Consider the following 57671-nt stretch of genomic DNA (forward strand, 5'->3'; position numbering starts at 1 on the left):
GTGACCTCCACCCTGCCCGCCCCTCGCCGACCTCGTTACGCCCCCCATCTGCCGCCTGTCCTGGCCGGCCTGAACCGGGCGGGTTCGGTCGGTAAGACAACGTTCGGCCACACGTTGTGCACCAACCTCGCTCTTCGCGGCTACAAGGTGCTGGCTGTCGACGGCGACCTGCAGTCGGACATGTCGTACTGGTACGGCTACGACGGCGACCTGGTTCCTGCGGGGGTGGCCACGATCCACGATGTCATGCTCGGGCAGGCCAAGCTCGCCGAGGCTGTCGTGCCTGGCCGCACCCGCATTGGCCCTGGCGACGACGATGACGCCTTCCGTGTCATCGACGGGCTGAGCCTGGTGCGTGGAAGCAACAAGATGAGCCAGGCCGACAGCGAGCTCACCATGGATGCCCGCGGCGTGTTCTGGCTTCAGCTTGCTCTGAAGAATCAGGTTCAGGAGGGGGAGTACGACCTCGTCTACATCGACTGCCCGGCCTCGTTGGGGCGGCTGTCGGTCTCGCTTCTGCTGGCTGCGACGGACGTGGTGGTCTGTCTCAAGCCCACACGTAAGGAGTTGCGTGGCGCTGCCGCGCTGGCGGTGAACATTGACGAGATCCGGACGGAGTACGACGACTTCGGTGCCTCGGCGCAGCCGTCGTACTACCTGATGAATGAGGCCAAGTCGCACGCCGGTCAGGGGGCTGTCTATCTGGAGTACCAGGAAGAGGCCACGCAGATGTTCCAGGAGAAGCTGTTGCCGTTCGTGGGCTCGAGCGTCCGGATTCCGGAGGCGTACGGAGCGCAGGAGCCGCTGGCGATCTGGGACCCGAAGGCCCCGCTGGTCGGCATCATCGACGGGGTGCTGGACAGCCTTGGTTATCCCGACAAGGGTGCCGTCTAAGGGCTGCAGCACGTTCAGGCTCAGCGCAGGCGCGGGGGAGCGGTGCCGACGGGGCCGCAACACGACCTGCATGCGAAGGGGTGCCGTTTCTGTCAGAAACGGCGCCCCTTCGCATGTCTCTGGAGGGTTCTCCGCTGGGGTCGCACACCTCACCGAAACCTGCCGCCGACTGGCCTTGAGGTGGCCCCCTCCGGCCGCACGCCACCGTGTCTCGTCGCCTGACTTCCTCGAAGAGGCACGGTGGCGATGTCCGCGGGCGAGGGTCAGCAGGAAGGGCGAGGCGCGCCTGCGGAGCCGTCACACGCTCCCGCCCTCACGTCAGCACACGTGTGGGTGGATCTCTGGCGCTGCTCAGGCTTCTGTCCGGTGCCGCTGTCGGCGACCCTAGCGGCCGGGATCTCTCTGGCCTGATCTCAGGCTGAGGCTCACACCTGATCATGCAGCCACGATGGTCTCCCTGCGACGTCGCAGGGGTTGCCCATCTGGCCCCGACCGCAGCCGGCACGGCGAGTACCGAGGGGTCGCCGGGCTGTTCTCCTCTGAGGCGATGTCTGCGACAGCGGCTGAGGAGAACGCTGGTCACCGCGCCTGGCTGGGCGCCGCTGTGGGGGAGGGGGCGCTGGAGGTGCGCGGAAGGAAGAGGTGCACCGTGGAGGCGATCTCAGCGATCATGCTGATGTCGTCGGCGACACTGCGCTCTGTTTGCCCCGGGTTGTAGGTGACCGACAGCGCCTCACGTTCGCCGCGGCTGCGCAGGGCGGACCAGATGGTGTTGCTGCGGGCGCCCACATCAGCCAGCCGCCAGGTGCGACCGCCGAACGTCTGTTTCCACGTCCACATGACGACATGATCTGCACCCGACTGCAGCGGAGCGTTGATGCGTTCGCGGACGAACCGTGTGGCGTCGGTGGGGGAGACCTGCTGAGAGGTTGCGGAGTGGGCCAGGTTGATCTCCCGGCTTCCCACCGACAGGTTCGGCTGCCGCCTCTTCCATTCCCGTGACCGAAGGCGTTGCCAATGATGGGCGATGGCCTCGGCCGGTTTGATCTTGTGCGTGGCGTATTGGCGCGTGAACAAGCCGGTGGTGATGTTGACGGCGTCGACAGCACCTGTCAGCACGTAGCGTTCGACGTTGGCGAGGCTGAGCAGGGGGTAGGCCTGTCGCATACTGCGGGTGCACGCTGTGCTGGTCCCGCAGCCAAGCTCGGGGATGATGACGTCGACGGCGAGCTTGCGGCTGGCGGGGAGAGCGGCTCGCAGCGCGTGCGACGTTTCGGTGACGAACCGGCGCACCTGGGCGCTGCTGCTGAATCCAGTGAGTGCCAGGTCGTAGGCGAACTTCACTCCGACGACGCCAGGACGTCCTGCTGGCTTCGCGAGTTCCGCTACCGCGTCACGCAGGTGTGCCGGGCCGCCCTTCCAGGCGGCGACCAGGTCGGTCTCCAGCCAGATGTCGAGGCCCAGGGCGTTGGCCTGCTTCAGCGCTTGTTCCGCAGCGCTCAGGGCGGGAGCGGAAGGAGTGAGGGGCAGGGTCGGCGACGGAGTGGCCGGGGGCGGAGCCGAAGGTGTGCTGGAGGGCGGCGTCAGCTTGGGCGCTTCAGGAGGGAGTTGCATCGTGAGCTCTGCTGGGGTTGCAAGCGTCGGCGACGTCGGCTGTGAGGTGTCCGCTGATGGCGGGAGGTCGTGCTGCCCGAGAGGGGCGGCAGTCGGCGAGGGGGGTGTGTCGGCGCAGGCGTGGCCTGCGGTGGGGGTCGGCTGGCAGATGCCGAGGGGAGAATCCACCGATCGACCGGTGGGCTCAACGCAGTGATACCGGCGATCGGTGAGCGTCCACACGCACACGAGCTGCTGGCCGCACCCGTGGACGGGCGTGGCGCTGACGGTGGGGGTAACGCTCGTGAGGAGGCCGACTGCCGCGTCCAGGCAGACGTACTGCGGTGGGTGGAGCACGTCCTGCCATGAGGGGGCGGTCATGGTTGCGGGCTGACGCTGAACCGGGGCTGGGGTGCCCGTGGGTGAAGGTGGCGCGGGGCCGGTGTTCAGCGTGTTGAGGCATTGTTCGTACGGCAGGGTGTTCGGGGTATCCCAGAGTGCGCACACCTCTTCGTTGCCGAGTGTGTGATGGGGATCGGCTGCGGCCAGTTCGGCCACGCTGATGGCTGCCAGTCCGGTGCAGACGGCAACGACAAGTGCTCGAGCCGTACGTCGCAGGTGCATGCGTGCTCCTGGTGAAACGGGGCCGGGGGGCCTGACCTGGGGGCGCCAGCTCGGCTGCTACAGGCTGATGTGTCTGCAGGCCGGGCTGCTTCTACGTCAGTGCCATGACAGGGCGAGGGGCAGCTCTGCGCTGCCGACTGCAGCGGGCGAGACCGGCAGGGGCTGCAGCCGCAGGCACTGTTCAGGCAATGGCAGGTGTGTGCGCAGCCGGTGGGGCGTGAAGAACCGGGCAAGCGCGCCTGGAAGGTGGGGGAGAGGTGGGGGTGAGCGGGCCCAGTGCGAGGAGTGGGGGAGTGGGCCATGTCCTGGGTGCTAGAGCCGCCCGCGCAGCAGGGGTGGCCGTAGAGGAGCGCCTGTGCTGGATGGCGGAAGGGCGTTGGTGGGGGAGGTCGGGGTGGGGGAGGAAGCACGGTGGTTCGGGACAGAGCGCAGGAAGGAGGGCTCACCGTGGAGAGGTGGCGATACGCGGCAGGTGACTGCTGCCAGGCGGAGGCTGGGTCTGGGGTGGCTGAGACCAGAGCCGTCGCCCCGGGGGGTCTGCTCGCACCGTGGGGAGCACCGAGGGGTTGAGGGCCGCGCTCGAACTGGCGACCAGCCAGCCGCGACAGGAGAAGCTGGCGTGGGGGGGGGAGGGCTTACGAGCACGCTTGTCCTGTCACTGACAGGACGGCTCCGAGCTGGGAGCGGGGAAGGGGAGAATTCGCCAAAGGCACCTCTCACTCTGCTTGTTGATAATGGTTGACCTTCTAGTCAATATTCTCCAAATCTAGCGAGCGGGTTGCGCACGCAGCCATCCGTAGCCTCATCCTGCCGAGCACTGTGTCTGATTTGTGACCGGAATCGGACAGCGGGGGAGAGGGAGGCCTCCACAGCCTGTCAAGGGCGCTTCAGGGCCCACATGGGCCGTGGAGGCTGCGGCGACAGCGGCCGACGTGCAGGCTACGGCGAGCTGTCCACGATGAGGTGGCCCGGTGCGCGTCTCGGGATTATCGGGCCAGGAAGCCTGTAAGGCGGCCGGGATGAGAGGAGAACCCAGGCCCGCAGCATTCACGCCTCCTGGCGGCCTCTGCCACGCCTTTCGCAGCTGCTGAGCACCCCTGCTTCTCCGTCCGGGCCCTCGAAGCAGGAGAGGCCACCGAAAGGTGAAGCCTCTCCTGCGGCAGGGGCACGGCGAGTGAGCCGTCACCTCATCCCGCCTCGCACCTGTCCTTGGGCTCAGCCCTTGGGCAGGGTGATCCCAAGCTCGATCATGGCCTTCGACGCCGGGCCGCCCTCGGACCGCTCGGTCTTGTAGCCTGCGGCCCGGGCAGCGAGCGTGCGCGGATCCACTGCCTCCAACGGCGCACCCGAGGCGTAGGTGCCATGCGGGGCCTCGTCCCGGTCGTTGGGCGCAAGCCAGAAAACCCTGCGAAGGAAGGTGCCGGAAACGGGGGAGTGGGACTTGGCCTGAGGGTCCAGGCGGGCATAGCCGACCATCCGGCCGGGGCGGTGGAAGGCAGGCCTTCCCCTGCGGGTGGGGAGCCGGTCCATGTTCTGGCGCACGTAGTCCAGTGGGGTGATGTCTTCGAGCCAGACGATGTCGCTTTCGTGCGCAAGGTCGGCTGGGTCGATCAGCGCGCTCACTGGGGACGCTCCTCGGCGTTGGGATCGTTGACCAGGCCGATTCCGGGATAGTACTTGCGACTGTTGGAGGTGGCCATCTGTTTGGGGGAGGTCAGGCCTAGAGTGTCACGGATTCGGGCGGCGAAAGCACGCGCCGATACCAGTGAGCTGCCCTCGGCGCTGCACCACTTGGAGTAGGTGGCATACAGCAGTCCCTGCTCGACTCTGCTACCGGAGTGAATCGTGCAGCATTCGTCGATGAAACGGCCGATACCGTCCTCGGTTTCGGCGTAGGCGTCGGTGGCCACGCGGACGCGCTGGGGGCCGTCCAGGTTCTTGTCGCCGGCCAGGTAACGCTGGGCGCCCTCGATCAGCCAGGCGAGAATGCCCTGCCCCTCTTCTTGCACGAGCACGCGGGCCAGGTTGTCGATCGTCCGCTCGGGGGGCACGACACGGGTGAAGGGGATCAGGCGGATTCTCCTCCAGAACGCGAAACCCCCGGTGCTCACCTCGGGGCGGTGGTTGCCCAGCAGGAACAGGTGGTGGGTGGCGTCGAAGCTGAAGAAGTCCTGCCGCATCCGCCTGGCTTTGATCTTGTCGCCGCCGGTGAGTAGCTTGACTCGGGCCTCGTCGAACTTGTCTCCGGGTTTGAGCTCGGAACACACCAGGATGCGTCGGCCGTGCAGCTCGGCCAGGTCGGTGGGGTGGCCTTCGAATGTTCTGGCCATCAGAAATCCTGGCGGGGCGGCGTCAGCGTAGTCTCCCAAGAGTTGCAGCATGACTTCCAGCAGCACTGACTTGCCGTTTTTTCCCTGGCCGTAAAGAAACGGCAGTACCTGTCCGCCGACGTCGCCGGTGATGCTGTAGCCGAGCAGCAGATGCACAAAACGGATCATCTCCTGGCCTTCGGCGTCGGCGCCGAACAGGTCCTCCAGGAACCGTCCCCAGCGGGGCAACGGCATAACCCTCGGCGACAACGTCGTGGAGCGCGAGTGCAGGTGCTTACTGGGGTCGGGAGCGGTGATCAGCCCGGTACGGAGATTGACCACCCCGGCGGGGGTGCACAGGGCATACGGGTCGCCATCCAGGTCTGCGGCGTCCAGCACCATGCCGGGGGCCGTCTTGGCCTGCAGCAGCAAGGCGTGCATACCGGAGGTGGACAGCGCCCGGCGCCGGTGGTGGCGCAGGTCTGCTGAGGTGTAGGTGCCGCTGGGGTCGGACTGGGCCAGTTGTTCGGCCATTTCCCCAGCCGCCCACATGTGGGTGTCGGCGTGGTCGTAGGCCCAGCGGTGATCCGCCCACCGGTACCAGCCCAGCCCTGGCACGTACTTGAAGTCGCCGCCGTACATCTGCACGAACAGTTTGGCGTTGCCGCGATCTGAGAGTGAGTCGGGCAGCAGGCCGAAGCGGGTGACGCTCTCCTTCGACGCCCGCGGGGCGGGGGTCATGATGTCATCGGGGACGTTGGTCAGCTGAAGCATCTGCTGGGCGACTGCGACCGGGTCGAATCTGCCTTCGGCGTGATTCATCGCCGCCGCCTCTCGGGGTGAAGCGGGCTGCGCGCGCCTGCGCCCAGGCCGCTCGCGATGATCTGTGTGCAGCGGCGTTCCTGTCCGGGGCGGGCAGCCAGGGCTGCTTCGGTGAGCAGGGCCTCGGCTCGGGCTTGGCTCAGGTAGCCTGCGGCGACCAGTCCTCCGGCGGTGTAGGCGGCCCGGTTGAGTTTGGCACTGAAACCGGCTCCTTCGGAGACGCTCCCGCAGGCGATGACCTCGCTCAGCACGGTGTCCAGGACGCGGGTGGCCGTATCCCGCCCGCCACCGGCGGCGATGACGGCCTGACGGGCTCGGGCCGGTGGGCCCGGCCGTGATGCCTGGGGCGGGGAAGGGTCTGGCAGGTGGCCGGTGCGGGCCAGTTCGACCGCCAGCCACACCGGCAGTCGCGCCACCTTGCGGCACGTTCCCACCGGGGTGTAGGTGCCGTCGCTGGTGGTGGTCCCCGGGGCGATGATGTAGCCGCCGTGCGCGCGGACGTCGACTTGCCAGGCGAGTGCGCGGCGGACGCCCGAGCCGGTCGAGCAGGAGAAGTGGTGGGCCGGATCAGCCTGGTACCAGATGTGCAGGCCACCCGAAGGGGTTTGCACACGCAATGTGGTGGCGTCGTGTGCGGGGTCAGGGGCTGATCGCAGTGCCGCCAGCAGGGCGAGGGTGTGGTAGCCGTTGGTCAGGCCGGTGAGGTTGACGTCGGGGTGGATGGTGATCCCGGGCAGGATCTGCTCGCGTGGGGGGACCTGCTTGCTGTGGGCGTCGATGTCGATGACGACCAGGCCTGCCGGGCCGCATGCCACACCGACGCCCATGGCGGGGGCACCTGCCCACCAGGCATCGATCCGGGCCGGATCGGTGGTGGCAGCGTAGAAGCCATGGCACCAGCGCCCCTGCGGCAGGCAGGGGCATTGCTGCGGGCGGTGGTCGTCGTCCTGGCAGGCTGAGCAGTTGCGTGCGGGATTTTTGCGTCTTGGGGCCAGGGGGTGGACCGGCCATCCTTGCGCTGCGCACCAGTGCGCGCGTTCAAGCGGTGTGATGGCGCTCGGGTCCGCCGAGGGTGGGGCAGGGGCCACGGCATTCCTCCCGCGTGCGGCTCGACAAGCCGCCAGGCGTCGCCGTTCTGAGGCTCGTTTCTTCAGTCGCTGCGCGAAAGCCCTGCTCAGGCCGCGTGTTGGCGGTGGCGGAGCGACTGAAGCGACTGAACTTTGGAACATAGTCAACATAGGCTAGCGGACGTGTGACGCAAGTGGCGGGATTGCGACAGCATGGCGAGTGACTCGCTGTCAGGGGAAGAGCGATACGTCGGCAAAAGCCATGCTGCGCGCCGGGTTCCCTGTCCGGCAGGTGCGCCAAAGCGTGAGCGGGGCGGGGATCTCCGCGTGAGAAGAAAAGCTGGCGAACCCAGGGGTGTTGTGCGCGGCTGAGCTCGCCTGGTCGGCGCGCTGATCACCCCGAAGGGGCGTCAGCAGCGCTGCTCATTGGCCAGGCTGCGGCTGCGAGTGCCTGGGGGAGCGACTGTAGCCGCGTTTGGCGATGGGGCCAGGAGCGGGCGAAGGCGGCGTTCGTCAGCCCCAGCGACCGAACAGGGGAGGAGGCACGCGGGCGATCGTTTCAGTCGCTGGTTTCAGTCGCTGGCAAAAGCCCAGCTCAGCGTCATGTTCCTCACCGTCTAGCGACTGAAGCGACTCAAGATTCCTCTTATGACGCGCACGCACGCACGCGGGAATGTCGTCATGACTTCGAACGTGAGTCGCTTCAGTCGCTGACTGGACGGCATCATGCCGCTGACCTGCAGTTTCTCTCCTCAGGGGAGGGAGCGACTGAGAGGGAGATCGGTCGCTGCCGAGCCAGGGGCCAGTCTCTGCGCAGCCTGCGCTTATCGCCACCTTCAGTCGCTGGTGCCGGTGGTGGCCCTGTCGCCTGTTGCCGATCCCTCGTTGCCTTGATCACTGCCCGCACGGTGAGGTCGCGGGAGTATGACTGGTGGCCCGGTATGAGGGATCGTAGGGCCGCTGTTCTCCCGGGGCTGTCGACAGGTGAGCGAGCAGGGCGACCAGTTCTCCGGTAGTGGCCTCACAAGCGCCCCTGGGTACGGCTTTGGTACTCGATGCGTCAGCGGACAGATCCCCGAAGGCAGGACGGAGCCGCCTGCTACGTCCCCTCGGCCTCACGAGATGCTGTCGGCAGGGAAGCGAGAACGTCGACAGCATCGCAGTGGTGGCGATGCCGCCCGTCGCTGGCTAGGGGTAGGAAGGTGCGGTGTTGTTCGGCAGATAGTTCCGGGCGCTCCGATGCCAGGCGGCACCATGAGGGGTCCTTGGTGGGCGCACCGGCCGCGTAGCCGCCGGCCACGGGTGGCCGAGACGCAGGCGGACGGGAGGTAGCAACGGGGAGGACCAGCGCTCAGGCCGGTGGTTGCTTCCGCAACCTGATCAGCTGTTTCCTGCCGGGCGTGCGTTCGGTCTCGACCGTACTGCGGAGTCGGAAATCGCTCAGGGGCGTTTCCCGCGTGTTGGTGCATAAGGAGGCCGATCCGGTTTCTTACCGTCGGCGAGGCGGCACAGCTGGGAGATGAGCCATCTCCGCTCGTCGAGACTGATGCCTTTGCCGTGGGCCCATGTCTGCCACAGGCCGCCCGGCTCGAGAAACCGCTGAGCTTTGCCGCTGCCCAGTTGGGCGTCCAGGTGCACGAGCGTGGCTAGCGCAGTGCCTTGTTCGTAGGTGCTTTCGAGGCGAGGCAGCCACCTGTCGAGATAGGCGACCAGCCAGTCAGCGTCGGAGGCCGCCCCGAAGCGGGCCAGAGCAAGGCAGTAGCCAGTCTCGGCGTCAGAGCCCTCACTGTCGAGGAGCAGGTGGCCGATCCGATCGCGCAGTTCGCTTCGGTGCCCGACTCCCGCCAGCCATGCTGCGGTGAGCTGCTCTCGCCAGCCGCTGGCCAACAGTGTCTCCAGCTCCTGAAGCGTGATGCGGGCGGCGGCGCGGCGCAGCCTCCACTGAAACCAGCGTTGCCGCCATCTGGGCACAGTCAGCGACTCTCCCATGAGCAGGAGATACAGCGGGCGCACATACTTCCTGGTGAGAGGGTACTTGTACGGCTCGTCGGTCATGGTGACCCTGTGTTCCCTGCGGGCCAATGTAGCGAGACTTTCGGCACTCTACCCAGCATGCGGGTTGGCCGCCGAAGAATGCAGTCCGGCAAGGCCTGGCGTGCACCCTGTTTGCGATCGAGTGCGGTTTGTCCGCCTGGGCGCCGGAGCACGGTAGACACGGCTGCATACCACACTCGGTGCGTGCGCCGCGACCTTCGGGCGCCTACCGCGTCACGTGGCTGCCGCGTACGAGAACGCACGGACAGCATCACCTGGCCCTGTCTTGCTCGTGCGGGCTTTCGGCTGATCGGCACGGCCTGCGCCTCGCTGCCCGTAACAGCATGTGAGGCGGCATGGGGCCGGGGGCTCAGGTGAGCGGCGCTGGTGGCGGTTCCTGCGGGCCGGGGGGCAGCGGCTCGTCGTGTTCGGTGTGCGGCGGTGGGGGAGCGGTGCTCGGCCCTGGTGGCTCGGCAGAGTGCTCGCGTGGACTGCTGCGGGGGGTGCGGGTGGCCGGTGCCGAGGTGGTGTCGGGACGGGCGGTGATGCGCGGTGTTCTGCCTGGCTTGGGCTGGGGTGTCTTCGCCGTTTCGGAGGCGACGGTGGTGGGCGTGAAGAGGGAGGCGGGGGTGCTCACCGGCTGCGATGGTGGGGCGGGCAGGGGTGGGGCGGGCTGTGGTGTCGCTGGTGCAGCGGGGTGTCGGGCGGGGGCAGCGCTGGGGCGGAGGTCATCACCGTGATCGCTGGTCATCGACCACACTCCCGCCAGCAGGACGGCGGCTGCCGCCGCAATGCCCGCCATGACGGCGAGTGGAGCCCTGCCGCGTCGGCGGCCGAGGTCGAAGTCGTCCCAGGGATCTTCGTCGTCGTCGGTCCAGAACTGCTGGGGTCGTATGGGTGTGTCGAAGTAGCCGGGGTCGCTGGCGTCCTCGTCCCCGATGCCGTGGTGTCCGGTGCTCTTGCTGGCGGCAGGGGGTGGCGCGTCGGATGCCGGGCTGGGCGCGCTCGCCTGCCCGGAGGGGGAGGGGGTGTGCTGTCGTGACAGGCGGTCGAGCGCGGCAGGTCCTGTCAGAGGTGGTCCGTCGGTGCGTTCCTGATCGTCGCGCATGCCGGGTGAGCATAGGAACGTACCGACATCGACGCAACACAAACTTCCCGCATCCGTTGTCAATGAGCGAGTCAGGATGACGGGGTGCTGTGGAAGGGCTGACCGCAGCCGCGTCCTTTTCACTGCATCGAGATGTGCACGTGGTTCCAGTGGTTGTCGTTGAGCGATCCGCGGTCGGGCATCGGCCGCCACCCCTCAGCGGCCCTGCCGGAATTCCAGATGCGCTGCCGCCAGATGATGTACAGCACGCCCAGCTGCTCGGCGTGGCCCTGAGCCCAGGCGGCGATCGCATCCCCGCGCGCCAGTTCTCCCGGCGAGGGCATGCGCCCGTGCGCCGACAGCATGAAGTCACAGGCACGCCCCTGGGGGTGCTGGCCGCCGTCGTTGGTGGCGCGGTAGCAGCCGATGCCGTGGGGCACGTCGAACTGTTGCCTGATCAGGTCCCGGATGCGGCGGGTGCGGGGGGTGAGCCGGTCGCGGCCTTCCTGCCGTTGCGGGCTCAGGTGCTGAGGCTGCGCGCTGGCCGGTGCGGCGGCTTGCCGATAGCTTTCGGCGATGCTCAGTACGTTCTCGACGTAGCGCCGGGAGGGGTTGTAGGCGTGCAGGGCTGCGCGCGGGGCGGTGACCGCGCCGGATGCGCACAGGTAGGCGACCGCGCCGTGGATGGCGTCGGCGGGGTTGTGGACGTCGGCCCAGCCGTCGTGGTCGCCGTCGGCGCCGTAGCCGTTGAACGCTGGTGTCGTCTTGAGCCGGGCGGCGCCACCCCAGGTAGAGATCAGAAACTGCATCGGGCCTGCGGCTCCGGCCGCATTGGTGCCGCTGGAGACCCCGGGCAGGGGGGACCTGCCGTGATCGGATTCGATCTTGCCGACGGCTGCCGGTAGTGACCAGTGCAGACCGGGGCAGGTACGGCTGGCGCTGAGGTAGAGGCGCAACATAGGGGGCGGGATGTCGCCGACCTCGGCGGGGATCTGCTCGACCGAGTGGGCGTCGCTTTCGGCGGCGACGCCGTCGAAGGCGAACAGCACGGCTAAGGGGAGCAGGGGCGCGCTGGCTGTCAGCGCCAGGCCCAGCAGCACCGCATTTCGCATCTGACGCTTTCCTCGCCGACATGCCATCAAAGTTTGTCAAGTTCTGGTAAACATGAGAGTCAAGTTCCTAATGTGACGGATGCGTGCAATCGAAGGCAAGGTGTCGAAAGGTGCGGCGGGGAGAGAACGCAGCGGCGTGGACGCTGATCGGCGCCCACGGCGGCGCGGGCACCAGCACGGTCGTCGACCTGCTCAACCATCAGCTCCCCAGCCCGGCCGCCTTCGAGTTCGACGGCAGCGCCCCTGCCGAAGCCGAGGCGGCGGTGGTGAGCCGAGCGACCGCCGAGGGCGCCGCACACGCCGCCCGGATGATCACGGACTGGCCGCAGGCACACTCCCGGCCCGCGCTGATCATCGTGGCCGACGCCCCGTTTCCTGCGCCCCGCCTGGCCCGCTACCGGCTGCGCGCGGTCAGCGGCCAGGCCCGCCTGGTCGTGCATGTGCCCTACCTGTTCGCTTTCCGCCAGCTCGACCGGTGCAGCGCCCTGGAGTGCGGGGGCCGCGTCGTCCGCATCGCCCGCCTCTTGCAGCGAACCCTTCTGGCGAAGGAAGGAGAGCCATGAGCGTCGTCGTGTCGCATCTGCTCAGCGCAGGTGCCGAGCAACTCCTCATCGCGACTCCGGCCCCGGCCCCCAGCGGAGGCTTCCAGCTTCCCGACACCGCGCCTGCCGCCCCGCCGGCCTTGGTGGGCTACTTCACCACTTTCCTTGGTGCGATCAAGTGGCTCGCCGGTGCGGTGGCGGTGCTGTCCTTGGGCGTGATCGCCATCAAGATGACCCTCGGCAAGTCCAATCGCCATCACCTGGCCGCCGACGGTGCCGCTTCGGTGCCGTGGGTGTTCGTGGGTCTGGTGTTGGCCATGTCGGCGGTGTCGGTGGTGGGTTTCGTCATCCCGGGCGGGGGTTGAGCGATGGCCTCTGCGCAGGAGTTGGACGCGCTGGCGCGCCGTCGCAGGCGCGGCGCCCTGCTCGGCGCGCTGACGGTGGCGTTGATCGTGACGGCCGCTGCCGTCGGGTGGGGCGCGCGCGAGCGTGCGCCGCGGCCGCCTGCCGCTTCGGTGCTCAGTAGCCCCGCCACCGCTGCGCCCACCACCGCTACCACCGCTGCGGCCATCCCCTCGGCTGCCGACGCCGGACCATCGCCGTATGTGGCTCCTGCCCGGTGGGCGCAGTTGCCCGAGGCGGCCGCGACGCTGAGGGGGCGCTACCCGGTGCGTTTCCCGCACACCGCAGCCGGTGCCGCGGCAGCCGCCGCGGCCTTGTATCAGTCGGCGTGGACGATGCGCGAGAGGGTGGCGAGCACCGCGGTGCAGGTCTACATCAGCCCGGCCGACCGCAAGGCCACCCGCGCCGAAGCGCTGCAGGCGCTGGCCTGGTTTCGCGCCCGCATCGAAGGCCCGGGCGCTGCGGCCCCGGCGCCGGAGGCGAGCATTGTGCTCCAGCCCACGGGGGTGCGCTGGAGTGTCGTCGACGCCGACAACGTGCTGGTGAACCTCAACATGCGGGTCGACCTGCTGGCGGGCCGGCAGCAGCCGGTGATCAACTCCTCGGCGGCGGTGGTGGTGCACATGCGCTGGCATCGTGACGTGCGTGCCGGGGACTGGCTGGCGGTGCGCACCCCCGCCCGGCAGATGCCCGCGCTGCGCTACGCCGAACTCGGCACTGTCGCCTTCAACGCGCTGGGCTGGTCGGCCATCGGCCCGGCGCGTGCCCCGTGAGGGGGCGCGCGCCGGGCGGCGCGGGCTGGGCCTGCCGCGTCCGGTGGACGATCGCCGTGGTGGTGCTGGCCGGGCTCGTCGGGCAGCCGTCCGCCTTCGCGGTCGCGGCCACCCCCTCGCCGCTGCCTTCTGGCGTGGTGAGCGCCGCGCCGTCGCCCGCGCCGCCTCGCCCCTCGGATGACGGGCGCGGGGCGGGCGCGGAGTGTGAGCCCGACAGCGCCCAGATTCTGCTGCCTCAGTGCGTGCTGCAGTACGCCGGCAGGCGGGCGGCCGAGGTGGGCGGCGCAGCGTTGGACAAGGCGCTGCTCACCCCGCTGACGGCCATGGTGATCGCGGCGGTGGAGTCGCTGCTGGGGGTGTTCTTGCGCATGTGGCTGAGCGCGGGCAGCTTCGACCTGGAGCAGCAGGGCGCCATCGGCCTGTATGGGATGACGCTGTCGATCGGGTTGATGATCGCGGTGGTGCTGCTGGTCTGGCAGGCGATCCGCGCCATGGTCCAGGGCAAAGGCCTGCCGATCATGGAGGCCATGCGGGGGATGATCATCACCGGGCTGGTCTCCTTGTGCGGCATCGCGGTGACCGGTGGGGTGATGCGGGCCTCCGACGCGGTGTCGGAGTGGATTTTGGGTGACCTGGCCCGCAACGGGCTGATCAATGAGGAGATCACCGCGATGCTCGCCTCCAGCGGACTTCCGGCCTGGCTCACCTTGCAGATCGCGGTGCTGCTGGTCCTGGTGCTGATCATCCAGGTCCTCGTGTTGTGGCTGCGCGATGCCACGGTGCCGATTCTGGCGCTGCTGCTGCCGATCGCCGCCGCGGGCAGCATCGGCACCAACGCCACCCGCGCCTGGTTGCCCAACCTCATCACCGCCATCTTGACGGTCGGCGCCTACCAACCGGCGGTGTCGTTGATCATGGTGGCGGCGCTGGCGCAGTATCGCGACTCCAGCGAGGTCTCCGGCTTGCTGTATGCACTGATCATGTTTGTGCTGGCGGTCATCGCGATGCCCGCCCTGATGAAGATCTTCGCTCCGCTCGGGGTGGCGGCTGCGGGCGCGGGCGCAGGCTCGCTGCTCAGCCAGGCCGCCTGGATGGCCGCCTCACGCTGGGGCTCAGGCGGTGGCGGGCAGGGGCCGCAAGCAGACGACGACGGCGGCGCGGGCGCACAGCCCACCTCGGCGCTGCAGCAGGAGCAGCGGATGGAATCCGGCGCGCCATCGGAACAGGGCGGCGGCGCGGCCGCGGGCACCTCACCTGCCGCTGTTGTCGACGCGTCCGCTCCTGCGGGCGCTGTCGAGGGGGCCGGGGCCGCGCCGACCAGCGGCGGCGCCCCGCAGGCGATGTCGGCGGGGCCCGCTGGCGGCGCCGCAGCGCCCGCAAGCGCCAGCGGGGCCGGCGCCGGCGCCGCAGGAGGCGCGGCTGCGGCCGCCGGGCCCGTCGGCGCCGCAGCAGGCGCCGCCCTGCAAGGCGTTGAGCATCTGGGTCAGGCCGCTGCCGGGCAGGTCGCCGCCGCGCCTCAGGCCGGTGAGTCCCTCACGCAGCCACCGGCGGGCCGCACGGACGGCGACGGCGACGGCGGCGAGGCAGGCGAGGGCTCCATCGTTGACAGGAACTACGGGTGAGGACGGGCGATGACTGAGGCGAAGGCGGATCTGCGCACCTACGGCGGGTGGCGGCGTTCGCGCAGCCTGGGCTTGGCCTCGATGGACACCCGGCAGACGATCATGTTGCTGTCGGGGGTGCTGGTCCCGCTGGCGGCCGGGCTCGTGTTCGGCGTTCGCCTGGCGCTGCTGACGGCCCCTGCCGGGTTGGTGGCGGTGCTGGCGGCGCTGACCCGCCGCGAGGGCGTCCTGGTGGTGGACAGTGTGCTGGCGTGGGCGCGCTGGCGCTGGGCCGAGTGGTGCACCCACACCGTCGTCGTCAACCAGATGATCACCCCCATGCCGCAGCGCTGGGATCTGCCCGGCGTGCTGGCCGCCACCCGGCTGCTGGAGGTCGAAGATCCGGGCCGACAGGGGCGGGTCGGCGTGATCTGGAATCAGCGCAGCGGGCACATGACGGCCACCGTGCTGCTGTCACCGGCCGGTGCGCTGCTGGCCGATCCCGCCACCGTCGACCGGCAGGTCGCCGCGTGGGGGCAGTTGCTGGCCACGCTGGCCGACGACGTCATCATCCGGCACGCGGCCGTCACCATCGAGCTGGTGCCAGAGCCCGGCAACCGGCTCGCCGATCACGTCCAGGGGCGGCTGTCGGCGCAGGCGCCGGAGCTGGCCCGCACGGTGATGGGCGAGCTGGTGGCGATGGCTCCGCGGGTGTCGGCGCAGGTGCGCGCCCGCCTGTCGCTGACGTGCGATGCGTCGCTGGGCGCACGCTCGGCCCGTGCGCTGCCTGCTGCGGTTGCCGAGGTGCTGCGCAGCCTGGGCGGGTTGTCGGTGGCGGCCGCCGGAGCGGAGGTGGTGCACCGCGCCAGCGCCACCGATCTGATCCGCATCGTGCGCAGCGCCTACGACCCGGACTCCGACCGTGTCTCCGACGGCTGGCAGGCGCTGCGGTGGGCTGATGCCCGCCCCGAGCACGCCCGCGAGCGCTACGACCATTACCTGCACGAGGGTTTTTGCTCACAATCGTGGGTGCTGCTGGAGGCGCCTCGCCAGCGGGTCGCCCACGACGTGCTGCTCAGCCTGCTCAGCCCGGGCTCCTACCGGCGCCGGGTCACGCTCACCTACCGGACGTTGCCCCGCGATGTGGCCGGGGCTCTGCTCGAGCAGGAGGTCAACGCCGCGGCTGTCCGGCAGGAGTACACCAGGCGCACCCGCCGCGATCCCAGCGCCCGGGATCGGGCCGATGCCAGCCGTGCCGCCCGGGCTGCGATCGAAGAGGCGCATGGCGCGGGGCTGGTGCAGTGGAGCGTGTATGTGAGCGTGACCGCCAGCCGGGCCGAACTCGCGCGAGCACGACGCGAGGTCGAGCAGGCCGCCGGGCACGCTCGCCTGAAGTTGCGGCTGGCCTACGGCGGTCAGGCGGCGGCTTTCGCCGCGGGCCTGCCGTGCGGCCTCTACCCCGGCGACGCGTGAACGACCCCACTTCCTTCTCAATCACAGCGCATGGAGGTATGAGGTGACGGCAACACCGCAGGAGGCAGGCGGGACTCGGCATCGGCTGGGGCGTGCCCGGGGCGCAGAGCCGGTCCGGCGTGCCGGGCCGGCGCGCCGGGCGATCGGCCGGCGCGCTGCGGGCGGCGCCGGGCGCAGCCTGTCGTCCGATCTGCTGCTGATGGTCTCGGGCCGCCCGCCTGCTGCTGCGGCCGACGCGGGCGGGGCGCGCCGACAGTCGCTGTGGCCGTCACGTGATCAGCGGCTCAGGCAGGTGGCCGCAGGCGCCAGCCTCGTGCCCGCACCGGCGAAGGGTCGCCCCGGCTTCGCCCGCCACCTGCTCTGCGGCCGCGCCGCGCCCGTGGAGGGCGCATCGCCGCGATGGGCGGCCGCGCCGGGGTACGCATCGCATCCTGGGCGCGGGCGGCGGCTGTCAAGGGCACCGGCCGGGGCCTCCCGGCGAAGGCACCTCATGCTTGCGGGCGCCCGGCTCCTGCGCACGCCGACGGGAGCGTGCGGTGCCCACCGCCAACCGCCGTATCTCCGGCCTCCTGCCGGGCCCCACCCCTCATGCCGCTGCGATGCGGAGTGCACATGAGGGCTGAGCAGCGAGAGGTGCACCGCCCCCGCACGGCCGACGACCCCGTCCTCGACCCGCGCCGGGTGGCCCCTCGCCGCGGCTGGCCGCGCGGCCGCGCCGCCCACGTCGAAGCCGGCTCCCTCTACCTCGGCACCACCGTCCAGGTCGGCGGGCTGTTCCCCTTCGTGCAAGCCGGATCCCTCCCGGCCGAAGGGGTGCCGATCGGGCCCGACCTGCTGGCCCACGAACTTGTCTGCCTCGACCCGCCCGGATGGGTGGGCCGCCTGAGCACCAACCCGTCGGTGTGGGTGCAGGGCCAGCCCGGCGCCGGTAAGAGCGCGATCGCCAAACGCCTGTGCCTCGGCTTGGTCGCCTACGGCTACACCCTGCTGGTGCCCGGCGACGTCAAAGGGGAGTACGCCGCCCTGGTGCGCGCGCTCGGCGGCCAGGTGGTGCGCATCGGGCGGGGCTTGGACACCATCAACCCGCTGGATGCGGGGCCGCTCGGCCGCCACCTGCCCGCTCTGGCACCAGATGAGCGGGAGCGGGTGCTCGCCGAGATCAACGGCCGCCGGGCGGAGCTGCTGTATGCGCTGCTGGCCACCCCGCACGCGCTGACGCGCCGCCCCGACGCGCAGGAGGCCACCGCGATCAACACCGCCGTGCGGATCGCCGCCGCCGCCCAGCGCGCCGGGCAGGACCCCGTCATCGCCGATGTGATCGCCGTGTTGCGCGCCGGTCCGCAGCCGTTGCGCGAGCGGTTGATCGCCGACGACGAGCGCACCTACCTGTCGGCGGTGCGGCCCGTGATCGCCGCCTTGGAGAACCTGTGCGACGGCCCTTTGTCCGGGCTGTTCGACCGGGCGACGAGCTCGCCGCTGGATGTGTCGCAGCCAGCGCTGGCCGTCGACCTGTCCCCGATCCTTTCGGCCGGTGACCAGGTGGTGGCCGCAGGGCTGCTGGCCACCTGGGCCTACTCCTACACCTCCATAGACACCGCGCGCGCGTTCGGGTTGTGTGATCGGCAGGTGGTGCTGCCGTTGGATGAGCTGTGGCGGGTGCTGCGCGCCGGGCCGGGCATGGTCGCCGCGATGGACGCCATCACCCGGCTGAACCGCTCCAAGGGCGAGATCAGCATGATGATCACTCATTCGCTGCAGGACCTGGAAGCGCTGCCCACCGAGGAGGACCGGGCCAAGGCCCGCGGGCTGATGGAGCGCTGCGACACCCTGATCCTGGCGGCGATGCCGGCCGGTGAACTGGCCCGGATCTCGGCGCGCAAACCGCTGACCGGTCCGGAGATGGCACTGGTGGCTTCCTGGGCCTCACCCCGCGCCGGCGGCCTGGACAGCGCCGCAGCCTCACATCCGGGCCGCGGCAAGTACCTCATCAAGATCGGGCAGCGCCTGGGCATCCCGGTCCGGATGCACCTGACCGCAGCCGAACGGCAGCTGTATGACACCGACGCGGCCATGCGGGGGCGGCGCCCGTGAGCGCGGCAGCGGCCCCGCCCCGCGCAGGCGCGCCCCGGCGGCGACGGCAGGCGGCGCGGGCCTGGCGGCGGCGATGAACGACGACCGGCACGGCAGTGACCCGGCCGAGGCCGTGCCGTGGCTGATCCTCGCCTGCATCGCCGCAGCCCTGGTGCTGGTCGCGCTGATCTGGCTGGGCGGCAGCCTGGGAGCGCTGGTCTCCGGCGCGACCTGGCAGCCGCCGCCGTTCGACCTGACGCTGCCGGTCCGACTGGCCGGCGGCGCCGAACGCCTCTGGCCGGGTGCCTCACCTGCGGCCGTGTGGGCGGGTATCGCCGTCACCGTCGGCGCCGCGGCCGCGCTGGCGCTGCCCGCCTTCACCCTCGCCTCCCGGTGGTTGTCGCCCACCCCGGGCATGGCCGGGCTGCGTGACCTGCGCGCTTTCACACCTGCTGGCGTGGGCAAGGCCGCACGCCGGTTGCGCCCCTCGCTCGGTGACGCCAAGAAGATCCATCCCGATCAGGCTGGCATGCTGCTCGGCGAGCATGACGGGGTGGAGTTGCGCGGCTCCTGGGAGGATGTCTACCTGGCGCTGATGGCCCCCCGTTCGGGCAAGACCAGCGCGCTGGTGGCCCCCATGGCCATCCGCGCCCCGGGGGCGGTTTTGATCACCAGCCGGAAGGTCGACGCCTACACCACCACGTTCGCGCCGCGCCGCTGCCGCGGCCGGCTGTGGGTGTTCGACCCCCAGCAGATCGGCCACTTTGCGCAGGACTGGTGGTGGGACCTGCTGGCCGAGGCCGCCACCGTCGAGGGCGCGCGGCGCCTGGCCGGTCACTTCATCTCCTGTGGTTTCTCAGCCAGCGACCGCGGCAACTACTGGTCGCTGGCGGCGGCGAACCTGCTGTGCTCGCTGTTTCACGCCGCCGCCGCCAGCGGCGCCACCATCCACGACGTGCTGGAGTGGCTGGCCAACGCCGCCGACCCCGCCCCGATCGAAGCGCTGCGCAAGGTCGGCGCCGTCGGCCTGGCCAGCCAGTTGCAGTCCACCAGCAGGCTGCCGGCCGAAACCCGCGGCGGCGTCTACGACACCGCCGCCCAGACGGTGGCCTGCCTGCTGGACCCGGTCATCAACACCTGGATCACCCCCGCCCGCGACAAACCCCAGTTCCACCTCGAGGCGTTCATCGCCAGCAGCGACACCTTGTATCTGTTCAGCAAGAAGGGCCGCGGCGGTGCGGCGCCGTTGGTGGCCGCCTTCGCCGACGCCGCCATGCAGGCGGGCGTCGCGGTGGCTGAGCAGTCCGGCGGCCGTAACGACCCACCCCTGGTGACGATCTTGGACGAGGCCGCCAACATCGCCCCCATCGAAGATCTCCCCGACCTGTATTCCTTCCTGGGCTCGCTCGGCATCCCCGTGGTGACCATCTTGCAGAGCTACCAGCAGGGGGCACGGGTGTGGGGGCAGGCCGGCATGGACGCGCTCTGGAGCGCCGCCACCGTCAAAATCCTCGGCGCCGGGCTGGACGACGCCGACTTCGCCGACAAGGTGTCCCGTCTCATCGGCGAGCATCACGTCAGGCAAACCAGCGTCTCGCACAGCCGCCAGGGCCGCAGCGTCAGCCATGCGCGCCGCAAAGAACGCATCTACAGCGCCGCCGACGTGCGCGCGCTGCCCAAGGGCAGCGCGCTGTTGCTGCTGACCGGCCTTCGCGCGACCGTGCTGCGGCTGCGGCCGTGGATGAGCGAGCCGTATGCTGAGCGGCTGCGCCAGGCCGCCCAGCGCGCCGAACACGGCGTCACCGATCGTGCCCGGCGCAAACACGCCGGGCACGGCTCCTCTTCGCCCCCGCCCACCCCGTGAGGTAGCCTCATGCCCCCTGCAGAGGGTGGCTCGCCGCCACCTGACAGCTCTGTCGCCGCTGCGCCTGCCCCGCCTCCTGCCGGGCAGAACCCGTCGGCGGGCCAGGACGACGGCGCCGCCCCGAGTTTCATCCTGCGCCTGGCCGACTACGAGTTCGAGCAGGAGCTCGGCCTGCTGCGCCAGTGGGTGCACGACCTGCTTGTGCCCACCTACATTCGCGAACCCAGCCCCACCGCCCCCTGGTGCCTGCACTGGTGGGAGCACGAGGAGGCGCTGGCGCGCCTGCACGCCCTGTGGCTGGCCTGGCAGGAGCTGACCGACCCCCGCGCGGGCGGCTGGAGCGGGCCCAGCACCTGGCATCGCGACCACCTGGATCCGGCGCTGCGCGAGCTGCGCTCCCACGACGGCCCGCTGTGGCGGTGCATGAGCAGGGCCGACAAGGACAACCACCGCCCTGACCCGCTGCTGGACGCGGCCGGCTCCGCCCTCGCCCCGTCTTCGCAGCTTGCCGCCACCTGACCGGTCCGAAGGAGGACCGCACATGCACGTGCTCACCTCACCCGATGAGGCGCTGGCCGGCGCCCAAAGCGACCTTCACGCCACCTTCGCGGATCTGCTTGCCGAGGATGCGCAGGTCGACTTCACCGAGATCGGCCTCGGTTTCGCCCTGCTGAAGCAGGACATCGGCATGGAGCTGACGTTCGACAACAAGATCGACCTCATGCTGGGCGAGTTTCGATACGGCCTGCCCAGCACCGAACTCGGCGCCGTGTGGACGCTGGTGCCCGACGTCGCCGTGGCGGTGGCCGAACTCGGCGAGCACGCCGAGATCCTCCGCGAGCAGCCGCAGTGGAAGATCATCGAAAACACTTTTCAGGCCGCACGCTCACTCGGCGTCGCCATCGAGCAGGCACTCGGCCCGCACCGGGAGCAGGTGCTGGCGCACCCCCGCACCCAAGGGGCGCTCGCGACCGTCGCCGCAGTGGCCGCCCACCGGATCGCCGCAGCGGCCACCGCGCTGGGCAAGGTGCTCAGAGGCTCTGCCGCCACCATGCCAGCCAGAGCGCGTCAGGCGGCGAACTGGCTGGAGCGTGTGGCGGCCACATCAGCCTCCCGGTTGAGCGGCGTTGCTCAGCCGTCGTCGCGGCGCCGCGCTGCGGCAGCCACGCTCACCTCCAGCACCGGCAGCAGACTTCGCAAAGCCGCGCCTCGAAAGCCTGCTGCTGAGCGGCGCCCGCCGGTGCAACGGGCCCGCAAGCCGATGCCGGATGAGCGGCCGTGGCTGTAGCCCCGATCGGCTGGCCGTCGCACGCGCCCTGCACCCGGCGACGCGGGAGGTGAGGCGGGCGTATGTCCTATGTCGAAAGCGTGGGCGAGCGTGTCAAGAGGCTGCGCCGACGGTGCGCGCTGTCGCAGGCGCGGCTGGCGGCCGCAGTGGGCCTGTCCGGCTCCTACATCAGCTTCATCGAGGCCGGCGCCCGCACTCCTTCCCCGGCGGTGCTGCACCGCATGGCCGCCTTCTTCGACGTCGATCCGGTGTTTCTGCGCTACGGCGATCAGGTGCAGCAGGCGTTGCACGCCGTGCTGGAGCGCCGGGGCGAGCAGCACCGTTACGCCGCCCAGGTGGTTGATCTGGTCTTCGCCCAATGCGAGCCCGGGGACGTGGTGGCGTGTGAGGCGCATCGGTTGCTGGTTCAGGGCAAGGAGATCACCACGCTGACGATCATCAAGCAGGCGGGTGCGGAGCTGGGCGCGTCGGCGCGAGCACAGGCGGCTGCGCGCTCACCCGCGTGAGGGGAAGGCCAGGCGCATGGGCTCACGCTGAAGGGGGCTGTGCCCGGGGCGTGCGCGACAACTACCGATGGGAGGGCAGTCAGGCAGCAGGCAGGCACAGCTCGTTCTGTGGCGCGGCGGCTGGGCGCTGTCGATGTACTGCTGCGAGTGCTCCACCGAGTACGGAACTACGTGCACCAGTTGGTTGGTGAGGGCGCGGCGGTTATGGGCGTTGTCTTTTCAGTTGTATGAGGTCGCTCAGGTCGATGCCGGTGACCCGGGCAAAGCCCTTCGCCCAGTTCGCGACGTGTTGGCGCACGAGTGCGTAGCCGTCTGGTTCTTCGCTGATTTCGCGGAGTTTGGTCCAGGCGGCTTGTTCGAGTTTGGAGTCGTTGGTGTGCCGGGCCAGGAGGAAGGTCTGCGCCAGGCGGCCGTTGCGGGAGTTGGCTGGGGTGAACGACCATGTGCCGTGCCGTTCGATGAAGTCGTCGGCGAGCAGGGTCATGCCGAGGTCGTGCTGGTCCTTCACGTAGGTGAGGCAGGCTGTGCCGTAGTCGGTGAAGGAGGTTGTGGTCTCCGGTGAGGGTGGGTTGTTGCCGGCGGGCCAGGGGTAGCAGGCTCCGGGAGGGATGGGGCTGGGACGTTCATGGCCGGGCTGCGGGTGAACAATACGGATGCCGAGGCCGCCGAACGGCTTCATCTGGTCACAAAGGGCTGCGTCGTAGGTGTGAAAGCCCCACCCGAAGCGGCTGCGGTCACGGGGGTCTTTCCAGATCCAGAGGACGGATCGGAGCTCTCCCCGGTTGAAGATCAGCCCTGATCGGGTGATGTCGTCGGGTTGGGATCCGAGCAGGTCGGCGACGTGGTTGAGGAGTCTGCTCATGGTCTGGGGGCGGGGCACGCAGCGATGTTAGCCGCGGTTGTCTCCTGGTCAGGCGCAAGCGCCATGCGGCAAGCCGCGATGCGGGTCCAAGACCACCGTCAGCCGCCCTCCCGCAACAGGAACGACGGCATCAGTACTCTCGGTAACCATTCGATCACGAATCAAGAATGGTGCATTCTCATCCGTACCCGATGGCGCACGTTCCCTGTACGCAGACAGGCGTCGGCGGGTGGCGTTGACCTGAGGTGTTCAGGCTGACCGAAACGGCGATGAGTGTCCGGCCCCTTCCGGCTCACGCGCGGCTGCTGTCCGCACGCGCGCAGGGTCGGGCAACGCCCGCAGCCGCACGGCCGAAGTCCGCATCCGGGCCAGATGCTCTCCTGCTCACCGCGCCGTCTCCGGTTTTCCAGAGGGCTGTCTCAGGTGACCTGCGTGCCCCGCCGTCGAACATCGTGAGGGCGCGCCTACGGATCGGCGGCGGCCACGCGTTGTGTTCGCACTCCTGCGAGGTGTGCGCTGGGGGCGCGAGAGCGCCGGGGAATGCTGTCGGGCCACGCGCGGCGGCGTCGTGGCAGGCTCCGGTGCTCGCGTGCGGGATCGTCGCTGGGAGCCGTCGGCCACGGCGCCCGTGTCTGCCCCGGATCAGCTGGTGGGGTGGGGGAGGGGAGGTCGAAGGCATCATGCGTGCTTTCGGGCGATGGCGCGGGCGGCCACGGCGTCGTCGGGTAGAAGTCGGTGTGGTCACGTTCGGCTGGCGAGCGTTCCCAGCTGCCGATGAGGGCGTGCCAGATCGTGCGCTGGCGCCGGTAGAGGGCGCGGCGTTCAGCTTGGGCGACATCACCGCCAAGTTCTGCCGCTGCCGCATCCAGCGTTCGGGAGCCGCGCGCCCACCCGGTGGGGGTGCGGGTGGCCAGGCGGTAGGCGGCCAGGACACGCAGTCCTTCGCATGCGGCTGAGCGGGAGATCAGTGCGTTCGCGGCGACCTCAGTGGAGCCGATCGCGTCGGCTGCCGCCCCGGGCAGGGCTTCGTAGATCAGGGCGATGGTCGGCCCCAGGGTGTGGAGCGCGGGGTGCAGGCAGTCGATGGGGCCAGCGGCCCAGCGCCGCCAGCGGGAGCGGGCGCGGTAGGCCTCAGGGATGCGCAGCCGGTAGCGGTCGGCTCGTTTGCCTCTGCCGATCTCCTCTCGTTCGATCAACGCATCTGGCTCTTCACGCAGTCGTCGCAGGTGACGGGCGACAACGGTGTAGTCCAGCCCGCACATTTCGCTCAGGGATCGCACGCCGAAGGCGGGGCGGGTGGAGCCGTCCATGCGGGCGGCAACGGCGATGGCGCGCAGGATCAACCGGATGGCCGCTTGGGCGCGGCCCCAGGCTGCTGTGCGCTGGGGGTCTCGCTCGGCCAGCCACAGGCAGGTGCGCCACTGCAGGATCTGCTGCCAGCACGTCGCCACGCGGGCGTCGGCGATCTCAGGAGCACGGGTGGAGATCTTCCACAGGTTCGCGGTATGTGTGCCCGGGTGGGGTAGGACCGAGGTCGGCGCGCGTGAGGTGCCCAGCTCTGCCTGGGGGTTGCAGGGGGCTGTGGATGGGTGGTTCAGGCTTGTGTTGCAGATGCGGACATGGCGATAACCGGCGACATCGGTGACGGCTTTTCGCCAGTCGCCTGCCAGCCGGTAGGCGCGCTCGGCAGACAGGCGACGGCGTCCCGCACGGGAGGTGAGCAGGGTGAGCAGCCCAGCCCACCTTCCTGAGTGCATGTGGGTGACGACGTCGCGGTAGCGCAGTCCGCAGGCGGCGATGGAGTTGAGCACGGCCAGGCGCGCCTCGGAAGGGGAGGGGTAGCCGAGGCCGCCCCAGTCGCCGAGACGGGCGAGGCAATCCATGCGCTCAGGCAGCGGGCGGACAGCGCCCTGGCGGGGCAGCCAGGGTCGGCCGTCGTCGTCGAGGGGGATGTCGGTGATGCGGCCACAGGTGGGGCAGGTGCGACCGGCGCTGCCGGATCCGGCGCCGAGGTGGCCGCCGCCGGCATCGGCGGCGTGGAGTTCGGCGGCGAGGTCGTGGTGCAGCGAGGTCCACACAGCCGAGCCGCAGGGGCGAAGCAGGAGGCGTTCGCCTTCCTCGGGCGAGAGGCTCAGCTGGGTGTGCCCGGTGGGCCGCCCGTCGACCACCTTGTGCAGCGCGCCGGGGGGACGGATCTGACCGTGCGGGCCGTTCATGGGGTTGACGTCGATGCTCGGCCACCGGGCGGCCATAGCCCGGGCGAGGCGACGCAGCTGCTGCCACGGCTGCGGGCTGGCCCAGCGAATGTAGACGTGGCGGCCACCGGAGGGGGACATGTCGAGCAGAGCGCGGCCGCCGCAGCGCTCCACCAGCGCCACCACGGCGCACGCTTCGGCGGCCACCAGAGCGGTTGCCTGCCGGCGGGTCAAGCCGGCGCGCATCGCCTTGGTGACGTCGTGGTCGGTGACCAGCAGCTGTCCCCGGCCGCCTTCGTGGTAGACGCTCACGGTGGCGGGCATCTTGGGCAAAACGGGGCGCACGGCGCCGAGCGGGCGCGCGTGGACGCCGCCGGGGAAGGTGAGACCGCCGTCGGGTGACAGGCGCACCCGCAGCTGCCCGGCGAGCAGCGGGGTGATACGCGCCCATGTCTCGGCCGCCGCCTCGCGTGCGGTGTCGGCGTCCCATGTTTGATTGTGCGGGCTGGCTATACCGGTTTCACCCGTTTCCGACACGCCGGATTCGGGCACGACTGGCAGAGCCAGGGGGCCATCAGTTATCGTGGCTCCTAGCTTCTGGAACCGGCTCCAGGCAACGCGAAAGCCCGCCGGGAACCGGTTGCTTCTCAGAAGGTCCTTGCGCAGCTGCTTGGCCGTAGACAGCGCAAGGGCCTTCGTCGTTTTCAGGTGTCGTCGCCGGTCGATCGCGGCGGGCTACGTCTTCCTTTCGGCGCGGTGGCGCTCGGACGTGCGGCTAGGCCGCGACAGTGTCCTTACTGCGGGGCGCAACATCGGCGGGCAACGTCAGTTCCTGCTGGGCCGGATGCTCAGAGGGAAGCAAAGACCCGAGCAGGCGGCGCAGTTCTTGAAGTTCGCGCTGTTGATCTTCGGTGCGTCCGTCGTCCTGCTCAGGGTCAGGGTGCAGGAGGTCAAGCACTTCAACGAGGTAGTCGTTGAGGTGCCGGCGGCCTGATCTCTTGGCGGCCTGCTCCAGTCGCAACCGGAGAGTCTTCTGGGGACGGATGAGCGTCGGCACCCGCTCTCCCTTGTGCGGCTGGGCCATGTGAGTCTCCTCCTCTGTCACCGTGATCGCCAGTTCTACCGGAATCAGATACAGATAGCGAGTACATGGCGAGAGTTTTGGGCGTGTCGTCATACCCATTTCCACGGCGACGTCCGCTTGGTGCACGAAGCAGGCCAAACGCGGAAGTGGTGTCGGTGAACGACGACTGACCCCCAGTCCCGGTAAGGGGAGTTGGCGCGGCGGTTTCGGGGTGCACCTTCTGCTGCCGCGGCCCGAGCGCGGCCGTCCCCGGCGTGTCCACGGCGGGAGCGGGGCTTGGTGTTCCAGTGCTGCCATACGCTCTGACTGATGTCGGCCCCCCGGGGGGCCGACGCTGGACTGGCCGGATGCCGAACGGTGCAGGGGCCCGGTGGCGGGCGGTGCTCTCGCAGCGCTGCTGCGTGCCCGCTGGCTCGGCAGGACGGCAGGTGTGCTGGTGTCCTTCGGAGGGCGGAGCCCCCGGTGGTGATGATGGGTTCCCCGCGGTGGTGTTGGGGCCAAGCATGTGAACGAGCGGGTGCGGGGCGTCGACAGGGGGAGGTGGGTGTCGACCGGCGCCTGAGGTGAGGGGCCGGCCTGCGGCGGGCGGGTTGTCGTTGGCGGCGTGAGGGGGAGTAAGGGGTGTGCGCCGTGGGGGCTGGGTGGCGTGTCCGTGTCCTTGCTGACGCGAGCGACATCGGCTGTGGTGGTCAGCATGGACGAAGGCGGGCTCTGTGGTGGGTGAGGGGCTGGGGCGAGAGGCTGACCGGGCTGCGGTTGTTCAGCAGCCAAACGAGCCGCTAGCAAATCTACTTTGTAAAGGCGCTGCCTAGGATAAACGCAACAACGCCCTTGGTCGCGCTGACAAAAGACGCAGTCGTCGCGACGTATGGTTCTCACCGAAACCACGAGGTGCCTCACTGTCTGTGTCAAAGCTGGCATGTGGTCGTCGGCCCGGGAAGCTGGTGGATCGGGGCGACGGCGCCAAGGGGTTATAGGGGCGCGGAGGTGCGCACAGACGTTTCGCGTTACAGATGCGTCACGAACGCGACTTGACAAGCTTCTTTACAAGTTGCCGGACAGCCTATGTCTACACTCTTCGGCATGACATTGACAATGCAGTCAACAAAGAGTCAGAAGATGGAATCTGAATACGCCATTGCTGCCTCGGTGTCCGCTTCTACGTCGGTGAGGCAGCCGTGAGCTCCGTGAGTCTGCGGTGAATCCGCTCAACCACCTCACCTCGCCCGACCGCATTGCTTGGCGTCGGCCCAGGCGACGGCAGGCGGAGAGGAGCGCGGCGTGAGCGCATACGACGCCTTGCTGGTCCTCGGCTTCGGAGGGCCTGAGAGCCCTGCGGAGGTGATGCTTTTCCTCGAAAGGGTTGTGCGCGGTCGCAGCGTCCCGCGTCAGCGGTTGTTACAGGTGAAAGAGCACTACATGCGTTTCGGTGGTGTCAGCCCGATCAACCAGCAGTGCCGTGACCTGGTTTCCGCATTGCGCAGGCGGCTGCCGATGCCGGTCTACTGGGGCAACCGCAACTCGCCCCCCTTCCTCGCCGACACTGTGCGGCAGATGCGCGATGACGGCATCCGATCCGCCGCAGTGCTGGCCACCTCCGCCTTCGCTGGCTACGCCGGATGCCGGCAGTACTACCAGGACCTGCAGGGGGCAGCGCTGCCGGGTGTCGAACTCGTCAAACTTCCGGCCTTCGGCGATCAGAGTGGCTTCATCGCTGCGATGACAGCTCGCGTGCTCGAGGCGTTGGGGAGGCTTCCTGCCGCTGTTGGGGGCAGCGCTCATCTGCTGTTCACCGCGCACAGCATTCCCATGGCGATGGCGCAGGCGGCAGGCCCCGGCGGCTGGCTGTATCCGCAGCAGGTGCGAGCGTCGGCCGCGCAGGTGGTTCAGCGCTTCGGCCCTGGGCGCTCGTGGGAGGTGGTGTGGCAAAGCCGCAGTGGCGGCCCGGAGGAGGAGTGGCTGGAGCCGGATGTGTGCGACCGCCTGGCCGTCCTGACGGCGCCGGCGGTGGTGCTGGTCCCGATCGGATTTGTCTCCGACCACATGGAAGTCCTGTACGACCTTGATGTGGAGGCCGCCCAGGTGGCCGCAGCACGTGCTCTGCCGCTGGTGCGCGCTCACACGGTGGGGACGCATCCGCAGTTCATCGAGATGATCGCTGCCATGGTTGCCGCCGCTCGTCCGCAGGCTTGTCGGGCGACGTGCTGTCTGTCGACGACAAGTGCCTCTCGTGCGCGGCGAGGGGCGACTTCAGTATGAGGATCCGGGTGCTTGGGTTTCCCCTACGCAATGGCTGCACCCGGGGATCTCTGACGGGCGGAGCATCATCTGCGTCGTTGGCATGACATGGCTTAGTGGTATCACCTTGTGCGTCGGCGGACTCACAGGCTGGTTGCTCACGGCGGTCGCGTGCGTTGGCCTGGCGCTCGGCTGCAAGCATCGCCTGGGGCGGCCGACCCGTTCGGGTGTCACCGTCATGCGGCAGGGCTCGTTGCGTTTCCGCTGACCTCGCGGATACGAGCTTGCCCTTTCTGCCTTCGGGAGCCAACCTCGGCGAGCTAGTGTGATGCGCCTGAAATTCCGAGGGTAGGAAAGTATCCTGTTGGCATGTCGCATCCGGGGACCTTCCGCTGTGGAGGTCACACTGTCCGAGGACGAGCGTGCGGAGCTTTCGAGCTGGGCGGCGTCATCTGATCGGCGTCGTGCCGAGCGGGCCCGGATCATCTTGGCGTGTGCTGAGGGAATGTCCAATGCCGGTGCCGCGCGGAGCGTTGGGGTGACGGCCAAGACGGTGAGAAAGTGGCGCGGAGCTTTCGCTGAGGAGCGGATGGCCGGACTTGAGGATCTCGGCCCGATCGGCCGGCCGAAAGCCGATCTGGTCTTGACCGGTGCTGAACGAGATCAGCTGACACGGTGGGCGAGGCGGGCGAGGACATCACAGATCTTGGCGCTTCGAGCGAGGATCGTGCTGCGGTGCGCGGATGGCGGGACGAACAAGCAGGCCGCGATGGATCTCGCAGTCGATGAGTCAACGGTGGAGCGCTGGCGGGCACGGTTCATCGCCAAGCGTCTGGACGGCCTGCAGGACGAGCCGCGCCCCGGTCGGCCACCATCGATCCTCCTCGATCAGGTCGAGGAGGTGATCGTGGCGACCTTGGAGTCCACGCCGGGTGCGGATACGCACTGGTCGCGGACCTCGATGGCGGCCCGCACGGGATTGTCGAAGTCGACCATCGGGCGGATCTGGAAGCGGTTCGGCCTCAAACCGCATCTGAGCGACTCCTTCAAGCTCTCCACCGACCCGCAGTTCGTGGAGAAGGTCGTCGACGTGGTCGGGCTGTATCACAACCCGCCGGAGAAGGCGGTGGTGTTATGCGTGGACGAGAAATCCCAGATCCAGGCGCTGGATCGGTCTCAGCCGGTGCTGCCGATGATGGCGGGCATGCCCGAGCGGCGCACTCACGATTACCTGCGGCACGGTATCACCAGCCTGTTCGCCGCCTTCAACATCGCCGACGGCACCGTCATCGGCCAGTTGCACCGCCGTCACCGGGCGGTTGAGTTCAAGAAGTTTCTCATCACCATCGACAAGGCCGTGCCCGCGGGACTCGACGTCCACCTGGTGTGCGACAACTACGCCACCTGCAACACCGCCGAGATCAGGAACTGGCTGGGCAAACACCCCCGCTTCCATGTGCACTTCACCCCCACCGGATCCTCGTGGATCAACCAGGTCGAGCGGTGGTTCGGCCTCCTGACCGACAAACTCATCCGCCGCGGCGTCCACCGCTCGGTTAAGGCACTGGAAGACGACATCCGGGCATGGATCGATACCTGGAACCACAATCCCAGGCCGTTTGCCTGGACCAAGACTGCTGACGAGATCCTCAGCTCCCTTGCCGACTACCTCGCCAAGGTCCGCCCGGACCACAGAGAACAGGGAGAAATAACCCTTAGAATCTCTGGCGCATCACACTAGTGCTGTGACCGGAAATGATTGCCGGGTTGGCACGTCGGTGAGTCCCGCCGGTTGGATGGGCTGATCACATCCGATCAGTCGGGAGGCCCGGTGACGTAACCGGTCAAGGTCCGCAGGCTCACGGACCAAGAAGGACAGAAGCTGCAGCGGATCGTGCGGCGCGGCACGATGAGCACGGTTCGCTATCGGCGGGCGATGATCCTGCTGGCATCGGCCGGAGGCAACACCGTGCCGGTCATCGCCCGTCTGGTGCAGGCCGACGAAGACACCGTGCGCGATGTGATCCACCGGTTCAACGAGATCGGGCTGGCCTGCCTGGACCCTCAGTGGGCGGGAGGCCGTCCCCGCCTGCTGAGTCCTGACGACGAAGACTTCGTCGCGCAGACGGCCACCACCCGCCCCGCCAAACTGGGCCAGCCCTTCACCCGCTGGTCCATCCCGCAAACTGCTCGACTACCTGCACCGCCTACCCGACCGGACGATCAGCATCGGCCGGGAGACCTTACGCACCCTGCTGCACCGACGCGGCATCACCTTCCAGCGAACCAAGACCTGGAAGGACTCACCGGACCCGGACTTCGAGACGAAACTCGACCAGATCGAGTACGCCCTGACCCACCGGCCGATGCGGACCTTCGCCTTCGACGAGTTCGGGCCGCTCGGCATCCGGCCCACCACAGGGTCAGGCTGGGCACCGGCGGGTGAGCCGGACCGGCTGCCGGCCACCTACCACCGCACCCACGGCGTCACCTACTTCCACGGCTGCTACTCCGTCGGCGACGATCTGCTGTGGGGCGTCAACCACCGGCACAAGGGCATCGACCACACCTGGGCGGCGCTGAAGTCGATCCGTTCCGCCCGACCGGACGGCGCCCCGATCCACGTGATCCTGGACAACCTTTCAGCCCACAAGAACTGGCGCATCCGCACCTGGGCCAAGAAACACAAGGTCAGGCTGCTGTTCACGCCGACCTATGCGTCCTGGGCGAATCCGATCGAGGCCCACTTCGGACCGCTACGCCAGTTCACCCTGGCCAACTCCAGCCATCGCAATCACACCGTCCAGACCCGGGCTCTGCACGCCTACCTGCGCTGGCGCAACGCCCACGCCCGCCATCCCGACGTGCTGGCCGCCCAACGCCGCGAACGCGCCCGCATCCGAAGCGAGAAGGGCATCCGCTGGGGTGGCCGACCACCGGCCTACGCAGCCTGAGGCCGCCGCTCAGCCCTGTGATCGTTTCCGGTCACAGCACTAGGGCTGTCTGCAGTTGGCCTGCTCCTTCGCCTCGGCGGCTGAGATGTGACTTTATGTGCGCTTTATAACTCTCTGCAATCAGAAGATAGCAAAAGTAGATCTTGTGATGGTTGATGCACAGGATCTAGGTTTTGGGTGTTTTGGAGCGTTCTATCGCGAGTGTGACTCTGGTTACGGCTGGTGAGAGCGGCTGCCAACTCTCTGGACGTGTCGCTTCTTGTGTGCGGAGTGTGAAGTTGTATGCGCTGGCCCCTGCTGGATCGATGGAGTCGTTCGACACTGGCGATGGGGTTCGCCATCACTACCGTTCTGGCACCGAGCATGGTGGTGATCCCGGCTGGGACCGTTGTGGCGTGGGCATCTCCTCCCGAGTCGCCTGCCCCGGTTGAAGAGGGCGGCGAGGAGGTTCCGCAGCAGCAGTTGGGTTCGGCTGAGGGCGTGCCGACGCTGGTGGACAGTGTTGCTACTTCGGTGGTGGGTGAGGTTTCCGAGGAGGGGGTGGCGCGCCCGGCTGGGGTGAATCGCACCGATGACCGCTCGGTTGTCGCCGCTCCTGCGCCTGCTGCATCTGCTCCGGCGTCCGGTGTTGAGCGGGCCGAGGCCTTCGACGCGGCGATGGCCTCGAATCCGCCGACGGTGGCTGATAGGTGGCCGTTGCCTGGTGCGCAGGTGGGGTCGGTGACGCCGACTCTGGCCATGGTGGTGGTGGACAGCGGCAGCGGGCCGTACAGCCTGCGCTTTCACGTGTGTGAGGTGCCGGAGGACGAGTATCCGGATGGTATGCAGCCTCCGATCGAGTGTGATGAGTCGGAGATCGTGGGGATGCCGTGGGTGCATTCGCCGGTGCTGGCCGCGGGGGTGAACACGTGGAAGGTGCCGGCGAACAAGCTGGCGTGGGGCAAGACCTACGACTGGGCGGTGACCATCTCCACTCAGGGCGGTGGGAGCTGGACGACGGAGGAGTGGCGGTTCGTGACCGGCTCGCGGCAGCCGACGGTCGGGTCGCAGCTGGCGGCGCGGGGTGAGCTGGGCCAGGAGGTGCATCAGCTGTCGGGTAACTACACGACCTCGGTGCAGGACGCCTCGGTGGCGACGGTGGGCCCGGCGTTGTCGGTGGTGCGTTCCTACAACAGCCTGGACGCGCGCCGTGACGGGCTGTTCGGGGCGGGGTGGTCGACCAGGTTCGACATGAAGGTCGAGGCCGAGCCCAGCAGTGCACTGCTGGTGACCTACCCGGACGGGCGCAGGCTGCGGTTCGCGCCCAAGGGGGGCGGCCTGTTCGAGCCTCCGCCCGGCATGTACGCCACGCTGGCCGAGGTGGCGGGCGGTGGGTGGAAGCTGATGGACAAGGCGTCGACCACCTACCATTTCAACGCCGCCGGGCGGTTGACGAAGGTGGCCGACCAGCGCGGGCGTGAGCAGACGCTCACCTACGACGGCGCCGGCAAACTGGCGACGGTGACCGGGGTGGGCGGCAGGTCGCTGACGTTCACCTGGACGGGCGCGCACGTGGCATCGGTGTCCACCGATCCGGTCAACGGTGCCCCGCTGACCTGGACGTACGCCTACACCGGCGACAACCTCACCCAGGTGTGCGCCCCCGGCGCGGGCACCGCGTGCACCACCTACACCTACACCAACGGCTCCCTCTACCGCGGCCTGGTCGAGGACGACGAGCCGGTCGGGTACTGGCGGCTCGGCGAACCGGCGACCCCCGCCACCACCGTGGCAGCCAATCTCGGCTGGGGTTCCGGCGAGGGCGGCCTGGACGGCGTGACCGTTCAGCAGTCTGGCGCGCTGGGCGGCTCCACCGACACCTCCGTGAGCTTCAACGGCGACGCCCAGGTGATCCTGCCCGACCACCTGTTCCCCAGGACGGCCGGGTCGCTGTCGGCGGAGCTGTGGTTCAAGACCGCCACCTCCGGCATCCTCGCCTACGTCGGCCCCACCTTCCTGGAGCGCCGCTCGAACGGTTTCGGCGACCGGGCGGGCACGCCGATGCTCTACGTCGGGCTTGATGGCAAGCTGCGCGGCCAGTTCCGCACCCTGCAGGCGAACGGCACCCCGCTGATCTCGCCCATCACCACGGCCGCAGCCGTCAACGACGACCAGTGGCACCACGCGGTCCTGACCGGCTCCGGCAGCACCCAGACCCTCTACCTGGACGGGGCCGCGGTCGGGACGCTGGCCGGGACGATCGACCACAACTGGCTGCGCTACGCCTCCATCGGGTACGGCATCAGCACCGCCGCCTGGCCCTCGGCCAAACTCCCGGCCGCCGGGAAGACGACCACCCGGTGGGGGCTGACCGGCCGCATCGACGAGGTCGCCGTCTACGATCGGCCGCTCGGCGCGTCCGAGGTGGCCGGGCACTACGACGCCCGCTTGGCGGCGCCGCACCTGCTGGCCAAGGTTGAGCTGCCCTCCGGGCGGGTGTGGGCCGACAACGTCTACGACACGGCCAAGGACAAGATCAAAACCCACACCGACAACAACGGCGGCCTGTGGAAGATCGGCACACCGACCCCGGTCGACCAGGAAACCGGCCTGACCACGGTCACCATGACCGACCCGAACAACAACACGCTCACCTACCAGCACGACGCCTGGCGAGGCAACCGCCTGATCTCGCAAACCGACCAGCTCGGCAAGAAGAGCGAGATCAAGTACGACACCAAGGGATTCGGCGCCAGCAGCATCGACCCCAACGGCATCGTCAACCGCAAACTGAACGACACACGCGGCAATGTCGTCGTGCAGTACGTCTGCAAGCCGCTGCCGGTCGGTGGAGGGGGCGGAGGCCCTGACGACTGCTACTACGGACCTTCGTCGGGTGCGACCATCACCGGCACACAGTGGTACTCGTACTACTTGAACGTCACCAACGAGTTCGACCCGCGAAACGACCGAGTAGTGTCGGTTCGCGACGGGCGCTCCAGTTCGGAGACGGACAACACCTACCGGACCACGCTGGAGTACAACTCCTACGGCGAGCAGACCAAGCAGATAGCCCCCGCCACACCAGACTTTCCCGCCGGGCTTTCGTCACAAGTCACCTTCACCGACGGCACCGAATCCGCTATCGGCGGCGGCATCACTCCCGCTGGGCTCCCCAAGTCCGGCGCCAACGCGGCTGGACATGTTTGGACGCTTCGTTACACCGCCGTCGGAGACCTGGCCGAACAGGTCGAGCCTGAAAACCGCATAACCCGTTTCGAGTACGACGAGCTGGGGCGTGTGCGTGCTGCGGTTGCCGTCTCGGCTGCCTACCCTACGCAGGCTCGAACCACATTTACTTACAACGATCTGGGCCAGATACTGACCACGACCGGGCCTGGTGTGCGCAACGAGATCTCCGATGTCACCCACACCACCAAGGCCACCAACACATATGACACGGACGGCAATGTACTGACATCGACGGTCGAGGACTTGACCGGCGGCGATGCCACACGCACCACCACCTTCACCTATGACACCTTCGGCCGCCTCGCCACGGCAACCGACCCCGAAGGCGGTGTGAGCTCTCAGAGCTGGAACACACGTGGAGCTCGAGTCAACACCACCGACGCACGCGGCCAACTGCTCACCTTTGGCTACAGCACACGCGGTGAGCCGACCACCACGACGCTGAAGGCCTGGACCGGCAGTCCTGTGGCCCCGCAGGCGGCCCAGGACATCATCGTGCAGGCGCTCACCTACGACCCGGCCGGACGTCTGGCCTCCAGCGTGGACGCCATGGGCCGCAAGAAAGCGTTCACGTACTTCGATGACGGCCTGCTCGCCAAGACGATCGGAGACGACGTCAAGCTCAACGGCCTGACCACGACCAGAGACGTGGTGTTGGAGGACAACAGCTACGACCAGGCCCGTCAGCGTACCCGCCAGGTCGCTGGCGGCGGCACTGCCAGAACCGACTACGTCTACGACGCCGCCGGACGCCTCACCTCCCAGACATTCGACCCCACAGGGCTTGCCCGTAAGAGCGCCTACGTCTACGACGCGGCGGGCAACGTCACCAAGATCACCCGAACTGGCGCTGGCACCAGCCGTGCAGAGATCATCGAAACGCAGTACAACCAATCGGGTAGGCCCACACGCGAGACGATCGAAAACGGCGTCGACGACATCGTCTCCACCATCACCTACGATGACCGCGGCCTGGCCATCGCTATCACCGATCCGCGTGGGAACGCCGCTGACGCAACAGCTGCTGACTTCACCACGAGCCTGCGCTACGACCTACTCGGTCGGCTGGTCGAAACAAAAGCGCCACAGGTCCAAGTGGACAAAGACGGCACTTCCGCCGCCACACAACCCACTGCGATGATCGGATACAACAACTTCGGCGAGCAAACACATGCGACCGACGCCGAGGCTCGCACGGTTGTGACTGCCTTCGACAAGGCTGGTCGTCCGACAGTCACCACCGCCCCCACGTACACTCCACCGGGAGGCAGCACACCGCTCACCCCGACTACCACTCGTGCCTACGATTCTGCAGGTCAACTCATAAGCTTCACCGATCCGCTTGGGCGCGTACAGAGCTACGAATACGACAAACTCGGTCGCCAGGTTCGCATTACCAATCCTGCCCCCACTGGCCAAACGCCTGGCCGCATGGTGAATGTTTTCAACCTCCTGGGTGAGCAGTTGGCGGCAGTTTCTCCGATGGGTGTGCGTACTGAGGCCACCTACGACGACCTTGGCCGTCAGATCACCGCCACCCAGTTCGAACGGGTGCCCACGTCCATCTCGTTCGTCACCAAGCTGGAGTACAACGATGCGGGAGTGCTGACCAAGGAGACTGCCCCCGGACCAGGTAGCAAGATCACAACGTTCGTGGTGAACGCGGCCGGTGAGACCACTTCTCAGACCGCCCCACTCAGCCGTACCACCACCATGGCCTACGACATTCTCGGGCGTCTGACCAAGACCACTGACGCCAACGGAAATGCCACCACCGCTGAGTACGACCTGGCCGGACGCCAGATCACGGCCAAGGATCTCAACGCCTCCGGCATCGTCGTCCGCACCTACGGGTTCGGCTATGACCTGGTCGGCAACAAGATCAGCACGACCTCGCCCGAGGGCCCTGTCACCCAGCAGACATTCGACGCCCTCAATCGGCAGACCTCGCTGATCGAACCGGTAACCGCATCATCATCGATCACCACCAGTTTCGGCTATGAAGCCGCTGGCGCTCGTACTCGCTTGACCGATGGGCGTGGCAACGTCACCTGGACTACCTACAACAGTCTGGGGCTGATCGAGACCCTGAGCGAACCGTCCACCCTCGCTCACCCGAGTCAGGCCGACCGCACCTGGACCAGCGTTTACGACGCCGCAGGACAGGAAGTGGCCACCTTGCAGCCGGGTGGGGTGCGCATCGACCGCACCTTCGATGTGCTGGGCAACCTCGTCGGCGAGACCGGTAGCGGCACCGCGGCGGCCACTACCGCACGCACTTTCGGCTTCGACCTAGCCGGGAATCCGACCACCATCGGCGACAAGAGCATCGATTACAACGACCGCGGCCTCATCACCAAGATCTCTACCGGGGCCGTCCAGGAGAGCGCCTACACCTACGATGCGCTCGGCAACCCCACCCAGCGCATCGACGCCGCCGGGACGTTCAACTTCACCTACGACAACGCCTCCCGCCTCGCGACGGCCACCGACCCGCTCACCAGTCGCACGCTCACTTACGGCTATGACAACGGTGATCGGCTCACCACCGCCACCGCCACCGGGGCCATGCCTGGCTCACAGGCCTACACCTACGATGCCCTCGACCGGCTGGTCTCCCATACGCTCAAGAATGGCCCAGGCGCCCAGCTGGCAAAGATCACCTACGGGTGGGACGGCAACGACAATCTCATCAGCAAGCTCACCGCTGGAACCGCGGGAGCGGGCAGCAACACCTACACCTACGACCACTCCGGTCGCATCACCTCCTGGACTGCCCCCGGTGGTGCCGTCACCGGCTACGAATGGGATGCCTCCGGCAACCGCACCAAAGCCGGCACAACAACCTTCACCTACGACGAACGCAACCGCCTGCTGAGCGGGGATGGAAGTGACTACACCTATACACCCCGCGGCACTACAGCAACTGAAACCAAGGCCGGCACCACCCGCACTCTCACCTTCGACGCCTTCGACCAGCTCCTCGACGACGGTGGCACCACCTACACCTACGACACCCTCGGCCGCATGAAAACCCGCACCGGAGGCGGCGTCGAACAACGCTTCCGCTACGCGGGCCTCGCCAACGACATCGCCGCCATCACCAACGCCGCCGGCGTCGTCCAGTCCACCTACGGGCGCGACCTGGCTGGCGGCCTGCTCAGCCTCAAGGAAGGTGTGAGTGCTGCCCAAGGCGCCATGACTGACCTGCACGACGACCTCGTCGCTACCCACTCCACCACCGCTGTGGCCGCCTCGGTGGCCTATGACCCCTTCGGTGCTGCGCTCGCCATCACCGGCACTCGCCCCACGCTGGGGTACCAAGGCGAATACACCGACCCCGATACCGGAAAAACCAATATGCATGCTCGTTGGTATCAGCCCGGTACAGCGAGCTTCGTCTCGCGCGACACGTGGACTCTGAACCCCAACCCATCTATCCAGGGCAATCGTTACACCTACGTCAATGGTGCTCCCCTATCAGGTGTGGATCCCACTGGACACTTTCTGCAGGACGTGGACGGTGGGTGGGGGGCTCATGCCGAGGCATGCCAGACCTGGGCTCAAGGATGTGGCGTGGGAGAAGTGGGGACAGGGCGCTGGCTCGGGAGCCAAACAGCACTTCTCGCAATGCTATATCCGCTCAACTCACCGCATGGTGCACTCCTGGCAGACGTTGATGGCGGTATGGGCGGTCGCGCTGGGAGCAACTACTGCTACATGCTGAGTAGCGGCCATTGCGACTTGGAAAACGCATGGTCTTATACCGGGCCTACAATTGAACTAAACGATGAAGAAGCTCAGCGTCTAGGTGTACTACCCAATGGAACCAAACCTCCGAAGGGTGTGAACTTCTGGGGAGGAACGCCCGCGCAGCGGGCGGCTTTCATGGAGGACTACTATGACGGCGCGAGCGACGAGTATCTGCGGAGCCTATGGCGAACTCTGACCAGGGGAAGCAAATCTCCTGGCTCGGTTGGCGGCTCGGTGCGCATATCTCCCGACGACGAGGCGGGCCTAGAAGGAGATTGCGCGGTCGCGAGCAGTCAGAAGTGTAAGGAGCGTCGTTGGGCGTTGATGTATGAAGCCTACCTGAAGGAGGTGATGAAAGAGCGCAAGGTGTCGCTCAAGCTGCTTGACTCTCCGTCCTTCTACGAAGGCGTTGTGTGGCCCTGGCTTGAGGATGAGGTGTTCAATCGCCTCTGTCTCAAGATTGGCAATGAATGTGCAGATGCAGTTGCATACGTCTTTTTTGCTGGGGCGGTAGTTACTACCAAGCTTAACTTCTCCAAGAAAGATCCAGACTATAAGAACGTTAACAAGTCGACGCAAACAGTTAGAGCTGTCACGGTTAAGGAAATCGAGAAAGGGTGGAAATCGGTTGCCGAAAATGGTCTGGATGCACAGGCGCTGCGACGATACCTCGATGCCATTAAGAACAAGCAGTGGAACCTGGGGCGTGCGATCCTTGGACAGGCTCTCCATGTGGTGGTAGCTGCGAGGCTTCGAACCATTAAAATGGCAGACGGGACTCCCCGCTTTACTTACAAGGCAAGCAATTCACCCGACTACTATGATAGGCTTACGGGAAGGTATGTGGAGCTGACCACGGTCAAGCAGCTGCCCAGCCATCTCAATCGAGGTGGGACTTATCAGTCGCAAACAAGCTATGTCACCTATAAATCAATCGGTAAGCTGCCAAAGGTGAAGTAAATGGATGGTGCCTTTGCTGTCATTCGAGAAGAAGTTGTCGGCGCAGACTTTTCGCGCAAACCCCGCAGTCCAAACAGGAATGTAGAGGTCTCCGAGAGTCGTCTGACCGACTGCAAATTCGATGGCCTGAGTCTGGATAGATCATCCATTCTGGGTGCCGGGAAAATTACATCAGTGTACACTGACTGCTCGTTTGATCGCACTAAATGGCGTCATGTCGTCCCTGGGGCGGTCTCGTTCGTGTCGTGCAGCTTTCGCGATGTTGACATGCGCAAAGTGCTCTTCAGGACCGCCGAGTTTATCGATTGCTTTTTTAGTGGCTCGCTTAGTGGCGTAGTGTTTTGGGGGCGAATCATAGATTTCGATCACATCGACAGGGATGTCAATATCATCCAAGGGAACGACTTCCGGAGTGCGAAGCTGGAAAACGTGTCGTTTCGCGCAGGTGTCGATCTTGATTGTCAGCAACTGCCAGACTCTGACGATCACGTCATTATTAGAAACGCCTCTAGATCGATTGATCGAAGCGAGCTGATTGTCAATTCCTGGCAGGATGATGAGCATCGCCAGTCGGCCCTGGTCACCCTCGCCGTTCTCCGTGCTGAAGCTGCTCATGGACAAAGGGATGTCTTCGCCAATAGAGAACTGATCACTCACGGCCTGCCGGACAACCTTGCCTCGGCTTTCACTACCTCCCTGACTGTGAGCTGATAGAGGAACGAGTGATAGGGCGACGCCCTCATCGAGCGACTAACCTTTGCGAGAGCAGTCAGCGATGCGAATGAGTGGATTCGGTGACATCCCAGTGAGTACGTGGAGAATGGTGCGGATCTGTGCTCCGCGTTGAGGAGTCACGCTGGCCTGGGTCGCGCATTAGACGGGTGAGCGTGTAGCGGGACTGTACTGCTTCACATCCGTCATGTGCGTCCTGATTCGGTCGTTCAGCGGGTCGCTGCACTAAGGCGATGAGGTTGGGCTGAACGTTTCGCCTGTACCGCTTCAGACTCGTGTACGCGGTCTGAGCCGGAGTTTCTCAGGTTGGTTAGGCGGTGCGGTGGTACTCGTTGATCACCCCACCGGGCGCTTTCGGCGCTGAACTCGGACCTTTCAGCGGTACCACGACGTGCTCGTTCAGAACCGATCGCAGATGAAGTTCGTCGCAGATCAGCATCCGGTCGGCGCAGTCGGCTCGAACGGCTCGGATCCAGCGCACGGCATAGCAGGTGGCTCGGGCGTCCGTGACGGAGTCGTGATCACTATGATGCCTAGGCTAGTGAAGATCGCGTCGAAGACGGCAGCGAACTTGGCGTTCCGGTCACGGATGAGGGACCGGGATGACCTCGCCCAGTGGGCAAGTTCCATGAATAGACTTCTCGCCTGCTGAGCCGTCCGGGCGCCTGTTGGGTGAGCGGAAATGCCCAGAATGTGCAGGCGTCGCGTTCCCACCTCCATCAGAGCATCTTGTGCTTGGTGTGGCGCAGGTAGGGCGCGCCTTGCCCGTCACCGACGATGCAGCAGCCAGCCGTGAGGGGCGGTAGAGCGGGCCTAGGTTGTCGAGGCGCTCCAGCTGGGCCATCTCTGCTTCGGACGAGGCGCGCGGCGGACCGCCGACCAGGCGCGGATAGTCCTCGGGAAACAGGTCGACCTGCTGTAGGGGTGGGAGAGTATGGATGATCTGGAGTCCAGTCACTTCGAGTTCTTGAAGCGATCACGAAAGCCTTTGAGGAAGGGGGATGTTTTTGCGTTCTTTGTCAAGGAGCAGGGCTACTGCTTTGGGAGGGTGGTGGACCCTGCCATACCCAAAGATCATCCGCTATCCGATACCGCATGTCTGATCTACATTTATGCTTCTGTGCGGCAGGAGCCTGTCCTTGATGCTTCCGTTCTTGATCGAGATTCCCTGTTGCTCCCCCCTCTGTACTCGAATAGGCGCCCATGGACCATGGGCTATTTCCTCACGCTGGAAAACGTGGATCTGGGTGCTGTAGACGTCTTTCCCAAGCACTATTTTTGGAGCACCGTGTTCAGGGAATATAGGGGCGAGGATGGGTGTCGGGTAGCTGATGTGAACCCGGAAGAAGCAATTGGCCACCCATGGGGCATATGGGGAATTGTGGGACTGCTGGGGATCAGCGACATGGTGGGCAAGGCGCTTGGGCTGCCAAATCCGCAGTAGAGCGCTTGCCGCCAGCCGCCGATCATCGTGCCTGCAACCTTGGCGGTGTCATCTGCGGAGCGGATAGTGCAGGGCGTGACCTTGTCTTGTCGAGGCCTCTAGCGAATCGGATCGCTTCGACGAGGGGCTGCTCGCAACCGTCCACGATGATCGACCGCAATGTGGGAGGGGCGCAGTCCATGCGCAGGCCGCCTTGTCAGTTGGTGGAGCAGGTGGCTTGGCGGCTGCGTCAGCAGGCAGCAGCGCACTGCCTCTCTCGGCCGAACTCGAGGCTTTCATCTCATGCCTGACATTGCCCCGTCGGACATGACGAGGTGCAGCCGGGAAGCGGGCGACCTGAGGCAGGTTCTCAGCCTTCCGGACGGCGATCTGCCTCAGGTGGCACATGGTCGTCGTGGGTACACTCCGGCCGATGGTTGGGCTGGCCCCGCCAAACTCGGCTGATGTGGACGTGGTAGCGGACATGGCCCGCCAGCGGGCCGTGACACGTGGTCCGAGGTGCCGCCGACATGCCTGACTCGCTCGCAAGCTCGTGGCCGCCTGATCGGCCGGTCTCACCAGATGGTGTGCTCCCTTGCGGACTGCGAGCGTGCGTGATGGTGATGTAGGAGTCGTGGTCAGGAGCCGGTGACGCTGAGCCAGGCGAACCAGTCGCCGATGACGCGAGCCTGCTTCTTACCTGACGCCTGGCCGGGGACGGTCGCGACCAGCCAGGAGGCGTAGGTGCGCACTGCCTGGGTGCGGAACTGCTTGCCGCGCGACAGGGCTGCGGGGCCGGTGTGGGTGAAGGTGAGTGGAGGCGACTGAGCGCTGGTGGCGGTGGTGGTGCGCCTTTCCTGCAGGGCGTACCAGACCAGGGCGCCGCCGTCGACGGTGCGCAGGGCGAAGATGTCGGGGAAGGTGGTGACGTGCAGGCGCTGCGTCCAGGTGGTGCCGAGCCTTGCTTGTTCGGCGCGGGCGCCTTCGGCTGACCCACTGGTGTAGATGCCGGGGGCAAGGAGGTAGCGGGCGCGCCGGTCGGCGCCCATGCTGGCCAGGTATCGGCTGTGGGTGTGGGCCAGTTGCGCGGGTGTGAGCGTGAGCCCGCGGGTGTGCGGGCCCAGGGCGGTGGCCAGGCCGCGGGTGTCGCGGGCGACGGCGGGTGTTGGCGAGGTGCGTTTGACGCTTGTCCCGGCGACCAGTCGCCAACCGGCGGGTGTGCTGGCGAAGATCAGCTGGGTGCGCAGGCGTTGGCCGCGGCGGGTCACTTCGACGAGAAACCACGGTCGGCCGACCTGGGAAGTGCGGGCGGGGATGACGAAGCGGGTGGAGGTGATGGGCGCGGGCGGTTGGGGTCGGCGGCCAAGGAGTGCATCCAGGTGCTGGTTGGCTCGGCTGAGGGTGAGGGCCAGGCCTGCGTTGATGTCGGCGAAGTCGGCGCCGCTGCCGCTGGTGGCGGCGTTCAGGAGCCGTTGGTAGCGGGTGTGGATGTCGCGGGCTTGAGCTGGGGTGAGGACGCCTTGGGGCGCGGGCGCGGGGCGCGGCGCGGCTGGGGTGGTGGGGGCTGCGTGCGCGGCGGCCGGGGTTTGGCCGGTTGGGGGGTCGCAGGCTGCTGCGGTGGCGGCTGCGGCGAGGAGGCAGAAGGCGTGCAGCAGGTGGTGGTTGTTCATGGGGGTTGCCCTTTCGAAGGTCCCGGCCGCTCGTGGATGGACGGTGGGGGAGGAGCCGGGCGGCGGGGTGGGGTGGTGTCACGATCGTGATTGCGTTGCCAGAACCGTGGCCGGGGAAGAAGCCGGGGCAGCCGGATATCTGGGGTGCACGGCTGGGCACGTCCGCCCGGCAGGCTGAGGGTGGGGGCGCGCCGGTCCGCATCGTCCGCGCGCGGGCGGCGGGTGGCGCGCATGCGCGGGCGGCGGGGTGAATGTTCGGCGTGTCAGGTCTGCTGGTGCGGGCCGGTTGAGCGCAAGACGTCGCGGACGGCGCGGGCGTCCCTGCCCACGCAGGCCGCCAGCGCGGCGATACTCACCCCCTCGCGTCGGCACAGCGCGAGGTGGTGATCGCGTTGCTGGCGTGCGTGTTGCACCTGCGCGGCCTGCGCGCGCAGGGCCGTGGTGCTCTCATCGCGTCGTGTGCGCCGCCGCTGTAGCTCTGCTGCGGCGCGCCGCCAGTGGCCTGCCGCCGACTGCAGGGCGTTCAGCAGTCGCCTCTGCTCCGGCGCTTGGGGCGGCGGTTGCGTTGCGCCGGACAACTGGCCTCGGATGGTGCGCGGGGACAGGCCTGTCGCCGCGGCGATCTGTGCTGCGCTCACCCCGGCGCTGTAGCAGGCTGCGATGGCCTCATCTCGTCGGCGCCGCCCGGCGCGTTCGTTGCGCTGGGCGGCGGCGTAGGCGTGGCGGCACGCGTCGTGCGTGCGGCGGGCGGCTGCGGTGGCGGCGATCGCCTCGGCGAGGCGGGTGGCAAGCGCGCCCAGGCGGGCGAGGCCGGCCGAGGCGGGCACCGTCGAGCCGTTGCGCAGGCTGGTGGGGCGGTGCTGGGAGAGCACGAGGTAAATGGCGCTGTCGCCCAGAGCGCAGGCTGCGGCGATCTGTGTCACCGCCGCCCCACCGAGGTGGGCGTCGGCGATGGCCGCATCGCGCCGCTGGCGCGCGTGCAGGGTGAGCAGGCGTGCTGCCTTCCACTGCTCGTCTGCTTCGGCGCGTTTCTGGTCGGCGGTGTGTGTCTGGCTGGTGGCCTGCCTCCAGGCGGCTGAGGTCTGCGTCAGCTGCTCCAGCAGGGCGACGGCAGGCGTGTGGACGGTTGGCGCGGCCGGTGGCGGGCTGTGGGCCGCCTTCGATCGTTTGCGCAGCATGTAGATCACGTTGCGGGTCAGTCCGCTGGCCTGGGTGAGGTCGTTGATGCCGGCCCCGGACAGGTGCGCGGCGTGCAGCAGGTGCAGTAGGCGGGCGCGCAGGCTCTCCGCTGCTGCGAGCTTTTCGCGGTGGTGGTGAACGGCGCGGGTCCGGGTGTCGCGCGCGTGTCGTTGCTTGTGCTCGGCCGCGTGCAGCGCACGGACGGCGGCGGCCAGGTCGGCAGCCGCCGTCGTCGCCGTCGGGGTCATACGCTCGTGGTCGACCGGCATGTCCGTGATTATTCGGGAAATGAGAATTTCCTTACAACCGGTGTCAAGTCAGTGGGCGAGGGGCGGCCCGCGTGCGGGCAGCTCGGGGCGAGGCGCGGAATGCGGCGTTCAGGAGGCCGGGCGTAGCCGGCCCGGCGTGGCCAGGGCCACCCCGGCCAGGCGCAGGATCTCCATGGCGGTATGGCCGGGGGTGTCACCCAGCAGCAGCGACATCACCGACCACTCCAGGCCGGGCAGGTCTTCGGGAAAGTCGACGAAGTGGCTGACGGGCAGGTCCTCACTTTCTCGCAAGGCCGCGCACTCGGGTTCGGCCAGGTGTGCGGGCAGCACCCTACGGTAGGCGTCCATGATCGCATCAAGGTCCCACAGCTGTCCGAACGTCTGGGTGGCCGAAACGCGCACCAGGACGCGCTCGCCCGGCCCGGCGGCGGTCCGGCACGCCGGCACGATCGGGCTGGTTCCGATCTCGGTGCACAGCGGCACAAGTCGCACGGCGTCGACCTCGGCCTCGGCGTAGGCGAGCTTGCCATCCAGCACCAGGCGCACCGGCCACGTCCGCCAGCCTGAGTGATCATCCCCGGAGGAGGCCCACACCCGTTGCAGGGCCAGCCCGACATCGGAATCGCGGCCCTCGCTCAGCAGCCGGTTCCACGCCGAGCAGTAGGCGAGCTCTCCCAGTGCCAGCGCCACCTCCTGCCAGCTCGCCAGCAGGTGTCCCTGGTAGGCGGCGACGAAGTCGACGAAGCCGCCCACCGCGGGACGGTGATACAGCCCGTGCATGACGTCACCCGCCGCCCGCAGCGGGCCGGGTGACACGCCGTGCGGCCTGCTGGGGGTCCGGGAGTCCGGCACCGCTACCCAATCGCTCATTCGGCACTTCCGTAGGGGGAGGGGGTTTCGGTCGGGTGTTCAGACAGCGTTGCCGAGCCGCCAACCTACTGTCAAGCGTTTGACAGTAGGTTGTGGAAGCGATTTGAATTGAGCCGAGAACAGCTACACGCCGCCCCGATGTGTATGTAGGAATAATGTAGACACGTTTTGTATGGAAGAAAAATACACCCGCGGAGGAAGAGTTCATGAGCGGTCGCAGCGAGCCTTCGGCCTACGTCCTTCCCCAGCTCACCAGCCCCTTTCCGGTGCAGACCAGCGCCTACATGGACGAGGTCGACCACCGCACGTTCGCCTGGATCAACGGCTTTGACGTGCTGAGCCCGCAGCAGCAGGAAGAATTCGCGCGGGCCTCCTACGGGCGTCTGGCGGCCAAGGTTTACCCCTATGCCGAAAGACATCTGCTGCAACTGGCGTGCGACTGGTGCGCATGGTTGTTCGCGATCGACGACGCCGTCTACGAACCCGCCGCCGACGCCGCGCAGATCATCCACGCCGTGCCCGAACTCCTGGCCGTCCTGAGCTCGCAAGCCAGCGGCGTCACCGGATTCGCCCGGGCGCTCGCCGACATCCGGGACCGCATCGGCGCCCACGCCACTGACGAGCAGCTGCGGCGCTGGTGCGAGGCCACCAGCGACTACCTGTGGGCGCAGGCGTGGGAGGCGGCCAACCGGCAGGAGGGGCTGGTGCCGGCGGCTGACGACTACCTCCTCATGCGCCGCCTCACCGGCGCGATGCACACCGTCTACGCCCTCATCGACATCGCCACAGGCCGGCCCCTGACTGCGGCGCAATGGGCCGATCCTGTGGTGCGCCGCATCACCGAGGCTGCGGTCGACGTCGTGGTGTGGGACAACGACCTCATCTCCTGGCCGAAGGAGCGTCTGTGCGCCAACGGCGTCAACAACCTGGTCACTGTGATGCTCACGCACGGCAGGGGCGATGTGGGGGACGCCGTGGCCCAGATCGTCGGCATGCGCAATCGCGCCGTCGACGAGGTTCGGGTACTCGGCGAGGAGCTCACCGCCCGCGGCTGCGCCGCCCTGGACGCCTATGTGCACGGGCTGCAGACCTGGATCAGCGGCTCGATCGCCTACTCGATGGGCAGCTCACGCTATGGCCTGGCCCCCGCAGACGCTTGATCCGCCCGCCCGCCGCCCGCCTTCTCGCCTGAGGCTCGAACTCCGGTGATCCGTCGGTGGGCGGGGCTGGCTCCGACAGACTCGCGTGCCGTCCGCGATGACGTGTCGGCGAAGCCTGGCGCAGAGGTGCGAGGTCGACGCCAGGTCCCGTATCAAGGCCGCACACGCCCTGCCGTGCGCACTTGACGAGCAGGCGTGAGCCTGCCGGAGCCGGTGCTGCAGGAGGAGCACGCCCACGCCTGGCCCGGAAGGCCGTACGGGTCAGCCCACAAGGAGCGTGACGTTCGCGGGGCTGCGCAGCCTGCAAGGCCGGCGCCTGCTCACCGTCAAGGCGCCGGCGGTCAACAAGGTGGTCTGCCTGGGGCACGAGTGCGAGGTGAAAGAGGGTAAGCAGACGCACCGGGCGACCATGTGGATGGGCTACCCCTTTGCCGTGCGGATCGTGAGGATCAGATGCGGCGAGTGCCTGGCTCACATGTCGCTGTGCGGGATCAGAGTGAGCGTGCCGACCTGTTCTCTAAGGACGACAGGGTGCCTCAAGGACAAGTGGAACCGCCGCCGCGTCCGCTCCGGCCAGCTCCGCGAAGCCGAGCAGGAGGATCTGGCCCAGCGGATGGCGGCCGAGCTGGCCGCGATGGCCTGAGCCTTGCCCCGGCCGCCGGGAAGGGGTGTCAGTTGGGCCACGCCGCCGGGTCGTCCGGCGGGGGTCGGGGCGTCAGCGGATAGGTCCCAGGCGTGATGCCGTTCCAGTAGCCCGGCTTGTACTCGACCCTGACGGGCGTGGGTTCCGCCCGCTGGATGGCGGGCTCGGCGGGCGCGAGCTTCTTCGGCTCGCTCACCACCGGCCCCACGACGCCGTCCCTGCCGACGTCGGCATCGGCGTCGGCGTCGGTGTTGGTACCGGCCGGGGCGCCCAGCGGCATCGCCCGGCGTGGCGGGCGTCCTGCGGTGTCGTCGAGTTTGGCCTTGGCCTGCGGGTGCCCGGTCTCGGCGGCCAGCCGGAAGTAGAAACGGGCGATGCAGGTCCTGGAGGGATCCCAGGCCAGCAGACGGCAGGCATGGCCGTAGGCCAGGGCGGCGGCCTCGGTCCGGATGTCCGGGCTGTCATGCAGATCCCCGGCCGTGGAATGACCCCGCTCGATCGCCCGGCGCAGCCAGGTCCTGCCGTCGCGCACCCGCCCCTGCACCAAGATGATCAAAGCCAGGTGGAAGGCCGCGTTGGGGTCGCCGTGTACGGCCAGGCGGCCGGCGGTGCGGCCGTGCCGGTCGCGGTAGTGGTCCAGCGTCGCCAGGAAGGCCTCCTCATCGGCGGGGTTCACCTCGACCACCGGCACCAACTCCGGCACCGGCGTCGGCACCTGCTCAGGTTCCGGCTCCGGTTCTGGTTCTGCCGTCGCGGCAGGGGCAGGCTCAGGTTCTGGCTTGGCGGCCGCGGGGGGCGGGGGCGCAGCCCGCCCGTCCACGGCCGGGGCGTCCTGGCAGGTGCGCTGCCAGCGCTCGTGCCAGCCGCGCACGTCCACCGGGCCCAGATCCAGGCACACCTCACCGGCGGCGTGATGACAGGCCGACACGAAGGCGATCACCCAGGACCAGTCGGGAGGACGCACCCGCCTGCCCCGCAGCATCTCCTGGGTGGTGCTCGGCGGCAGCAGGCGCCCCTGCGAGCCGTCCGGCAGCGGGCGCCGCGACATCCTCTTCAGCGTCGACAACGAGGGATTACCGGCCTGCCTCCTGAGCGCGTTGAGCTGATCGATGAAAGCACTGTGCTCTGTGGTCATCGTTGATGCCGGATCCGTGATCTTCGAGAAGGGGTTCGTCACAGCCGCGATGACTGATGCTGACGGGCTGTGACAACGGTCATGCTGCCACCCGGACCACCCCTCCCGCCCGCCGATCAAACATTCGAGATCTTCCGGGCCATCCCGGCCGGACCAGCGCAAACACCCACCGGACGATCTCAGCCGATTCCGGGGAAGACCGGATGACCCCGAACGGCGCCGGACGATGCCGAACGATTCCGGACGGCGCCGAAGCACCCCGGGAAACCGGCGGGCCGGGGCGTGCCGCCGCCCTGGACTGTCCTGGACCGTCCGGCATCGTCCGAGGGCGTTTGACCCGCTGGCGGCCCGGCACGCCAGGACGGCATCGTGATCGTCCTGCCCCCGATCCCCCTCCCGCCGTTCCCTCGTTCGAAGGGCTCCTCGATGCTGTGGCACGCCACCCCCGCCGCCCCGCCAGGCCCGGCCGCTCCCTTACCCGAACAAGACGCACCCGCCGGGGCGGCCACACCGTCCGGCCTGTGCGCCCGCCCCGGCGGGTGCTGGCAGCCCGGCTGCCCCTGCGACGCCGAGGAGATGGCCGGCTACCTCGTCACCATCTGGGCCCTGCGCAGCGGCCGCGTCCCGCTCGCGCCCCCCTTCGAGGAGTTCACCGAAGACGAGCTCATCACCTTCTGGGCCGACAACCTCACCGTCGGCCCCCCACCCGGCCACCACCACAACCACACGAAAGATGAGGAACTCCCCCGGTGTTCTCCCTCCCCGCGCTGCTCACCCTGCTGGCCACCCTCGTGACCGCCTCCATCGCCTGCGCCCTCACCCTGGCCGCCACCACCGCCTGGCCCGCCGCCCTCCTCAGCGCCGGAGCCGCAGGCGCCGCCACCCTCACCGCGCTTCCCAAACTCATGAACAACGACAACGACAACGACCGCGACTGAGAACGGGAGCAGGAGCACACCGCCGATCCGTCGGCGGAGATCGCGCGCACGCGCGTAGGGCCGCCGAAAACTCCAAAACCCCAGGGTGGTTCTGTTCGTGAGATCTGACCGCACCTGTTCGTGACTCCCGACCACGGTCGGGTTTCGGTGAAGTCGTTGTTCGTGAGCTTTGACCGCAGGATGTGGCTATGGGTGAGACGCTGGATGCGCTTCGTGATGAAGGGGCGCCGCCAGCATGCCCTCTTCGAAGGTCGAGCTGTACGCCGCGATGCCCACGCGGGGATGTCAGGTCGTGCGATCGAGAAGAAATATCAGGTCGGTCGGCGGACGATCGTCAGGGCGTTAGCTTCGGCGTGGCCTGAGCCGCGTAAGCAGATTCCGCAATTTCAGAGACTGCCAGGCTATGGACTAGAAGTGCTCAGCGCCTCCCTTAAGAGATGGCGAAGTGGGGGTCGCGTGATGTGCGAGCTTGCCGGTTAGGCGAACCCACTCCTGGAGATCGTCCAGGAGATCCGCAGTTATCTGCACCCCCACAGGAAAGAGGCGCCCAAACAGCTCGTCCGCCGGATTGATCAACTCAACAGACGCCGGGGCGAGCTTCTGGGCGCCCTCCTCTGCGGTGCGCCCAGACGGCATCGGCGCGATCGGCCGCGGGGCGGCGCGCCGAACAGAAGGTTCTACGACGGTCGCTGCGACACCGGGGCCGGCCCAGAACTGTTCAGCTGTCACACCGATGAGCCGAGCAGCTTTCATGGCCTGCGCTGGGTCGATGCGCCCCATCTGCGAGCGCAGGACGCGCAATGTCCCACCGTGGGGACCTCTGTACAGGGCATGTACGCCCTCTTCCTTCCGCTTGGCGAATCCCCAAGCATGGAGGCGGTCGACGAAGTCTCGGCAGGTTGGGTGCGGTCCTTCGAGGGGGTGGACATCGATCGATTGCGGCATGACCCACTCCTATCTGGTGTCGGGTTCAACTCCCGACTAGAGTAGACTTCGAAGCGACTTTGTATCCAACTACATTTTGGAGTTGACTAGTGGAGGGATCAGCGCCCGGCTACCGCCAGGTCGACCATAACCTCGCAGAGAATCTGGTCACTTTCCGTGAAGCTGCAGAGATGAGCCAGGAGGAATTAGCACAGCGGATGAGCGAACGCGGGTTCGGGTTCAGTCAAGCAACGATCTGGAAGATCGAACGCAGCAAGCGACCTGTTCGCGTTGGCGAACTCCTTGCACTCGCCGAGATACTGAAGCAAAACCCGCTAAACTTCACCAAGCTCCCCGAGGTGACGCGACTCCAAGTTCGCTTGGAGCAAGCCAACAGGAACGCCTATGACGCCCATAACCGGCTGAAGGAGGCCACGACCGCATACCTGCATGCGCAGGAGGACGTCCTTCTTGCAGCCCACGAGGCGCACAATGCAGGGCTTGCGGTATCGACGCTGCACACCTCGTCCTTGGCCCGTCCCCCGGAGCGGCTTGTCATCGAGGCCCGGGTGGATTTCCAGATGGCCGACATCCAACACGAGCAGCTCATGGATGAGGTAGACAAAGTCATCGGTGCCATTCACGATGCGGGCTACAAGCCGATCCTGACTCTGGAAGACGTCGAACTCGAACCAGGGGGGACGCCGCCCGCTTGGAGCCCAGACACTCACACCTGAAGCCAGCCACCGATAGGGCAAGTGGAGCCGCCGCCGCCACGTCCGCTCCAGCCAGCTCCGCGAAGCCGAGCAGGAATCTGGCCCAGCGGATGGCGGCCGGACTCGCCGCGATGGCCTGAGCCTTGACCAGGCCGCCGCCCTGGGGCGCTGAAGAGATGGACGATCCCGATTTGCTGCCCAGCGGCTAAACCGTGTGGCCAACCCCAGGGGCAGCCCCTGCTGAGGGAAGTGGCGATCGACCGTGCAGCCGCTCCCCCGTCTTCCTTGCGGATCTTCTCAACGGCCGCTCGGGCTGAGCGCGATCGACGCCGAAGGCGACGCCTGCTGTTCTGTCGCTGGCGATGAGTACCGTTGTGACCGGCAAACGACAAAGCCCAGTCCTCATGCCGGAGGACTGGGCTGCCGCGGCTGCCCAGGACTCGCGCCCTGCACCCTTGTTGACACCTTCAACGTATCGAGGACCACTCTCATTTTTGCAAGCAGACGCGAGCCCAGCGCAGCCACCTCCAATCCGATTTCCCTTATGGAAGGCATGCGCATGTCCAACTTCACTCTCTCGGTGAGCGTCCCGGGCCCTTGGGGGCGCCACCTCGTCACAGTCGTTGTCGTGATCGTGGTGGTCGTGGCCGCCAAGCTGGGCATCGAGCCTCAGCTCCCGTTGCGAGCCGCTCTCTGATGCCCGGAAGCTGACGACGTGATGTGATGGCCCTCGGCGCTCCGAGAAGCACTGCATCACGTCGTCAGCGCCCCACCCGGACTAAACATGATCCTCAGTCGTGGCAGGTATCGCACTTGTCGATCGCAGAGGAAACCAGTGCGAGCTGCCCTGGTCGCACATGGAGCGTTTTTGTCTTACAAAGCGTGAGAGACAGCGCCGTCATTGTGCGCTCACACGGCCCCCTCGTCACTTCTCCTACGGGCCTGAGACTGCCGGTCCGGCCGGTGCCGACGGATTCCGCTGAACCGAACGGTGTACTCATTCGCGGGCGGATCTGTGGCACCTTGATCCGCCCGCGCATCTCACCCACCCCCGATGCGTTGGGAATCGATCATCACCAGGGGTGTGCGGTCGCAGGACCGGGAGGCGTAACGGATCGGCGACGCCCCGGGACGGTCGGGCGCTTTGACCGCACAGTGGAGGCATGACGCTTCCCGGCAAGCACCCCCCCGCCCCGCCCGCCCTCAAACAGGGGGTGAACGCCTCCAGGGGACAGGGCGGTGAGCATGGGCGGCGGCAACTCCATGACGGCCATCGTCGGTGGTGTCACCCTGATCAGTTCCTGGACGCCCCGCACAACCCGGCCAGTGGTCCGGGTTTGGGTGCGGGAGTGGTCACGCAGCCGATCTCAGGGCTAGGCAGGGTCGACAAGAGCGAGCTCGCGGTCCAACACGCGCACATACCGGCGTGAGTACGAAGTGGTGTGGTGGCTCGACGTCGACGGCCCCAACTGGCTGCGGGCATGTCTCACAGCCCCGGCGGGACCTGGTGGTCGCAGCTGATCGACGAGCCAGCCGCCTCCTACGCGCTTGCGTGCCTGGCCGGGGTATCGGGTGACTGCTTGTGTTCAACGAACTTGACGCATGCTCGGCGGCGCGACAGGGGACTCGTCGGCGACCAACCGATTTACGAGGGGGGCAGCGATGACTGATCGCGACCAGCTTCTGCGGGACGTCCTCGACGAGGCGCTGGATTCGCCGGAACTGGGAAACGTAAATGACAAAGACGACTTGCGGACTTGGTTCCTGAAGAACAAGCACAAGGTGGTGCTCAGTGCGGGCGAATCGGCCCAGGCTCACTACCGCAGAGCGATCAAGTCGGAGAAGCGCCACAACCGCGTCTTCTTTCCACTCGCCGTGCTTGTCATACTGACTTTCAGCATAGCGACATTGGGCATCTGGGGATGGGCGGAGGAGTTAGAGGCCTCCTTACGCGAAGCCCGAGAGTTAGAGATCGTAAACGCCCTGAGTCATTCGTTCGTGATCCTGGCCATAGGCGTCTTTCTGGCTATCGTGGCGGGAACGTTGTGGGAGGAGGGTTCGATTTTTGGTGCTCTCGCGGGCCTTTGTTTGGCAGTGGGAGTCCTCGGAGGACTTGGTTACAACGTGCAGAAAGTGTGGTGGATGTATGACCACCGACTGCCGACCAACATGGAGGGCAGCGGCTACATGTGGGGCTGGTGGGTCGGTATCGGAGCCTGCCTAGCCCTTGCCGCAGCAGTAGTTTTGCTCAACAGCTCACCCGGGCCCGGCCAGGCCGTCACCCTACTGGAGGCCTGGAAGGAAGTCCTGGCCCAGCACACTTTGGCCGTTCTCCGCGAGGAAATCGGCGACCGGACGGACCGCCGGTACGGAACCATGCTGACTATCAGCATCGACGTGGCCCCTGGCCTGAAAACGACCCGCGGTGACAACCACCACGTCCAGACGCAGGCCGACCGGGATCTGATCGCGGTCAGCCGAGCTATGGACGGCGGCAGCATCGCCCTTGCCGGGCCACGTGGCACCGGGAAATCACAGCTCCTACGGGTTTTCGCGCAAACCCCCGACCTAGCGATCGCCAGCATCCAGGTAGACGCGCCGGTCCTTCACGACCGGCGCGAGTTCATGCTGCATCTGTTCGCACAGGCTTGCCATTCGATCACTGACAACGACCCCAAGGGACTGCAGGCCGCCGCCAAGGGACGCCTGCGCCAGATCCACTACCTGACGACCCACGCGACCGAAACCGGATGGAGTGCCAGCTGGATGAACCTCGGCCTAGCGGGCAAACGCGGGACCGGTCGGTCCCGCCAGGCGCTGACCTACCCCGAGATCGTCCACAACCTCAAAATGTTCCTGCGCGACCTGGCCCACGAACGACGACGGCAAGGCAGGCGCCTCGTCATCGGTATTGACGAACTGGACCGCATTCAGCCACCGGCCAAGGCTCGCGAGTTCCTCAACGAGGTGAAAGCTGTATTCGAGGTTGCCCACTGCCTGTTCCTCATCACCGTCTCCGACGAGGCCCTCCGCGACGCCGGCCTGGCCCCGGCCAGCGGACGCGACGCCTTCGACAGCGCCCTGGACGAAGTCATCCGCGTCGAACCACTCGACTTCGAACATGCCGTCAAGGTACTCAATTCCCGGGTACTGCACCTTCCTGTGCCGTTCATCGCCCTGTTCTCCTGCCTCACCGGCGGCATCTCCCGTGATCTGGTCCGCACCGCACGCGCTGCCATCAGCACCGTCACGCCCGGCACTCCCCGCACCCTGGCCGATGTCACCCAGCGACTCATCAGCAGGGAACTCACCAGGCTCGGGACCGGATCCGCCTCTGCCAGCGACGGCGGCTCCCCGGACCTGGTCGAACTCTTCCACAGCCCCTTGTCCTTCACCGATGGAGAACTCTGCCAGCGAGGCCAGCAGCTCCTGGACCTGTCGGCGACCCTTCCCGAAACCGGGCCACTGGCCACGACCCTTGCCAACCACGTCTTTCACCTCGACACCATTCACGGCATCTTCGTCGGTGGCTCTGCGGCCTCCGCAATGCAGGTGACCCTTGCCCCCGCCCATCCTGGCGCGCTCGACCACCTCATCCGAGCACGCCGATTGATCGGGCAGGCAGACATTCAGGCGTACCGTCTCCTCCAGCAGGTTCGTACCGCTTGGAATCTGACTTCCTTGCCCCCTCTGCTGCCGAACTCACCCACTGAATGAAGGTTGAGCAAGCGCCTCCGTCGATGGTCGGGCCGCGCCCTCCTGAGAGACACGAACGCGGCGGTGTTCGACATTCGATCCCTTGTTGAGCAAGATCCGCAGGGCGCTGAAACGAGGTGACGGCGCCCGGATCGTGTCCGGGAAACGTGTCGGGAAGTGCCGGTGTCCGGGAAGGCGGGGCCGACCGTTTGCCGTACAGGCGCCGGGTGGTAGGGGATCGGCGGACATCATGGGCTGGTGGCGGGTGCTGCTGGAGCATGAGCACATGGCCTCCTCCCCTCACGGGCAGCCCGCACAGCCCGGACCCGGTGTGCACTCCGCAGGTGAGCGGTCGGCGGCCGTCGGCGGCGACCACCAGGGGCCGATCATCACCGGCGACGTGCACGGCGGCCTTCACCTGCACCCCCCGACCCCGGCCGCCCAGACCTCGCGCGGTGCCCGCCCCGTGTTCCTGCCACGCCAAGCCGGCCGCATGTTCGTCGGCCGACACGACGAACTGGCCGTACTGGACGAGGCGCTGACCACCCACGGGCAGGGTGCGGTGGTGGTGCGGCAGCGGGTGGACATGGTGCACGGGCTGGGCGGGATCGGTAAGTCCACTCTGGCTGCCCACTGGGCTGCCAGCCATCTGGACGAGCACACCGCCACCTGGTGGATCACCGCCGACAGCGGCGAGGCCGTCACCGAGGGCCTGGCCGCCCTGGCCTCCGCCCTCAACCCCACGCTGGGCGGGCAGCCGCTGGAGGAGCTGGCCGAGCACGCCATCACCTGGCTGACCGGCAACGACGGCTGGCTGCTCATCCTCGACAACGTCATCACCCCCGCCGACGTGGAAGACCTGGCCGGCCGGTTGCGCAACGGCAGGGTTCTGATCACCACCCGCACCGCGACCGGCTGGCACCACCTCACCGACCAGGTGCTGCACCTCGGTGTCCTGTCGCACGAGGAAGCGGTCGAACTGCTGACCAAGGTTGTCACCGCCGCCCGGCCCGGCCACGACCTGACGGGCGCCGACCGGCTGGTGACCGAGCTGGGATGGCTGCCGCTGGCGGTCGAACAGGCGGCCGGATACATCGCCGAGACCGGCCTCACACCGCAGGAGTACCTGGAGCTGCTGGCGGGCTATCCCGCCTCCATGTACGCCCACAACCCGGCCGGGACTCCGATCGACCGCACCGCGGCCCGGGTGTGGCACACCACCCTCGACCACCTCCGCGACACCGTCCCGCTGGCCTGGGCCTTGCTGCTCATCCTGGCCTGGTACGCAGCCGACGCCGTCCCCCGCACCCTGCTCACACCTATCGGCGAAACCGCAGCAGAGGGGCCACCCGGACTGCAGACCGCGCTGGCCCGGCTGGCCGCCCACAACATGATCACCCTCACCACCGGCGCGATCACCGTCCACCGCCTCGTCCAGGCCGTGGCCCGCACCCCTGACCGCACCGACCCTCACCGACAGCCAGACGACATCGCCGCCGCCCTGCACACCGCCACCCGCCTCCTCGACCACGCCCGCCCCGCCGACACGAACCTGCCCGCAGACTGGCCCGCCTGGCGTGCCCTGCTGCCGCACATCACCGCCCTGGCCAGCCACACAGACCCCGGCACCGACACCACCGACACCAGCCTCCTCCTCGACCGCACCGCCACCTTTCTCCAAGGCCAGGGCACCGCCGGGCAGGTGATCGACTACTGCGAACGCGCCCTGACCGCCGCCGAACGCCTCCATGGAAGCGACCACCCCGACACCCTGACCTCCCGCAACAACCTCGCCACCGCCTACCAGAATGCGGGCGACCTGACCCGCGCCATCCCCCTGTACGAGACCACCCTCACCGACCGTGAGCGGATACTCGGCCCCGAACACCCCCACACCCTGTCCTCCCGCAACAACCTCGCCCTCGCCTATTGGGAGGCAGGCGATCCGGCCCGCGCCATCCCCTTGTTCGAGACCGTCCTCACCGACTTCGGGTGGGTGCTGGGCCCAGACCACCCCGACACCCTCACCTCCCGCAACAACCTCGCCCTCGCCTACCGGGATGCGGGCGACCTGGGCCGCGCTATCCCCCTGTTCGAGACCGCCCTCACCGACTTCGGGCGGGTGCTGGGCCCCGCGCATCCCCACACCCTGACCTCCCGCAACAACCTCGCCCTCGCCTACCAGGACGCGGACGACCTGGGACGCGTCATCCACGTGTACGAGGCCACCCTCGGTGACCAGGAACGGGTACTCGGCATAGACCACCCCCACACCCTCACCTCCCGCAACAACCTCGCCACCGCCTACCAGAAGGCGGACGACCTGGGACGCGCCATCCCCCTGTTCGAGACCGCCCTCACCGACCGCGAACGGGTACTAGGTCCCGAGCATCCCCACACCCTGACCTCCCGCAACAACCTCGCCCGCGCCTACCAGGACGCGGACGACCTGGGACGCGCCATCCCCCTGTTCGAGACCACCCTCACCGACTGCGAGCGGATACTCGGCCCCGAACACCCGACAACAAGAGTGGTCCGCGACAACCTGGAACAGGCCAGGCGAGACGGTGACATCGAGGCCGGTGAGCAGTGACCGTTCCTATGCTGCGTGTTTCGTAGGTGACCGCTCATGTCACACGCCGACGCTGTGCGCCTGACCTGGGCGGCGGGTGTTTCACGGGTTGGTGCAGACAGAGGCCCGATAAGACGCGCTCATAAGGCGGCTGGCATGGGAAGGGCCCGGCTCCCCACAGGTGTGTGGGTGCCGGGCCTGGTGGTGGGTGGTTAGCGGTGGGTGATCCACCAGATGGCCAGGGCCGCACAGGCCAGGTGGCGTGGGCGGGTGCGGTCGATCACGGTGCTTCCTCTTTCAGAGGATCCCGGGGTTCCTCGACTCCGGGTGGTGTCCGTGATTGATCCGGTACAAACGGTTTTCCCGTTCGTCCTGCGGTGGTGTGGTGGAACGGGCAAGGTGGGTG

The 57671-nt window shown here is 67.6% G+C and carries 37 protein-coding genes and 1 pseudogene; 23 read left to right on the forward strand and 15 right to left on the reverse strand.

Features of this window, described 5'->3' with window-relative positions:
• On the forward strand, positions 1 to 894 hold an 894-nt coding region (locus tag ACTWNK_RS00005; RefSeq protein ID WP_474301388.1), incomplete at its 5' end, for a ParA family protein.
• A 579-nt stretch (positions 895 to 1473) separates the two neighbouring features.
• Here ACTWNK_RS00005 and ACTWNK_RS00010 read toward each other — a convergent pair.
• The 7 genes from ACTWNK_RS00010 to ACTWNK_RS00040 form a co-directional block, all read right to left on the reverse strand.
• Positions 1474 to 3111 carry a hypothetical protein gene (locus ACTWNK_RS00010; RefSeq protein WP_474301389.1) on the reverse strand — a complete coding sequence of 546 codons (1638 nt, stop codon included), beginning with the start codon at positions 3109 to 3111 and terminating at the stop codon, positions 1474 to 1476.
• A gap of 1215 nt (positions 3112 to 4326) precedes the next feature.
• On the reverse strand, positions 4327 to 4734 hold the full coding sequence (locus tag ACTWNK_RS00015; RefSeq protein WP_474301390.1) for a DUF6009 family protein: 408 nt from the start codon (positions 4732 to 4734) through the stop codon (positions 4327 to 4329).
• A complete protein-coding gene (locus tag ACTWNK_RS00020; RefSeq protein ID WP_474301391.1) occupies positions 4731 to 6242 on the reverse strand; it encodes a DNA primase family protein in 1512 nt (503 codons plus the stop codon). Before ACTWNK_RS00020 ends, ACTWNK_RS00015 begins: the two co-directional genes overlap by 4 nt.
• A complete protein-coding gene (locus ACTWNK_RS00025) occupies positions 6239 to 7480 on the reverse strand; it encodes a bifunctional DNA primase/polymerase (protein ID WP_474301392.1) in 1242 nt (413 codons plus the stop codon). The genes ACTWNK_RS00020 and ACTWNK_RS00025 overlap by 4 nt, the downstream gene beginning before the upstream one ends.
• A gap of 1269 nt (positions 7481 to 8749) precedes the next feature.
• Positions 8750 to 9364 carry a DUF6000 family protein gene (locus ACTWNK_RS00030; RefSeq protein WP_474301393.1) on the reverse strand — a complete coding sequence of 205 codons (615 nt, stop codon included), beginning with the start codon at positions 9362 to 9364 and terminating at the stop codon, positions 8750 to 8752.
• Positions 9365 to 9713: 349 nt separating this feature from the next.
• Positions 9714 to 10451: a hypothetical protein gene (locus ACTWNK_RS00035; RefSeq protein ID WP_474301394.1), complete on the reverse strand. Its 738-nt coding sequence runs from the start codon at positions 10449 to 10451 to the stop codon at positions 9714 to 9716.
• 119 nt (positions 10452 to 10570) lie between these two features.
• Positions 10571 to 11542, reverse strand: a complete 972-nt coding sequence (locus ACTWNK_RS00040; RefSeq protein ID WP_474301395.1) for a lytic transglycosylase domain-containing protein — start codon at positions 11540 to 11542, stop codon at positions 10571 to 10573.
• A gap of 110 nt (positions 11543 to 11652) precedes the next feature.
• On the opposite strand from ACTWNK_RS00040, the gene ACTWNK_RS00045 reads away from it, so the two are divergent.
• The 10 genes from ACTWNK_RS00045 (at position 11653) to ACTWNK_RS00090 (ending at position 22061) form a co-directional block, all read left to right on the forward strand.
• Complete coding sequence (locus tag ACTWNK_RS00045) at positions 11653 to 12105, forward strand: hypothetical protein (protein ID WP_474301396.1); 453 nt, start codon at positions 11653 to 11655, stop codon at positions 12103 to 12105.
• Positions 12102 to 12449: a hypothetical protein gene (locus ACTWNK_RS00050; RefSeq protein ID WP_474301397.1), complete on the forward strand. Its 348-nt coding sequence runs from the start codon at positions 12102 to 12104 to the stop codon at positions 12447 to 12449. Before ACTWNK_RS00045 ends, ACTWNK_RS00050 begins: the two co-directional genes overlap by 4 nt.
• Positions 12450 to 12452: 3 nt before the next feature.
• Complete coding sequence (locus ACTWNK_RS00055) at positions 12453 to 13259, forward strand: hypothetical protein (RefSeq protein ID WP_474301398.1); 807 nt, start codon at positions 12453 to 12455, stop codon at positions 13257 to 13259.
• Positions 13260 to 13315: 56 nt separating this feature from the next.
• Positions 13316 to 14881 (forward strand): hypothetical protein, encoded by a 1566-nt coding sequence (locus ACTWNK_RS00060; protein WP_474301399.1) that lies wholly within the window; start codon positions 13316 to 13318, stop codon positions 14879 to 14881.
• A 9-nt stretch (positions 14882 to 14890) separates the two neighbouring features.
• Positions 14891 to 16333 (forward strand): SCO6880 family protein, encoded by a 1443-nt coding sequence (locus ACTWNK_RS00065; RefSeq protein ID WP_474301400.1) that lies wholly within the window; start codon positions 14891 to 14893, stop codon positions 16331 to 16333.
• Between the two features lie 612 nt (positions 16334 to 16945).
• Complete coding sequence (locus ACTWNK_RS00070; protein WP_474301401.1) at positions 16946 to 18424, forward strand: ATP-binding protein; 1479 nt, start codon at positions 16946 to 16948, stop codon at positions 18422 to 18424.
• Positions 18387 to 20267 carry a type IV secretory system conjugative DNA transfer family protein gene (locus ACTWNK_RS00075; protein ID WP_474301402.1) on the forward strand — a complete coding sequence of 627 codons (1881 nt, stop codon included), beginning with the start codon at positions 18387 to 18389 and terminating at the stop codon, positions 20265 to 20267. The genes ACTWNK_RS00070 and ACTWNK_RS00075 overlap by 38 nt, the downstream gene beginning before the upstream one ends.
• A 9-nt stretch (positions 20268 to 20276) precedes the next feature.
• The gene (locus tag ACTWNK_RS00080) at positions 20277 to 20786 is read left to right on the forward strand and encodes a DUF4913 domain-containing protein (protein WP_474301403.1); all 510 of its coding nucleotides are present in this window, start codon (positions 20277 to 20279) and stop codon (positions 20784 to 20786) included.
• Between the two features lie 22 nt (positions 20787 to 20808).
• Positions 20809 to 21555 (forward strand): hypothetical protein, encoded by a 747-nt coding sequence (locus ACTWNK_RS00085; RefSeq protein WP_474301404.1) that lies wholly within the window; start codon positions 20809 to 20811, stop codon positions 21553 to 21555.
• A gap of 62 nt (positions 21556 to 21617) precedes the next feature.
• Positions 21618 to 22061 carry a helix-turn-helix domain-containing protein gene (locus tag ACTWNK_RS00090; RefSeq protein ID WP_474301405.1) on the forward strand — a complete coding sequence of 148 codons (444 nt, stop codon included), beginning with the start codon at positions 21618 to 21620 and terminating at the stop codon, positions 22059 to 22061.
• 202 nt (positions 22062 to 22263) lie between these two features.
• Here ACTWNK_RS00090 and ACTWNK_RS00095 read toward each other — a convergent pair whose 3' ends face one another.
• The 3 genes from ACTWNK_RS00095 to ACTWNK_RS00105 all read right to left on the reverse strand — a co-directional run bounded on the left by ACTWNK_RS00095 (position 22264) and on the right by ACTWNK_RS00105 (position 26295).
• A complete protein-coding gene (locus tag ACTWNK_RS00095; RefSeq protein WP_474301406.1) occupies positions 22264 to 22923 on the reverse strand; it encodes a hypothetical protein in 660 nt (219 codons plus the stop codon).
• A gap of 464 nt (positions 22924 to 23387) precedes the next feature.
• Complete coding sequence (locus tag ACTWNK_RS00100; RefSeq protein ID WP_474301407.1) at positions 23388 to 25670, reverse strand: helix-turn-helix domain-containing protein; 2283 nt, start codon at positions 25668 to 25670, stop codon at positions 23388 to 23390.
• A 223-nt stretch (positions 25671 to 25893) separates the two neighbouring features.
• The gene (locus tag ACTWNK_RS00105; protein ID WP_474301408.1) at positions 25894 to 26295 is read right to left on the reverse strand and encodes a hypothetical protein; all 402 of its coding nucleotides are present in this window, start codon (positions 26293 to 26295) and stop codon (positions 25894 to 25896) included.
• A 1188-nt stretch (positions 26296 to 27483) separates the two neighbouring features.
• On the opposite strand from ACTWNK_RS00105, the gene hemH reads away from it, so the two are divergent.
• From hemH to ACTWNK_RS00125, 4 genes and pseudogenes are all read left to right on the forward strand, one after another.
• Entirely contained in the window at positions 27484 to 28461 is a 978-nt protein-coding gene (gene hemH / locus ACTWNK_RS00110) for a ferrochelatase (protein ID WP_474301409.1), read from the forward strand.
• A 373-nt stretch (positions 28462 to 28834) separates the two neighbouring features.
• The gene (locus tag ACTWNK_RS00115) at positions 28835 to 30181 is read left to right on the forward strand and encodes an IS630 family transposase (RefSeq protein ID WP_474301410.1); all 1347 of its coding nucleotides are present in this window, start codon (positions 28835 to 28837) and stop codon (positions 30179 to 30181) included.
• A 141-nt stretch (positions 30182 to 30322) separates the two neighbouring features.
• Positions 30323 to 31394 (forward strand): annotated as a pseudogene (locus tag ACTWNK_RS00120) (IS630 family transposase).
• Between the two features lie 282 nt (positions 31395 to 31676).
• Complete coding sequence (locus ACTWNK_RS00125; RefSeq protein WP_474301411.1) at positions 31677 to 39338, forward strand: LamG-like jellyroll fold domain-containing protein; 7662 nt, start codon at positions 31677 to 31679, stop codon at positions 39336 to 39338.
• Positions 39339 to 39509: 171 nt separating this feature from the next.
• Here the strand turns inward: ACTWNK_RS00125 and ACTWNK_RS00130 are convergent, their stop codons facing one another.
• Positions 39510 to 39995, reverse strand: coding sequence for a hypothetical protein (locus ACTWNK_RS00130; protein ID WP_474301412.1), 486 nt, complete (start codon positions 39993 to 39995; stop codon positions 39510 to 39512).
• A 1009-nt stretch (positions 39996 to 41004) separates the two neighbouring features.
• Here ACTWNK_RS00130 and ACTWNK_RS00135 point away from each other — a divergent pair.
• The gene (locus ACTWNK_RS00135; protein WP_474301413.1) at positions 41005 to 41514 is read left to right on the forward strand and encodes an Imm26 family immunity protein; all 510 of its coding nucleotides are present in this window, start codon (positions 41005 to 41007) and stop codon (positions 41512 to 41514) included.
• A gap of 617 nt (positions 41515 to 42131) precedes the next feature.
• Here the strand turns inward: ACTWNK_RS00135 and ACTWNK_RS00140 are convergent.
• The 3 genes from ACTWNK_RS00140 to ACTWNK_RS00150 form a co-directional block, all read right to left on the reverse strand.
• On the reverse strand, positions 42132 to 43163 hold the full coding sequence (locus ACTWNK_RS00140; protein ID WP_474301414.1) for a DUF8094 domain-containing protein: 1032 nt from the start codon (positions 43161 to 43163) through the stop codon (positions 42132 to 42134).
• Between the two features lie 263 nt (positions 43164 to 43426).
• Positions 43427 to 44611 carry a hypothetical protein gene (locus ACTWNK_RS00145; protein ID WP_474301415.1) on the reverse strand — a complete coding sequence of 395 codons (1185 nt, stop codon included), beginning with the start codon at positions 44609 to 44611 and terminating at the stop codon, positions 43427 to 43429.
• A 108-nt stretch (positions 44612 to 44719) separates the two neighbouring features.
• Positions 44720 to 45481: a hypothetical protein gene (locus ACTWNK_RS00150; RefSeq protein ID WP_474301416.1), complete on the reverse strand. Its 762-nt coding sequence runs from the start codon at positions 45479 to 45481 to the stop codon at positions 44720 to 44722.
• A 206-nt stretch (positions 45482 to 45687) separates the two neighbouring features.
• Here ACTWNK_RS00150 and ACTWNK_RS00155 point away from each other — a divergent pair, with 206 nt between their 5' ends.
• Together ACTWNK_RS00155 and ACTWNK_RS00160 are read left to right on the forward strand one after the other, a co-directional pair.
• Positions 45688 to 46641, forward strand: a complete 954-nt coding sequence (locus tag ACTWNK_RS00155; RefSeq protein WP_474301417.1) for a terpene synthase family protein — start codon at positions 45688 to 45690, stop codon at positions 46639 to 46641.
• Between the two features lie 277 nt (positions 46642 to 46918).
• Positions 46919 to 47284, forward strand: coding sequence for a hypothetical protein (locus ACTWNK_RS00160; RefSeq protein ID WP_474301418.1), 366 nt, complete (start codon positions 46919 to 46921; stop codon positions 47282 to 47284).
• Positions 47285 to 47312: 28 nt separating this feature from the next.
• Here ACTWNK_RS00160 and ACTWNK_RS00165 read toward each other — a convergent pair whose 3' ends face one another.
• Complete coding sequence (locus ACTWNK_RS00165; protein WP_474301419.1) at positions 47313 to 48332, reverse strand: SEL1-like repeat protein; 1020 nt, start codon at positions 48330 to 48332, stop codon at positions 47313 to 47315.
• Between the two features lie 456 nt (positions 48333 to 48788).
• Between ACTWNK_RS00165 and ACTWNK_RS00170 the strand changes: the two genes are divergently transcribed.
• The 5 genes from ACTWNK_RS00170 (at position 48789) to ACTWNK_RS00190 (ending at position 57286) form a co-directional block, all read left to right on the forward strand.
• Positions 48789 to 49214 (forward strand): hypothetical protein, encoded by a 426-nt coding sequence (locus ACTWNK_RS00170; protein ID WP_474301420.1) that lies wholly within the window; start codon positions 48789 to 48791, stop codon positions 49212 to 49214.
• On the forward strand, positions 49169 to 49357 hold the full coding sequence (locus tag ACTWNK_RS00175; RefSeq protein WP_474301421.1) for a hypothetical protein: 189 nt from the start codon (positions 49169 to 49171) through the stop codon (positions 49355 to 49357). Before ACTWNK_RS00170 ends, ACTWNK_RS00175 begins: the two co-directional genes overlap by 46 nt.
• Before the next feature lie 1034 nt (positions 49358 to 50391).
• On the forward strand, positions 50392 to 51018 hold the full coding sequence (locus ACTWNK_RS00180; RefSeq protein ID WP_474301422.1) for a helix-turn-helix domain-containing protein: 627 nt from the start codon (positions 50392 to 50394) through the stop codon (positions 51016 to 51018).
• A gap of 1641 nt (positions 51019 to 52659) precedes the next feature.
• Positions 52660 to 54714: a P-loop NTPase fold protein gene (locus ACTWNK_RS00185; protein ID WP_474301423.1), complete on the forward strand. Its 2055-nt coding sequence runs from the start codon at positions 52660 to 52662 to the stop codon at positions 54712 to 54714.
• Between the two features lie 265 nt (positions 54715 to 54979).
• Positions 54980 to 57286, forward strand: coding sequence for a tetratricopeptide repeat protein (locus ACTWNK_RS00190; RefSeq protein ID WP_474301424.1), 2307 nt, complete (start codon positions 54980 to 54982; stop codon positions 57284 to 57286).
• Positions 57287 to 57671 lie beyond the last annotated feature (385 nt).

This window comes from Nonomuraea sp. IBHARD001 (genome assembly GCF_056106265.1).

Bases quoted from the DNA above. Each gene is read 5' to 3' on its own strand.
- ACTWNK_RS00010 (WP_474301389.1), bottom strand. From the start codon at position 3,111: ATGCACCTGCGACGTACGGCTCGAGCACTTGTCGTTGCCGTCTGCACC.
- ACTWNK_RS00020 (WP_474301391.1), bottom strand. From the start codon at position 6,242: ATGAATCACGCCGAAGGCAGATTCGACCCGGTCGCAGTCGCCCAGCAG.
- ACTWNK_RS00025 (WP_474301392.1), bottom strand. From the start codon at position 7,480: ATGTTGACTATGTTCCAAAGTTCAGTCGCTTCAGTCGCTCCGCCACCG.
- ACTWNK_RS00030 (WP_474301393.1), bottom strand. From the start codon at position 9,364: ATGACCGACGAGCCGTACAAGTACCCTCTCACCAGGAAGTATGTGCGC.
- ACTWNK_RS00035 (WP_474301394.1), bottom strand. From the start codon at position 10,451: ATGCGCGACGATCAGGAACGCACCGACGGACCACCTCTGACAGGACCT.
- ACTWNK_RS00040 (WP_474301395.1), bottom strand. From the start codon at position 11,542: ATGCGAAATGCGGTGCTGCTGGGCCTGGCGCTGACAGCCAGCGCGCCC.
- ACTWNK_RS00050 (WP_474301397.1), top strand. From the start codon at position 12,102: ATGAGCGTCGTCGTGTCGCATCTGCTCAGCGCAGGTGCCGAGCAACTC.
- ACTWNK_RS00055 (WP_474301398.1), top strand. From the start codon at position 12,453: ATGGCCTCTGCGCAGGAGTTGGACGCGCTGGCGCGCCGTCGCAGGCGC.
- ACTWNK_RS00065 (WP_474301400.1), top strand. From the start codon at position 14,891: ATGACTGAGGCGAAGGCGGATCTGCGCACCTACGGCGGGTGGCGGCGT.
- ACTWNK_RS00070 (WP_474301401.1), top strand. From the start codon at position 16,946: ATGAGGGCTGAGCAGCGAGAGGTGCACCGCCCCCGCACGGCCGACGAC.
- ACTWNK_RS00075 (WP_474301402.1), top strand. From the start codon at position 18,387: ATGACACCGACGCGGCCATGCGGGGGCGGCGCCCGTGAGCGCGGCAGC.
- ACTWNK_RS00080 (WP_474301403.1), top strand. From the start codon at position 20,277: ATGCCCCCTGCAGAGGGTGGCTCGCCGCCACCTGACAGCTCTGTCGCC.
- ACTWNK_RS00085 (WP_474301404.1), top strand. From the start codon at position 20,809: ATGCACGTGCTCACCTCACCCGATGAGGCGCTGGCCGGCGCCCAAAGC.
- ACTWNK_RS00090 (WP_474301405.1), top strand. From the start codon at position 21,618: ATGTCCTATGTCGAAAGCGTGGGCGAGCGTGTCAAGAGGCTGCGCCGA.
- ACTWNK_RS00095 (WP_474301406.1), bottom strand. From the start codon at position 22,923: ATGAGCAGACTCCTCAACCACGTCGCCGACCTGCTCGGATCCCAACCC.
- ACTWNK_RS00105 (WP_474301408.1), bottom strand. From the start codon at position 26,295: ATGACGACACGCCCAAAACTCTCGCCATGTACTCGCTATCTGTATCTG.
- ACTWNK_RS00125 (WP_474301411.1), top strand. From the start codon at position 31,677: ATGCGCTGGCCCCTGCTGGATCGATGGAGTCGTTCGACACTGGCGATG.
- ACTWNK_RS00135 (WP_474301413.1), top strand. From the start codon at position 41,005: ATGGATGATCTGGAGTCCAGTCACTTCGAGTTCTTGAAGCGATCACGA.
- ACTWNK_RS00140 (WP_474301414.1), bottom strand. From the start codon at position 43,163: ATGAACAACCACCACCTGCTGCACGCCTTCTGCCTCCTCGCCGCAGCC.
- ACTWNK_RS00145 (WP_474301415.1), bottom strand. From the start codon at position 44,611: ATGCCGGTCGACCACGAGCGTATGACCCCGACGGCGACGACGGCGGCT.
- ACTWNK_RS00150 (WP_474301416.1), bottom strand. From the start codon at position 45,481: ATGAGCGATTGGGTAGCGGTGCCGGACTCCCGGACCCCCAGCAGGCCG.
- ACTWNK_RS00155 (WP_474301417.1), top strand. From the start codon at position 45,688: ATGAGCGGTCGCAGCGAGCCTTCGGCCTACGTCCTTCCCCAGCTCACC.
- ACTWNK_RS00165 (WP_474301419.1), bottom strand. From the start codon at position 48,332: ATGTCGCGGCGCCCGCTGCCGGACGGCTCGCAGGGGCGCCTGCTGCCG.
- ACTWNK_RS00185 (WP_474301423.1), top strand. From the start codon at position 52,660: ATGACTGATCGCGACCAGCTTCTGCGGGACGTCCTCGACGAGGCGCTG.
- ACTWNK_RS00190 (WP_474301424.1), top strand. From the start codon at position 54,980: ATGGCCTCCTCCCCTCACGGGCAGCCCGCACAGCCCGGACCCGGTGTG.